General features: G+C 36.8%; 48 protein-coding genes, 2 tRNA genes, 4 pseudogenes and 1 riboswitch (1 of these 55 running past the window's edge). Of the genes and pseudogenes, 9 read left to right on the forward strand and 45 right to left on the reverse strand.

All coding sequences use genetic code 11. The annotated features are described in order from the left end of the window. From CRG87_RS04665 to CRG87_RS04685, 5 genes and pseudogenes are all read right to left on the reverse strand, one after another. A pseudogene (locus CRG87_RS04665) lies at nucleotides 1-2,154 on the reverse strand (DNA-directed RNA polymerase subunit beta); the annotation flags it as partial. A 211-nt stretch (nucleotides 2,155-2,365) separates the two neighbouring features. Further along, on the reverse strand, nucleotides 2,366-4,870 hold the full coding sequence (locus tag CRG87_RS04670) for an ATP-dependent Clp protease ATP-binding subunit (RefSeq protein ID WP_074425757.1): 2,505 nt from the start codon (nucleotides 4,868-4,870) through the stop codon (nucleotides 2,366-2,368). A 377-nt stretch (nucleotides 4,871-5,247) separates the two neighbouring features. Further along, nucleotides 5,248-5,832 (reverse strand): hypothetical protein, encoded by a 585-nt coding sequence (locus CRG87_RS04675; protein ID WP_074425758.1) that lies wholly within the window; start codon nucleotides 5,830-5,832, stop codon nucleotides 5,248-5,250. Between the two features lie 301 nt (nucleotides 5,833-6,133). After that, a tRNA-Pro gene (locus tag CRG87_RS04680) sits at nucleotides 6,134-6,207 on the reverse strand. A gap of 46 nt (nucleotides 6,208-6,253) precedes the next feature. Then, nucleotides 6,254-6,328, reverse strand: a tRNA-Gly gene (locus CRG87_RS04685). A gap of 127 nt (nucleotides 6,329-6,455) precedes the next feature. Between CRG87_RS04685 and CRG87_RS04690 the strand changes: the two genes are divergently transcribed. Then, complete coding sequence (locus tag CRG87_RS04690; RefSeq protein ID WP_074425759.1) at nucleotides 6,456-7,277, forward strand: DUF2785 domain-containing protein; 822 nt, start codon at nucleotides 6,456-6,458, stop codon at nucleotides 7,275-7,277. 81 nt (nucleotides 7,278-7,358) lie between these two features. On the opposite strand, the gene lysS is transcribed toward CRG87_RS04690, so the two are convergent. The 12 genes and pseudogenes from lysS to pth all read right to left on the reverse strand — a co-directional run bounded on the left by lysS (nucleotide 7,359) and on the right by pth (nucleotide 20,548). After that, entirely contained in the window at nucleotides 7,359-8,906 is a 1,548-nt protein-coding gene (gene lysS / locus CRG87_RS04695) for a lysine--tRNA ligase (protein ID WP_074425760.1), read from the reverse strand. Nucleotides 8,907-8,932: 26 nt separating this feature from the next. Next, nucleotides 8,933-9,943, reverse strand: coding sequence for a tRNA dihydrouridine synthase DusB (gene dusB, locus CRG87_RS04700; RefSeq protein WP_074425761.1), 1,011 nt, complete (start codon nucleotides 9,941-9,943; stop codon nucleotides 8,933-8,935). A 99-nt stretch (nucleotides 9,944-10,042) separates the two neighbouring features. Then, nucleotides 10,043-10,675 carry a histidine phosphatase family protein gene (locus CRG87_RS04705; RefSeq protein ID WP_074425762.1) on the reverse strand — a complete coding sequence of 211 codons (633 nt, stop codon included), beginning with the start codon at nucleotides 10,673-10,675 and terminating at the stop codon, nucleotides 10,043-10,045. A gap of 113 nt (nucleotides 10,676-10,788) precedes the next feature. Further along, the gene (gene hslO, locus CRG87_RS04710; RefSeq protein ID WP_074425763.1) at nucleotides 10,789-11,661 is read right to left on the reverse strand and encodes an Hsp33 family molecular chaperone HslO; all 873 of its coding nucleotides are present in this window, start codon (nucleotides 11,659-11,661) and stop codon (nucleotides 10,789-10,791) included. Nucleotides 11,662-11,709: 48 nt separating this feature from the next. Then, nucleotides 11,710-13,917, reverse strand: a complete 2,208-nt coding sequence (gene ftsH / locus CRG87_RS04715) for an ATP-dependent zinc metalloprotease FtsH (protein WP_074425764.1) — start codon at nucleotides 13,915-13,917, stop codon at nucleotides 11,710-11,712. A gap of 87 nt (nucleotides 13,918-14,004) precedes the next feature. Beyond that, on the reverse strand, nucleotides 14,005-15,264 hold the full coding sequence (gene tilS, locus CRG87_RS04720; protein ID WP_074425765.1) for a tRNA lysidine(34) synthetase TilS: 1,260 nt from the start codon (nucleotides 15,262-15,264) through the stop codon (nucleotides 14,005-14,007). Continuing rightward, complete coding sequence (locus tag CRG87_RS04725; protein ID WP_074425766.1) at nucleotides 15,254-15,622, reverse strand: S1 RNA-binding domain-containing protein; 369 nt, start codon at nucleotides 15,620-15,622, stop codon at nucleotides 15,254-15,256. The genes tilS and CRG87_RS04725 overlap by 11 nt, the downstream gene beginning before the upstream one ends. Beyond that, nucleotides 15,619-15,996, reverse strand: coding sequence for an FtsB family cell division protein (locus tag CRG87_RS04730; protein ID WP_101138680.1), 378 nt, complete (start codon nucleotides 15,994-15,996; stop codon nucleotides 15,619-15,621). Before CRG87_RS04730 ends, CRG87_RS04725 begins: the two co-directional genes overlap by 4 nt. Nucleotides 15,997-16,072: 76 nt before the next feature. Further along, complete coding sequence (locus tag CRG87_RS04735; protein WP_046307633.1) at nucleotides 16,073-16,315, reverse strand: RNA-binding S4 domain-containing protein; 243 nt, start codon at nucleotides 16,313-16,315, stop codon at nucleotides 16,073-16,075. Between the two features lie 11 nt (nucleotides 16,316-16,326). Then, a pseudogene (locus CRG87_RS08285) lies at nucleotides 16,327-17,286 on the reverse strand (TRCF domain-containing protein); the annotation flags it as partial. A 15-nt stretch (nucleotides 17,287-17,301) separates the two neighbouring features. Beyond that, a pseudogene (mfd, locus tag CRG87_RS04740) lies at nucleotides 17,302-19,980 on the reverse strand (transcription-repair coupling factor); the annotation flags it as partial. Nucleotide 19,981: 1 nt separating this feature from the next. After that, a complete protein-coding gene (gene pth, locus CRG87_RS04745) occupies nucleotides 19,982-20,548 on the reverse strand; it encodes an aminoacyl-tRNA hydrolase (protein WP_074425768.1) in 567 nt (188 codons plus the stop codon). 223 nt (nucleotides 20,549-20,771) lie between these two features. On the opposite strand from pth, the gene cbpA reads away from it, so the two are divergent. After that, nucleotides 20,772-21,479, forward strand: a complete 708-nt coding sequence (gene cbpA, locus CRG87_RS04750; protein WP_046307639.1) for a cyclic di-AMP binding protein CbpA — start codon at nucleotides 20,772-20,774, stop codon at nucleotides 21,477-21,479. 65 nt (nucleotides 21,480-21,544) lie between these two features. On the opposite strand, the gene CRG87_RS04755 is transcribed toward cbpA, so the two are convergent. The 15 genes and pseudogenes from CRG87_RS04755 to rbsK all read right to left on the reverse strand — a co-directional run bounded on the left by CRG87_RS04755 (nucleotide 21,545) and on the right by rbsK (nucleotide 36,548). After that, nucleotides 21,545-23,458, reverse strand: coding sequence for a beta-glucoside-specific PTS transporter subunit IIABC (locus CRG87_RS04755; RefSeq protein WP_074425769.1), 1,914 nt, complete (start codon nucleotides 23,456-23,458; stop codon nucleotides 21,545-21,547). 10 nt (nucleotides 23,459-23,468) lie between these two features. Continuing rightward, entirely contained in the window at nucleotides 23,469-24,902 is a 1,434-nt protein-coding gene (locus CRG87_RS04760) for a glycoside hydrolase family 1 protein (RefSeq protein WP_074425770.1), read from the reverse strand. A gap of 105 nt (nucleotides 24,903-25,007) precedes the next feature. Continuing rightward, on the reverse strand, nucleotides 25,008-25,841 hold the full coding sequence (gene licT, locus CRG87_RS04765) for a BglG family transcription antiterminator LicT (protein ID WP_074425771.1): 834 nt from the start codon (nucleotides 25,839-25,841) through the stop codon (nucleotides 25,008-25,010). Nucleotides 25,842-25,999: 158 nt separating this feature from the next. Further along, nucleotides 26,000-27,130 (reverse strand): alanine racemase, encoded by a 1,131-nt coding sequence (gene alr / locus CRG87_RS04770; RefSeq protein ID WP_074425772.1) that lies wholly within the window; start codon nucleotides 27,128-27,130, stop codon nucleotides 26,000-26,002. A 46-nt stretch (nucleotides 27,131-27,176) separates the two neighbouring features. Next, nucleotides 27,177-27,464 (reverse strand): annotated as a pseudogene (locus tag CRG87_RS04775) (alanine racemase); the annotation flags it as partial. 2 nt (nucleotides 27,465-27,466) lie between these two features. Further along, on the reverse strand, nucleotides 27,467-27,820 hold the full coding sequence (gene acpS, locus CRG87_RS04780; protein WP_074425773.1) for a holo-ACP synthase: 354 nt from the start codon (nucleotides 27,818-27,820) through the stop codon (nucleotides 27,467-27,469). A gap of 77 nt (nucleotides 27,821-27,897) precedes the next feature. After that, entirely contained in the window at nucleotides 27,898-29,430 is a 1,533-nt protein-coding gene (locus CRG87_RS04785; protein WP_074425774.1) for a DEAD/DEAH box helicase, read from the reverse strand. Nucleotides 29,431-29,440: 10 nt separating this feature from the next. Beyond that, nucleotides 29,441-30,808: a UDP-N-acetylmuramoyl-tripeptide--D-alanyl-D-alanine ligase gene (locus CRG87_RS04790; protein WP_074425775.1), complete on the reverse strand. Its 1,368-nt coding sequence runs from the start codon at nucleotides 30,806-30,808 to the stop codon at nucleotides 29,441-29,443. 130 nt (nucleotides 30,809-30,938) lie between these two features. After that, complete coding sequence (locus CRG87_RS04795) at nucleotides 30,939-31,184, reverse strand: type B 50S ribosomal protein L31 (RefSeq protein ID WP_046307648.1); 246 nt, start codon at nucleotides 31,182-31,184, stop codon at nucleotides 30,939-30,941. Nucleotides 31,185-31,299: 115 nt separating this feature from the next. Beyond that, entirely contained in the window at nucleotides 31,300-32,145 is an 846-nt protein-coding gene (locus tag CRG87_RS04800) for a transporter substrate-binding domain-containing protein (RefSeq protein WP_074425776.1), read from the reverse strand. Nucleotides 32,146-32,154: 9 nt separating this feature from the next. Continuing rightward, on the reverse strand, nucleotides 32,155-32,895 hold the full coding sequence (locus CRG87_RS04805) for an amino acid ABC transporter ATP-binding protein (RefSeq protein ID WP_074425777.1): 741 nt from the start codon (nucleotides 32,893-32,895) through the stop codon (nucleotides 32,155-32,157). 5 nt (nucleotides 32,896-32,900) lie between these two features. Next, complete coding sequence (locus CRG87_RS04810; RefSeq protein WP_074425778.1) at nucleotides 32,901-33,578, reverse strand: amino acid ABC transporter permease; 678 nt, start codon at nucleotides 33,576-33,578, stop codon at nucleotides 32,901-32,903. Next, nucleotides 33,559-34,218 (reverse strand): amino acid ABC transporter permease, encoded by a 660-nt coding sequence (locus tag CRG87_RS04815; protein ID WP_074425779.1) that lies wholly within the window; start codon nucleotides 34,216-34,218, stop codon nucleotides 33,559-33,561. Before CRG87_RS04815 ends, CRG87_RS04810 begins: the two co-directional genes overlap by 20 nt. Nucleotides 34,219-34,606: 388 nt before the next feature. Next, the gene (locus CRG87_RS04820; RefSeq protein WP_074425780.1) at nucleotides 34,607-35,515 is read right to left on the reverse strand and encodes an L-lactate dehydrogenase; all 909 of its coding nucleotides are present in this window, start codon (nucleotides 35,513-35,515) and stop codon (nucleotides 34,607-34,609) included. Nucleotides 35,516-35,633: 118 nt separating this feature from the next. Further along, the gene (rbsK, locus tag CRG87_RS04825; protein ID WP_074425781.1) at nucleotides 35,634-36,548 is read right to left on the reverse strand and encodes a ribokinase; all 915 of its coding nucleotides are present in this window, start codon (nucleotides 36,546-36,548) and stop codon (nucleotides 35,634-35,636) included. A 225-nt stretch (nucleotides 36,549-36,773) separates the two neighbouring features. On the opposite strand from rbsK, the gene CRG87_RS04830 reads away from it, so the two are divergent. The 3 genes from CRG87_RS04830 to CRG87_RS04840 all read left to right on the forward strand — a co-directional run bounded on the left by CRG87_RS04830 (nucleotide 36,774) and on the right by CRG87_RS04840 (nucleotide 39,454). Then, nucleotides 36,774-38,081 carry an APC family permease gene (locus CRG87_RS04830; protein WP_074425782.1) on the forward strand — a complete coding sequence of 436 codons (1,308 nt, stop codon included), beginning with the start codon at nucleotides 36,774-36,776 and terminating at the stop codon, nucleotides 38,079-38,081. A gap of 388 nt (nucleotides 38,082-38,469) precedes the next feature. Beyond that, on the forward strand, nucleotides 38,470-38,898 hold the full coding sequence (locus tag CRG87_RS04835) for a MerR family transcriptional regulator (protein WP_074425783.1): 429 nt from the start codon (nucleotides 38,470-38,472) through the stop codon (nucleotides 38,896-38,898). A 1-nt stretch (nucleotide 38,899) separates the two neighbouring features. Beyond that, nucleotides 38,900-39,454 (forward strand): NAD(P)H-dependent oxidoreductase, encoded by a 555-nt coding sequence (locus tag CRG87_RS04840; RefSeq protein WP_074425784.1) that lies wholly within the window; start codon nucleotides 38,900-38,902, stop codon nucleotides 39,452-39,454. A gap of 193 nt (nucleotides 39,455-39,647) precedes the next feature. Here the strand turns inward: CRG87_RS04840 and CRG87_RS04845 are convergent, their stop codons facing one another. From CRG87_RS04845 to guaA, 4 genes are all read right to left on the reverse strand, one after another. Beyond that, on the reverse strand, nucleotides 39,648-40,664 hold the full coding sequence (locus CRG87_RS04845; protein WP_074425785.1) for a hypothetical protein: 1,017 nt from the start codon (nucleotides 40,662-40,664) through the stop codon (nucleotides 39,648-39,650). Nucleotides 40,665-41,070: 406 nt separating this feature from the next. Beyond that, a complete protein-coding gene (locus CRG87_RS04850; protein WP_074425786.1) occupies nucleotides 41,071-41,805 on the reverse strand; it encodes a DUF7149 domain-containing protein in 735 nt (244 codons plus the stop codon). Nucleotides 41,806-41,830: 25 nt separating this feature from the next. Continuing rightward, nucleotides 41,831-42,586, reverse strand: coding sequence for a hypothetical protein (locus CRG87_RS04855; RefSeq protein WP_074425787.1), 756 nt, complete (start codon nucleotides 42,584-42,586; stop codon nucleotides 41,831-41,833). A 331-nt stretch (nucleotides 42,587-42,917) separates the two neighbouring features. Beyond that, entirely contained in the window at nucleotides 42,918-44,474 is a 1,557-nt protein-coding gene (gene guaA / locus CRG87_RS04860) for a glutamine-hydrolyzing GMP synthase (protein ID WP_370567511.1), read from the reverse strand. Between the two features lie 233 nt (nucleotides 44,475-44,707). On the opposite strand from guaA, the gene CRG87_RS04865 reads away from it, so the two are divergent. From CRG87_RS04865 to CRG87_RS04875, 3 genes are all read left to right on the forward strand, one after another. Beyond that, the gene (locus tag CRG87_RS04865; protein ID WP_074425789.1) at nucleotides 44,708-45,460 is read left to right on the forward strand and encodes a hypothetical protein; all 753 of its coding nucleotides are present in this window, start codon (nucleotides 44,708-44,710) and stop codon (nucleotides 45,458-45,460) included. Nucleotides 45,461-45,518: 58 nt separating this feature from the next. Then, a riboswitch (purine riboswitch) is annotated at nucleotides 45,519-45,616 on the forward strand. Nucleotides 45,617-45,696: 80 nt separating this feature from the next. Next, the gene (locus CRG87_RS04870; RefSeq protein ID WP_074425790.1) at nucleotides 45,697-46,275 is read left to right on the forward strand and encodes a xanthine phosphoribosyltransferase; all 579 of its coding nucleotides are present in this window, start codon (nucleotides 45,697-45,699) and stop codon (nucleotides 46,273-46,275) included. Continuing rightward, nucleotides 46,275-47,561 (forward strand): nucleobase:cation symporter-2 family protein, encoded by a 1,287-nt coding sequence (locus CRG87_RS04875; RefSeq protein WP_074425791.1) that lies wholly within the window; start codon nucleotides 46,275-46,277, stop codon nucleotides 47,559-47,561. Before CRG87_RS04870 ends, CRG87_RS04875 begins: the two co-directional genes overlap by 1 nt. A 119-nt stretch (nucleotides 47,562-47,680) precedes the next feature. On the opposite strand, the gene CRG87_RS04880 is transcribed toward CRG87_RS04875, so the two are convergent. Further along, entirely contained in the window at nucleotides 47,681-48,559 is an 879-nt protein-coding gene (locus tag CRG87_RS04880; protein WP_074425792.1) for a phosphotransferase family protein, read from the reverse strand. A 195-nt stretch (nucleotides 48,560-48,754) separates the two neighbouring features. Between CRG87_RS04880 and CRG87_RS04885 the strand changes: the two genes are divergently transcribed. After that, complete coding sequence (locus tag CRG87_RS04885; RefSeq protein WP_074425793.1) at nucleotides 48,755-50,170, forward strand: C69 family dipeptidase; 1,416 nt, start codon at nucleotides 48,755-48,757, stop codon at nucleotides 50,168-50,170. Between the two features lie 110 nt (nucleotides 50,171-50,280). Here the strand turns inward: CRG87_RS04885 and CRG87_RS04890 are convergent, their stop codons facing one another. The 8 genes from CRG87_RS04890 to CRG87_RS04925 all read right to left on the reverse strand — a co-directional run. Further along, nucleotides 50,281-51,942, reverse strand: coding sequence for an ATP-binding protein (locus tag CRG87_RS04890; protein WP_074425794.1), 1,662 nt, complete (start codon nucleotides 51,940-51,942; stop codon nucleotides 50,281-50,283). Continuing rightward, nucleotides 51,932-53,233 (reverse strand): SIR2 family protein, encoded by a 1,302-nt coding sequence (locus CRG87_RS04895; protein WP_228150053.1) that lies wholly within the window; start codon nucleotides 53,231-53,233, stop codon nucleotides 51,932-51,934. Before CRG87_RS04895 ends, CRG87_RS04890 begins: the two co-directional genes overlap by 11 nt. A gap of 351 nt (nucleotides 53,234-53,584) precedes the next feature. Further along, nucleotides 53,585-54,457, reverse strand: a complete 873-nt coding sequence (scrK, locus tag CRG87_RS04900) for a fructokinase ScrK (protein WP_074425795.1) — start codon at nucleotides 54,455-54,457, stop codon at nucleotides 53,585-53,587. Nucleotides 54,458-54,577: 120 nt separating this feature from the next. Continuing rightward, complete coding sequence (locus tag CRG87_RS04905; protein ID WP_074425796.1) at nucleotides 54,578-54,955, reverse strand: VOC family protein; 378 nt, start codon at nucleotides 54,953-54,955, stop codon at nucleotides 54,578-54,580. A 15-nt stretch (nucleotides 54,956-54,970) separates the two neighbouring features. Beyond that, nucleotides 54,971-56,380 (reverse strand): glycoside hydrolase family 32 protein, encoded by a 1,410-nt coding sequence (locus tag CRG87_RS04910; protein ID WP_074425797.1) that lies wholly within the window; start codon nucleotides 56,378-56,380, stop codon nucleotides 54,971-54,973. 17 nt (nucleotides 56,381-56,397) lie between these two features. Further along, entirely contained in the window at nucleotides 56,398-56,808 is a 411-nt protein-coding gene (locus CRG87_RS04915) for a PTS sugar transporter subunit IIA (protein WP_074425798.1), read from the reverse strand. 15 nt (nucleotides 56,809-56,823) lie between these two features. After that, complete coding sequence (locus tag CRG87_RS04920; RefSeq protein WP_074425799.1) at nucleotides 56,824-57,312, reverse strand: PTS sugar transporter subunit IIB; 489 nt, start codon at nucleotides 57,310-57,312, stop codon at nucleotides 56,824-56,826. Between the two features lie 11 nt (nucleotides 57,313-57,323). Further along, nucleotides 57,324-57,671 carry the 3' portion of a PTS system mannose/fructose/sorbose family transporter subunit IID gene (locus CRG87_RS04925; RefSeq protein WP_074425800.1) on the reverse strand. It continues 441 nt past the right edge of the window, so 348 of the gene's 789 nt are visible here — the last part of the coding sequence; its start codon lies beyond the right edge, outside the window; its stop codon occupies nucleotides 57,324-57,326.

The following is a 57,671-nucleotide window of genomic DNA, read 5'->3' on the forward strand; positions in this document are numbered from 1 at the left end:
GTTGTTAGAACGGCGGTATTTTTCAAGCACATATTTATCTAAAGTGCCGTCAGCACGTCTAATTCTAACTGTATTGGCATCAACGTACTCAACAGTACCTGCTGCCTTAGCAACAATTGCAGCACCAGAGTCATGCGCAGCACGGTATTCCATACCAGTACCGACAAGACAACTGTGTGGATCAATCAATGGGGCAGCCTGACGTTGCTGGTTAGCACCCATCAATGCACGGTTAGAGTCATCGTTTTCAAGGAAAGGAATACATGCAGACGCAACCGAAACAACTTGCTTAGGAATAACGTCCATGTAGTCAATCTTATCAGGACTAACTTCGACGTTGTCTTCCTTATGACGTGCCAAAATTAAATCGTCCTTGAAAGAACCATCTGGATTTAATTTAGTGTTTGCACCGGCAATAATGAAGTTATCTTCTACATCAGCTGTTAAGTAGTCAATCTTATCAGTAACTTTATGCGTCTTCCATGAAACACGACGATATGGTGTTTCAATGAAACCATATTTGTTAATAACTGCGTATGATGCAAGAGAGTTAATTAACCCGATGTTTGGTCCTTCAGGAGTTTCAATCGGGCAAAGACGACCGTATTGGGTATAGTGAACGTCACGAACTTCATATCCAGCACGGTCACGAGTTAAACCACCAGGCCCTAAAGCAGACATACGACGCTTGTGCGTTAATTCGCCAAGCGGGTTATGTTGGTCCATGAACTGTGAAAGTTGTGATGAACCAAAGAATTCTTTGATGCTGGCAACAATAGGTCTAATGTTGATTAATTGTTGTGGTGTAACAGTTGAAGGATCCTGAATTGACATTCTTTCACGAACAACACGTTCCATTCTTGCCAAACCAATTCTAAATTGATTTTGTAACAATTCACCAACACGACGAATACGACGGTTACCTAAGTGATCGATGTCATCAGTGTCACCAATACCATCTTGTAATAAGAAGAAGTAGTTAATTGATGCCAAAATATCTGCTGGAGTTAAGTATTTAATGTCCTTATCGATGTGACCATTAGAAATCAACTTAACAACGCGTTCAGGGTTAGTCTTTGAATATACCTTAACTTCTTGAACAACAATTGGGTCAGGTAAGACGCCTTCTTTTGAAGGTTCATAAGTAACCATCTTGAAGTCATCACGGTCAAGATACTTTTCTAAGCCGTCCATTACTTCATGAGTAACAACAGTACCCTTCTTAACAATAATTTCACCAGTATCTGGATCAGCTAAAGTTTCTGCTAAAGTTTGACCGTAGAGACGGTTCTTTAATGATAACTTCTTATTAACCTTGTATCGACCAACAGGGGCTAAGTCGTAGCGACGTGGGTCAAAGAAACGGGCATATAAGAGGGACCGTGAAGAATCAGTTGTCTTTGGTTCACCTGGGCGTAGACGCTCATAGATATCCTTTAAGGCTTCAGCAACACGTGAATCTGCTGGATTCTTGTGTACATCTTTATCCAAAGTGAATTGCAAAGTATCACTTTCACCAAAGATATCGATAATTTCGTCATCTGAGCCAATTCCTAAAGCTCTAATTAAAACAGTCAAAGGCAGTTTACGAGTACGATCAACACGTACATAAGAAACATTCTTAGCATCTGTTTCATATTCTAGCCATGCACCACGGTTAGGAATAACAGTTGTGCCGAAGATCTCTCGACCATTCTTATCATAGTCGCCAGAATAGTAGACACTTGGTGATCTAACTAATTGGGAAACAATAACTCTTTCGGCACCATTGATAATGAATGAACCAGATTCAGTCATTAAAGGTAAATCGCCGAAGAAAACATCTTGGGTCTTAATTTCACCAGTTTTTTGGTTAGTCAGTTTTAAGGTAACGTGCATTGGTGCAGCATAAGTTGCATCATGATCACGCGCTTCATCAACAGTATACTTTGGCTTTTGCAGTTTATAGCCAACGTACTCAAGCGAAAGCTTACCTGAAAAGTCACTAATCGGCATAATGTCGTCGAAGACTTCCTTAATACCTTCATCCAAAAAGTTTTGGTACGATTCGGTTTGAACATCTGTCAAGTTAGGTAGCTTCAGTACTTCTTTAATACGTGAAAAGCTACGTCTTGTTCGATGCTTACCGAAGTTCACTACGTGTCCATTTAACAAGGAGAAAACATCCTTTCTGTCAGAGAAAGCTAATATTACATTTTGGTTACAATTTCAAAAAGCGGGATTTTTAAGCATAAAAAAGACAAAAACAACCTCTGTCGTTTTTGTCCTTTATTATTCTGCTGGACAATATATCAGCAAAATCCTGAAAATCAGCCTTTTTAATCACGCACTAATATAGCAAATGATAACTGATTTGTCAATTGTTTTACTTAGAGCCAACTAGATTTTTTGGTTCTGCTTTAACTATTTCAAATTTTAATTTGTCATGGTTACAACCAATTTTGAGAAGATCGCCATCACCAAGTTCACCAGTAATTAGTTTTGAGGCAATTTCGTCTTCAATATCCTTTTGAATTGCACGGCGCAAAGGTCTTGCACCCATCTCAGGATTATAGCCATCTTTAGCAATTTTATCCAAAGCAGCACGTGAAATTTTCAATTGCACGCCTTGCTTTTGCAAACGGACAATCAACTTATGAGTAAGTAGAGTGACAATTTGACGTAATTGTTTCCGGTTAAGCTCATCAAAGATAATTGTTTCATCAACTCGGTTTAAAAATTCCGGACGGAAAAACTGTTTAAGCGCTTGACGAACACGATCTTTACGCATTTCAACTTGGCTTGAATTGTCAGCATTAAAGCCGACTTCTTTGGTATCAAATAAAGAACGCGAGCCTAAGTTGGAAGTCATAATAATAATTGTATTCTTAAAGTCTACTTTGCGTCCCTTTGAATCGGTCAAAAAACCATCATCAAGTACTTGCAATAGTAGGTTAAAAACATCAGGGTGGGCTTTTTCAACTTCATCCAGCAAAACTACAGAATATGGGTGGCGACGAACCTGTTCGGATAATTGTCCACCTTCATCATAGCCAACATAGCCTGGAGCTGAGCCAATCAGCTTACTATTAGCAATTTGATCCATGTATTCAGACATATCAATTCTGATTAAGTTATTCTCTGAACCAAAGATTGAAGCCGCAATTGCTTTGGCTAGTTCTGTCTTACCAACACCTGTTGGGCCCAAGAATAGAAATGAACCGATTGGACGATTTTCATCCTTAATTCCACTCCTACTACGACGAACTGCGCGACTAACTGCACGAACTGCATCCTCTTGTCCGATAATGCGCTTATGCAAATCTGCCTCCAGATTAGCCAGATGCTTTGATTCATCACGATTCATTTGAGTAACAGGTACGCCTGTCCAGTTTGAAACTACCTTAGCAATATCTTCTGGTTGCACTGTAGACTTTTTACTAGTCGCACTTTCCAATTTAGCGTTTAACTTATCTTGGCGTAATTGCAAACTATTTTGTCTATCTTGAAGCTGAGCCGCTTTGACAAAATTCTGATTAATCGCAGCTTGATTTTTTTGCTCTATAACTTTTTTAATTTGTTCATTAAGTTGAACCAGCTGGTTATTTGAGCCTTTACCAGACTTGATTTTGACAGCTGCACTAGCTTCATCAATTAAGTCAATTGCTTTATCCGGCAAATAACGGTTAGATATATAGCGACTTGATAAATCAATTGCATTCTCAAGGGCCGCATCAGTAATTGTGACATGGTGAAACTTCTCATATTTTGGTTTCAAGCCACTTAAAATAGCTAGTGTCTCTTCCTTAGAAGGTTCATTTAGACGCACTATTTGAAATCTACGTGCTAATGCTTGATCTTTTTCAACATACTTTTGGTACTCGTCAAAAGTTGTTGCACCTATCATTTGAATGTCACCACGTGCAAGTGATGGCTTCAAAATATTAGCTGCATCAATTGATCCTTCGGCTCCACCAGCACCAATTAAGGTATGCATTTCGTCAACAAACAGAATAATTGTTCCGTCATCAACAATTTCTTTGATGATTTTCTTCAGTCGGTCTTCAAACTCACCACGATATTTAGTACCAGCAACAAGACCTCCCAAATCAAGTGAGATGACTTTTTTGTTCATTAGGTCATGTGGCACTTTTTTATTAACTATTGCTGTCGCAATCGCTTCAGCAACAGCTGTCTTACCGACTCCCGGTTCACCGATTAGAACTGGATTATTCTTATTACGCCTTGATAAAATTTCAATCACACGAGCGACTTCTTTATCTCGCCCAATCACTGGATCGATTTTGCCATTTTCTGCTCGTTCATTTAAGTTAACTGACACTTGATCAAGGGTTGGCGTTTTGCTTTGCGAATTAGTGGAATTACTATAATCCGCACCATTAAAACTTGACCAACCACTATTATCAGATTGATCATTATCATCAATATTATCGATATCTTCACCTAGCGAGTGTAATAAATCATTGCGCAAACCAGGAAGATCTATGTTCAAATTTCGTAAAATTACAGAAGCAAGAATCTGTTCATTGAGAATCAAACCAAGCAAAATATGACTGGTTTTAATTTGAGCTGAACCTTCACGTTCAGCTAAGATTCCTGCATAAGATAACGCCATACTCAAACGAGGTGACATTTCCATATAAGTAGATTTACCTGCCGAACCATAGCCGGTATAGCGTTCAATTTCTTCACGGATAGCCGTTGGCGTTGCGCCCCATGCGCGCAAGTTTTTACCTGCTTCACCATCAGATTCGATTACCATCGCAAGCAGTACGTGTTCCGTACCGATTAAACGATGATGAAAGCTCTGTGCCTGTTCACGTGCAATTTCTAAAACTTGATTTGCACTTTTGGTATAGGATTTTTTCATCATAGCACCACCTTTAAAAACGATGTGTATCCACTATAAACTTTTTGGCTGAATTGTAAAATATTTTGTTTCAAGTAAAGTGCTTTTAGCGTAAAAACATTGCCACCATTATAGCAAAGACTAGCTAATGATGCTAATTTCAATTTTCTTAATATAAGTGCTTTTACAAATGTTTTATTTTAGTTAAACAAAATACCTTGATTGTAGCAAAAGATTCACTATATAAGTAGATTAGTTTAGGTACGAGTAATATAAATTTCTATTCACTTACTAATCGATTTCAGAATCGTATGTACTCAATTAACCTTATTTATAATTAAATTTGTGTACAATAAAAAGCAACCTAAAAAGTTGCTTTTTTGTACAAATAAATTTAACTAGCTATTTTTTTGTTTAAGATATTGTTCATACAAAAAGTTCTCTTTACTAATAATATCTAGTGTCAGGATATCAGTGATTTTGATTGGGTCGGATCTAACCTGGTCCATCAAATTATGGTCTTTACAATATTCTGTTTGATCAATTAATACCTTTTGCGTGTCAACAGAAATTATTTTTACAGTTTCCTCATATTCATCTTCAGATTCAGCTATGGTGACATAAAAGCCGTAATTACAACAATAATTTAATAAAGTAATGATATCATTATGTGGAATATCATTATATACTTTTTGTAAGTTTAATCTATCATATTCATCTTGTTTTTTTAGGTAGTCAATATAGAAATCAAACATTCTTGTATGACTATCATTACATACTAATTTTTCAATTTCTGTCTTTTTATATAAAACATAACTATCTAAACTGCCAACATCGTCTACAACTTCAAAGATATAGTATTGTCCTAGATCGGCAATCATATATCCTACTGCAAATATATAACTATCTTGTGATTTCCCATAAATTTTCACTAACTCCCTTTTATTAAGGTAGTTATTCCAATCTTTTTTGTTGATTATCATGCAAAATCTCCTTTATTTGCTATGCTTCAAGTTTTTTTCTTTTCAGGTTTACATTTCCTAGATTGCCCATATTGATATCTGTTTTTGTTCGCCTTAGACAGATGGATTTTATAATCTTTAAATACAAAGTAACAAGAATGGTAGTGTTGTCCTGGCTTTATAACCATTACAGTTATAACACTTGCTGGCTTTGCCTAAAATAGTTTAACCCATTTTGAGCTAATTTCAGAAAATTCGAGAAAACAAAAATGCCTTTATACCAGCGTTTAAACCATCTGACATAAAGGCAAAATCTCATTTATCGGGAAAACAGGATTTGAACCTGCGACCTCTACGTCCCGAACGTAGCGCTCTACCAAGCTGAGCTATTTCCCGGTTAACAAAAAAACTCACCAAAGCGGTGAGTTTTTTCTGTTTCTCTTGGAGCGGAAGACGGGATTCGAACCCGCGACCCCCACCATGGCAAGGTGATGTTCTACCACTGAACTACTTCCGCAAGAACAAATATTATTATAGCAAATCAGTTATCTTTTTCAACCCCTTTTTTCAAAAAAATCACCAAAAAATCTCCGATTATTATATAATTATAGCTAAAATACACTTATAGATTTAAAGGAAAAATTATGCAAAATGAATTGGAGAAATTAGTTGATCTGCCAGAAGGAAAGCTCGTTTTTACTAATGAGCAGATTCAATTCTTATTAGACAATATTGGCAATTTGAATCCACATATTAGAGATAACCTTGTCTACACCCTCTTTGCACGTGGCTTTTCAGAAAATGCATTTAAACAAAAACAGATTCAGGTAATTATCGACAGTTTTATTCAGAACAGAGGTCTTTTTAGACAAATTAATCAACCAGAAAACGATGCCGTTTTTCTAAGAACTTTCAGTGCCTTACTTGGCGCACTCATTTTAGAATCAGATAATGACAAGCCAATCTTAACAGATAGTGAACGTCAATTACTTTTTGACTGGAGCATTAGGTATCTAAAAGAAGAAAAAGATTTTCGTGGCTATGTGACAAACAAAGGTTGGGCACACAGTGTCGCGCATGGAAGTGATTTTCTGGGTGCTACTTTGAGTCACCATGATTTCAAGCCTAAGAGTGTAAGTGCAATATTTGAAGTAATTACGAGTATTTTCCAAAATTTAAAAAATCCATTTGTTGATGATGAAGAACAGCGAATAGCATTTGCTTTTTTTCAAGGCGTTCATTTCCAAAAGATAGCTTCAGCCGACTTTAATTCATTTGTTGACGACTTCGATAAGAAAATTTATCAGCAGCTTTTACATGATGATCGTGCTAACTGGTATTTCTTGAGTTCGTGGTTTAGGTTATTACAAAATTGGTATTTTTATTTTTCTACCAATAAGGAAGTTCAAGATAATCTACTTTCGAAAATAACTGCCTATAACGAAAAAATGGGTTTTGCATTGTAGGCAAACTAAAAAAGAATCCTTAAAGAAGGATTCTTTTTTAGTAGTGTCATTAGCTAGCTTACTATAGTGCTAGCAAAACCATTATTTATTATTTCCTTTTTTCTTCATGTCTTCTTCGACTTCGCGCTCAATATCTTCAATTCGCTCTGGACGCATTGTTGGGAATAGTAAAACATCCCTAATTGCAGGCGCATCAGTCAAAAGCATTACAAGACGGTCAATTCCGATTCCCAATCCACCTGTTGGCGGCATACCGTATTCCATAGCACGTAAGTAATCTTCATCAATCATATCAGCTTCATCGTTTCCAGCTTCACGTTCTGCCATTTGTGCTTCAAAACGCTCACGTTGGTCATCTGGATCGTTTAGTTCTGAAAAGGCGTTACCGTACTCTTCACCCATAATGTAAATTTCAAAACGATCAGTAAAGCGTGGATCATCAGCGTTCTTCTTAGCAAGTGGTGAAATTTCAACTGGATGACCATATACAAAGGTTGGGTCAACAATTGTTTCTTCACAGTACTTTTCAAAGAAGGCATTGATAATATGACCAACCTTCCAAAAGCTTTCAACTTTAATATCATGGTCTTCAGCAATTTTGGTTGCTTCTTCAACGCTCATCTCTTGCCAGAAATCAACACCGGTCTTTTCCTTAATTAAGTCAACCATATGTACACGACGGAATGGTTTACCTAAGTCAATTTCAGTGCCTTGGTATGTGACTTTACCGTCATCAGTAACAACATTTGCGGCAGCACGAATAATTCCTTCTGCTTCATCCATGACATCATGGAAGTCCCAATATGCGGCATAAGTTTCAAGCTCAGTAAATTCAGGGTTATGATGGGTATCAAGACCTTCGTTTCTGAAAACTCGGCCAATTTCATAAACGCGTTCCATATCACCAACAATTAAACGCTTCAGAGGTAACTCCAAAGCAATTCTCATGTAAAGGTCAATATCAAGGGCATTGTGGTGAGAAATAAATGGACGTGCTTCTGCACCACCAGGGATGTTGTGCAAAACTGGTGTTTCAACTTCCAAAAAGTCCTTGTTGTTTAAGAAGTCGCGAATTGCTTGGATAATCTTAGTCCGATTAACAAAGCGCTCATAACTTTCATGATTAGTAATTAAGTCAAGGTAACGTTGGCGATAAATTTGTTCAACATCCTTTAAACCATGATACTTATCAGGAAGTGGACGCAAGGCCTTAGATAAGAAGGTTACATGAGTTGCACGAATTGTTAATTCGCCAGTATCAGTTTTCATGACTTCACCGTCAATTCCTAAGAAGTCACCAATATCTGATTTTTTGAAAATTTGGTAGTTTTCTTCACCAACAATATCCTTACGAACATAAATCTGGATTTTGCCAGTGCGGTCATATAAGTCAGCGAAGCCAACTTTACCCTTACCTCTTTTAGCGAGCATTCTACCAGCAACCTTAGTTTTAGGTAACTCACTGTTTAATTCGTCTTTGTCTTCTTTAGTGTACTTTTCATTTAAAGTACGAGCCAAATCTTGACGGTCGAATTTTCTCATGCCAAATGGTTCAATTCCGTTTTCACGAAGTTCTTCCATCTTTTGGCGACGAACGATTAATTGGTCATTCATTTCACTTTTAGCCAATTATTTTTCCTCCATTATCTTTCACTTTAATTTCTTGCGACCTTTTGTGCCTGTCTCTTTTCATACTCATCAACAAAATTGTCAAGTAAATCGTAGACTTCTTGTGCAGTCCAAACTTCATTTATTTTAGCACGAGTCCGTGCTGAACGGGGAATTCCTTTTAAATAATATGCAGCTTGTTGGCGAAATTCCGGCACAGCAATCTTTTCACCTTTAAGCTCAACTAAGCCTTGGAGTTGATGCTTAGCAGTTGCTACACGTTCACGAACTGTTTGAGGCGGTAATTTTTCACCTGTTTCCAAGTAATGAACCATATCTTTGACCATCCAAGGATTACCCAAAGCAGCTCGGCCAATCATGACACCAGTACATCCAATTTCATCTAGTGCCTTTTGGGCAAGCTCTGGCGTAGCAATATCACCATTAGCCAAAAACGGAATATCAAGCACTTGAGCAACATCATGAAGTGTTTCCCAGTCTGCTTCACCAGCATACATCTGCTTACGGGTTCGACCGTGCATTGCAATCATACTTGCACCAGCTTCTTGTGCAGCTAGAGCATTTTCAACTGCAAAAATATGTTTTCGATCCCAGCCAATCCGCATCTTAACTGAAACGGGCTTAGAAACATTCTGAACTACCTTATGAACCATTTGGTAGATCTTATTTGAGTCCAAAAGCCATTTTGAACCTGCATCAGTCTTAGTGATTTTAGGAACGGGGCAACCCATATTAATATCAATGATATCAGCATCAGTATGTTGATCGATATACTGCGCTCCCTCAAGAAGAGTCTCCTCTGTCCCACCAAAGATTTGAATACTCATGGGGTGCTCACGCGGATCCACTTTCATCATTGACATTGTCTTTTTATTACGATAAATAATTCCGTGATCGGAAATCATTTCGCACACAACTAAGCCTGCACCAAATTCTTTACAAATCATTCGAAATGCAGAGTTTGATACTCCAGCCATTGGAGCAACAACAACCCGATTAGGGATGGTTATTTCGCGAATTTTCCAGCTATTATCCACCTAATCATCCTTTCAAATACCTTAACATCATAACAAAAAGGGCCTCATAAGCAAAACTTCAACCTTTTTATTAAGAAAAAAATTGTAGAAACTTATTCATCAGCTCTTTGGTTCAAGAAAGAAGTCACAAGGGGCTGAACGATTATAGTAACGCAAAAATGCTTTTTTGCTTGTATCATCAACAGAAATATTGGTTACACCAGCATTTTGCATTTCACCAATTTTGGAAATTCCTGTGCTCTCCAAAATATTTTGGACTAATGAGCGTGAAGCAGTCCCATGGAAAACTAATACTACAGATTCGTTTACGTGTTTATTTACGAGATCATGCCAAAAGTCCATTAATCGATCAGCTAATTGACGATATGTTTCACCAGTACAATAATCACTATAGTTTTCAGTAAAATAGCCTAAATCATCAAAAGCTTGCGGATATTTTGCATGAATTTCAGCTGCAGGTTTACCATCCCAATTACCGTAGTTCATTTCCTTTAAGCGGTCATCGTAAATAATTTTATGCTTTCCTTGATCCAGTATTTCTGCAGTCTGTTTTGCACGGATTAAAGGACTAGCATAAACATAATCGATTCGCTCAATGTCAAAACTGTCACGTAAAGCTTCAGCCTGCTTAATTCCTGTTTCGTTTAATGGCAAGTTGGTACCCGAGCCGTTAATTGCAAGGGTTTTGTTAGTATCAGTTTGACCGTGACGAACGATATACACGTTTAGCATTAGTTACACTCCTTTAATTTCATTTAATTCAACTTCTTCATTATAATCAAAATTGCTAATTACCGCACCAAAATTTAATAATACGTGTGATTAATCTACAAATCTATTTCAACTTATTTTTTGGCTAAAATCGCCTTTAACTCATCTTCAGAAAAATCGTATTTTTCACCACAAAAGTTACAAGTCAATTCAGCACCATGATCTTTTTCAATCATTTCCTTTAACTGACTATTTTTCAGAGTTGTTAAAATGTCACCGTATTTTTCTTTTGAACAGTCACATTTGAATGCAACATCATCTTTTTCCAAAATCTTGCAGTCATCGCCCAAAATCTTCTTAGCCAATTCTTCAGGAGTCATGCCGTCTAAAAATGAACTGGAGAGTGCAGGTAAATTGTTAATCCGTTCAATCGTTTGATCAATTAGACTATCACTTGCACCAGGCAATGCCTGAAGCATAAAACCGCCTGCTGCGCCAATTGTGTTGTTTGGATTAACAAAAACAGAAAGACCAACAGCAGAAGGAATTTGCTCAGACTTAGTTAAATAGTAAGCAATATCTTCAGCGATTTCACCAGAAACAATCGGAACTTGACCAGTATAAGGTTCTTTTAGTCCTAAATCCTTGGTCACTTCAAGCCAACCTTTACCAACGGCCTTTTTAACATCAATATGACCATTTTCCTTAGGTGGCAAAGCAATATGAGGGTTTTTGACATATCCCTTAACCGTCAAATCAGATTTGGCGGTTACAATTGTTGGTCCCACTGGTCCATCACCTAATAGACGGATCGTTAACTCTTCTTTGTCAGTTAGTTCAGCGCCTGCTAATAGGACACCAGCAACTAATGTTCTTCCCAAAACAGCAGAAGAAGCCGACCAAGTGTCATGCCTAGTTTGTGCTTCTTGAACTAAATCATGGGCATTAATTGTCAATAAACGTAAGTTTTTAGTTTTATCAATTGCTTTAATTAAATAATCGTTCATTTTAATTCTCCTAAAAAAATAGAGCCTTTAAACAGGCCCTATTAATTATTAATCTTGAGGATGATCATCAGATGAATGATCAGCTTTATCTTCTGTAGTCTGTGAAGAATTTTGTTCTTCTGGAAATTCAAGTTTCTCTGGATTTTCTGGATTACGCTTTTCAGTTTCCTGATTCTTTTGTAATGGAGATTCAGATTTTTCTTCTTCAGAAGCTTTTTCTTTTCCTTCTACACCAGTTTCATCAGAATTAGCAACTGCCTTTTGATTTTCTCTCTTTTCAGCAGCAGCCTTAGCTTCTTCATAAGTAGAAGCCTTAGATTCACTTGGGTATTCTTCAACTGTCTTTTCAGGCATTTTACCAGTAGTGTAAAGCGACATAATCTGCTTTTCATCTAGAGTTTCATACTTAAGCAATGCTTCCGCAATAATACGGTGCTTTTCACGGTTATTCTTAACGATTTCAACTGCTTGTTCATGGGCCTCGTCAAGAATTTGCTTGACAGCTTCATCAATTTTGGCAGAAGTTGCTTCACTATATGGTTTAAAGCCGTAAGGATTAGTTTCGCCCTCTTTTTCGAGTTCAACCATTCCTAGCGAATCAGTCATACCGTAGTTGACAACCATACTATGAGCAATTTGTGTTGCTTGTTCAAAGTCGTTGGAGGCACCAGTTGATTGGTCACCAACCACAACTTCTTCACCAGCACGTCCACCCATTAAGCCGACGATTTGCTCCATTAATTGCTTCTTAGTTAGTAAGAACTGATCATCCTTAGGTAGCATTAAGTTATATCCACCTGTACGACCGTGAGGAACAATTGTAACCTTACGAACTGTCCGTGAATCACTTAGAACCAAACCACAAATCGAGTGTCCTGCCTCATGGAAGGCAACTCTTTGGCGCTCTTTCTTTGAGATCATGCTGTCACGCTTAGCTGGTCCAGCAATTACTCGATCTTCTGCTTCATCTAAGTCATTAGCAGTAATTTCATTGCCATTACGACGAGCAGCCAATAATGCAGCTTCGTTTAGTAAGTTAGCTAAATCAGCACCAACGAAACCTGGAGTTTGACGTGCAATTTCCTTTAAGTCAACATCATCTGCCAATGGCATGTTCTTGGCATGAACACGCAGGATAGCTTCACGACCACGAACGTCTGGCGAACCAACTAGAACTTTGCGGTCAAAACGACCAGGACGAAGCAAAGCTGGATCCAAAACATCAGAACGGTTAGTTGCGGCAATGACGATAACACCTTCGTTACCTTCAAAACCATCCATTTCAACTAACAATTGGTTCAAAGTTTGTTCACGTTCATCGTTACCGCCACCACTAGCATTACCGCCACGACGACGACCAATGGCATCAATTTCATCAATGAAAATGATACTTGGTGCGTTCTTCTTAGCATTAGTGAACAAGTCACGTACACGACTGGCACCAACACCGACGAACATTTCAACGAAGTCAGATCCCGAGATTGAGAAGAATGGTACGTTGGCTTCACCAGCAACAGCACGAGCAAGCAAAGTCTTACCAGTTCCCGGAGGACCTTCAAGTAAAACCCCAGACGGGATTTTCGCACCTAACTTGGTGAATTTGGCTGGATTCTTTAAAAATTCAACAACTTCAACAAGTTCCTGCTTTTCTTCTTCTTCACCGGCAACGTCTGAAAAACGAACCTTATTCTTCTTTGGATCTTCTGGCTTAACGTGAGAACGACCAAAGTTCATAATGCCGCCGTTACCACCACGGCCGCCACCGCCACTACTTTGACTAATCATCATCCAAAGCATGACAATGAACAGAATAGTTGGCACCAGCATTACAATGGTTGAGATCCAGTTGCCAGACTGCGATTCGCCTTGAGTGGTCATTTTTGTGCCACTCTTTTCAGCTAAGTTTTGAACATTCGACACACTCGAATCATTTTGAAGCATAGTTGTTGAGAAACGCTTCACTTTTGATCCAGAGCTACCATTAAAGAAGTCAAGACTGTTACTTGATTGGCTTTTAGTATCTTGGGCCTCTTTGTAACTACCTGATACAGTGTAAACACCGTTGGCAGGCTGAACGTTAAAGTTCTTTACCTTGCCGTCATTCAAATCTTTGACAAATTCCGAGTAGCTGATGTTCTCACTACCACCGGAATTATCGGTGCCACCAAGTGCCCAGTTGATTCCTCCTAATAATAAAAGGAAAACAACTATATAGAACAAGCCATTTGAAAACAGCCGATTCCGGTTATTTTTCATAAAAATCCTCCACAAAAGTTCCTAGAGATATACGAATAAAAGTTTAACACATATTTCAGTATCACTCTATTATTTTAAAATTTCTTATCAAATATTGCCATATAGATAAAAATGACGTTTATTTTCTACCTTTTTTTGACTTGAATAAGTATCCTCAATGAAGACCACTTCGCTATCCGCAAGAATAGCCAAGCAATATGGCCGTAGCACATTAGGAATGCCGCTTTGAGCAAACTTTTTCTTACTTTTGACGTGTTGCCCATTCTTTAGACTAAGTTTAGCACCAGACTCAGTTGGTCCAGCATATATTCTAGCGCCTTTTGGAATGCTAAGCTTAGCAATCAAGTTGCCATTAGCATTCAATTTATCAGTAATGATAAATTCCCTACTGCCAAATTTAAACTTTTGTCCTAGTTCAATTTGCTGTTTTTGCTCAATGTCTGGCAATGGCTTTTCAATCAGATAAAAATAATCTTGATAAGGCAGTAATTCAAAATTGCCAAGATTATCATTAACGCGCACATGCCAGGTTTTCCAAATAAAGTTTTGCCAATACAGTATTTTCTGCTTTTCAGTTAGAGAAGTCAGATTTTCTTTTTTTAGCCGATAGAAAAAACCGAGATATTCACTGGGCTGCCCTATTTGCTCAAAGTCACCACTAATTAGCGATGTCATTAAGTTTATTTGCTCGCTAAAACGCCAAGCGCTGCGCTTTATTTCTGGGTTTTCAGCCTTCAAGAGAGGCACAATTTTATGTCTTATCCGATTACGTAAAGCGTCATCCTCATTATTGGTTTGATCAATCACAAAAGGAATTTGACGTTTCTCTACATAAGTTAATAACTCTGCCTTTTCAACTGTTAGCAGTGGTCGTAACAAAATCTGGCCATTCATTTTGCTAACCGGCTGTAAACTATTCATTTCACTTGGATTACCAGAACGGATAAATTTGAGTAAAATATTTTCCAGCAAATCATCACTGTGGTGTGCCGTTAACAAATAGTCGCCAGCCATATTCTTCATTACTTCAGTCAAAAACTGATAGCGAACTTGGCGCGCAGCTGCTTCAATTCCTTTTTGCGGTTGCAACTGTTTCGACCATTTTCCAGTAACAACTTCAATTTGTTTTGTCTGACAATAACTACTGATTGCTGTATCCTCGCAATTGGAATCAACACGCAATTGGTGATTAAAATGAGCCGCAATTAACTTAAAATGATATTGCGCCTTAGCTTCATTAACCATGTCAAGGAGTGCCATTGAATCTGGTCCACCACTTGTCGCTACAACAAGTGTTTTACCCTCTAACGGCAAACTATTTGCTTTAAAGAAGTCATCAATCAGCATAATTGTTCAATTCTTGCTGCAGTTTTTTGATTTCACGCTCAGAATCAGTGATTGTTTTGGTTAAAACAGTTAAAAACTGCTCTTTTTTTACATCAGAAAATTCGTTAGTATGGTCAATTAAATCCGGATCATTTAACCGCATTCTTGAAAGACCGATTTTACCTTTAAAATTATTAATTACAACTACACGAATAGAATCACCAATCTGATAATTAGCACGTTCGCGCACCCAGTTTTCACCAAAATCACTATGGTGAATAAGTCCCGACGTATGCTTAGGAAGGGTAACAAAAATACCCAAATCGGTGATGTTGTTAATTGTACCTGTAACACGTTGTCCTACTTGAAATTTCATCAATTATCGTCTTTGCCCTCAGGTAAATTATAAATTGTCTCATTTGGTTTAGAATATAAAAACTTAAAGCGGACAAGTTTGGCCACGTAATCAGGATCTTTTAAGTCGTCGCGCTTAGCTGTCAAAGCACGTTTTTGCTTATCGATTTGACTGAGCGATTTTTTCTGCGTTTGTACTTGCTCATTGATGCGCTGTGTTTGTACACGCGTAACCGTAAGTTGAATACCTAAAAGTGCAAACAAGACTAAAAAGACGGCAATAATACGATTGCGTCGAATTCGGTGTACTTCTTTTTCCCGTTTTTCTTGCTTACGCTTTAGGCGCGCAATTCGCTCTTCTGGACTAAGCGAATTATAGATACGTGGTCCTTTCATAATTTTTGTCCTCTGTAATTCTAAAATACTATTTAATTATAACAAGACCATTCATAAAAGTCATTAAATAACAAAGTTATCATTCGATTAATTCATAAAGTTCACTGGCCTCTGCTTTTTTGGTTGTCTCGCGGATGTCACAAACTTTGGCCTTAACCTGTCTTGAGCCATAACCCACTTCAATAACGTCTCCAATTTTTACGTCATAACTTGACTTAACAACTTTGTCATTTACTTTAATTCGACCTTGATCTGCCATCTCCTTGGCCACGGGTCTTCTTTTAACTAATCTTGAAATTTTCAAAAATTTATCAATACGCATTTTTTACCTCGTTATCTTTGAATAATGTCACTTGCTGCTGTCATAAATGTCGTTAATTCATTAAAAAGTCGCCGATGATGGATATCCGCTGGTAAGTCTAATAAAACGACAAGGCGTTGTTGCGGTGACAAATTAATTTTAGCCTTGAACGAAACATGCTCGAGTGCCTTAAAAATGTTAGGCCCCTTCAGTTCTTTACTTGCACTATTATTAAATTCAACTTTCACCTGCTGCTTAATTTGGGTAATGTTAAGCACTTGCGCCAAATCAGCTTCAGCTTTTAGTTTTGAAATTGCTAATAGATTTTCAACAGGTTCGGGATAATCACCAAAGCGGTCAATTAATTCATCTTGAATTTGCCCAATATCATCAGCATCAGCCGCTTTAATCTTCTTATAAAACTCAATCTTTTCTTCTTGGTCCGCAATATAGCTTTCAGGAATATAGGCTTCCAGTCCAAGGTCAATTTCAGCATTACTCTTATCAACCTTTTTCTTACCTTTACGGCTTTTAATTGCATCAGAAAGCATTTGGGAATAAAGGTCATACCCAACACTATCGATGAAACCGTGCTGCTGGGCGCCAAGCATATTGCCAGCCCCGCGAATCGACAGATCGCGCATGGCAATCTTAAAGCCTGATCCAAGTTCGGTGAAATCGCGAATTGCTTCTAACCGTTTCTCACCAATTTCTGTTAAGACTTTGTTTGGTTGATATAGGAAATAAGCGTAGGCAAGCCGTGCACTTCGTCCAATTCTACCGCGGAGCTGGTAAAGTTGACTCAGGCCATAGTGATCTGCATTTTCGATAATCATTGTATTGACATTTGGCATGTCAATTCCCGTTTCAATAATTGTTGTGGTAACCAGAATGTCAAACTCACGATTTAGAAAGCGATAGAGAATATCCTCCATCATATTCTTGCTCATTCGTCCGTGGACACTAATAATTCGTGCCGTTGGTATCAATTCNATCATTGTATTGACATTTGGCATGTCAATTCCCGTTTCAATAATTGTTGTGGTAACCAGAATGTCAAACTCACGATTTAGAAAGCGATAGAGAATATCCTCCATCATATTCTTGCTCATTCGTCCGTGGACACTAATAATTCGTGCCGTTGGTATCAATTCCTCCAGCTCACTTACAACATCATCAATGTCGTCAATTCGATTATGCAAATAAAAGACTTGCCCACCACGTTGCATTTCACGCAAACAGGCATCTTTAACTACACTTGGAATTTGTTCCATTACATATGTTTGAATTGGATAACGATTGGATGGCGGAGTTTCCATAACAGATAAGTCACGCACACCAACCATTGACATATGCAAGGTTCGGGGAATTGGTGTGGCCGTTAAAGTTAAGACATCAATGTTAGCCTTCAATTCCTTAAGGCGCTCTTTATGCTTAACACCAAAGCGCTGCTCTTCGTCAACAATTAACAAGCCCAAGTCTTTAAACTGGACGTCTTTGGATAGCAATCGGTGCGTACCAACTACTAAATCAATTTTACCGCTTTTCAATCCTTCTGTGATTTTCTTTGATTCTGCTGCGGTCTGGAAGCGTGACAAAACCGCATAGTTAACCGGAAAGTTATTGAAACGGTCTTGGATTGTTTCAAAGTGCTGTTGCGCCAAAATGGTAGTTGGTACTAAAAACGCTACCTGTTTATTGTCCTGTACTGCTTTAAATGCTGCTCTTAGAGCCACCTCAGTTTTACCGAAACCAACGTCACCCACAAGTAGCCGATCCATTGGTTTGGGTTGTTCCATATCATGCTTAATTTCTTTAATTGAACGCAACTGGTCTGCCGTTTCAACGTAAGGAAACGAATCTTCAAACTCTCGTTGCAATTCATCATCCTTTGAAAAGGCAAAACCTTTTTCTGATTCACGCTTAGCGTAAAGGTCAATCAAGTCATCAGCAATATCCTCAACTTTAGCCGCAACCTTGCGCTTAGTTTTAGCCCATTCACTGCCACCCAGCTTATTAACATGAGGCGTCTTACCTTCCGAAGCCACATATTTTTGCACTAATTTCAATTGATCAGCCGGCACAAATAATTGATCACCGTGCTGATAGGTAATCGTAATGTAGTCGCGTTTAACACCGTTGTTTTCTAGTGTTTTGATTCCTTCGAACCGGCCAATACCGTGGTTAACGTGAACTACATAATCACCTGGTTTGAGTTCATTATAATTACGCAAACGTTGTGCATTTTCCAAAGTCTTGACACGTCGACGGTGATGGCTCGTTTTATTAAACAGCTCATGCTCTGTCAGATAAACTAGGTTGTTTTTCGGTAATGTAAAGCCGCTGGCAAAAGAATCAACAATGATTTGTGTCTGTCCTTCAACAAGATCATCTTTAGCAACAATTGGAATCGACATGCCAAATTCAATCATTGTTTGGCTGATTTGGCGTGCTCGCTTTTGATTGTCAGCCTGCAAAATAACTGTTTGCTTATTTTTTTGATACGATTCAATTTCTGTTTTTATCAAAGGCATCTGACTGAAAAATTGTTGCGGCTCCCGTGTTTGCCAGTCAAATAACTGATCAAGCCGAATCCGCCCAATTGAACGTTGGAATAATGAAAAATAAAGGTGATGATGATCATCTTTAGTCCAAGCGCGATTAAAATCAGCTCTCAGTTCTTGACCAGGTAAAATTGCACCTGTTTTCAGTTCATCATCAATAAAACCAGCATTTTGCTGATCAACTGTTTTAACAGCTTGATCAATTAGCGGCCAGTCATCGAGCATGATTAAGCCGTCTGCACTTAAATATTTGAGTAAGTTACTTGGTTTCTCGAGTAAAAAATCAACCAAAAAAGCATAATTTGAGGGCAAAGTAGCACTATTTAGCTCATCCAGAGTTTGGGTAAAGTGATCCTTCACTGCTTCTTCTGGAGCAGGCGCATCCCCCATTGCCTTAGTTATTTTAGTCACAGCCCGTTGAAAGTCTGCTTCCGTAAAAACACGGTCTTGTGCAGGACCAATTGTAACCTTGTCGATTGCATCTTTACTACGCTGGCTGGACAAATCAAATTCTTTTATTGTGTCAATTTCATCACCAAAAAATTCGATTCTTACCGGATTTTCGTGATCAAGTGGGTAGATATCCAAAATATCCCCACGCAAAGCAAACTCTCCTACTCGTGCAACCAAATTTTCACGACGATAGCCTGCTGCCACCAACCAGCTTGTCAATTGGGCAAGATCAAATTCTTTTCCCGTTTCAAAGTCACGCTTTGTAGCGCTATATTGCTCGGGAGCAGATAGTTTATACTGCAACCCTTGCGGTGTGGTTACAACAATTCCCATTTGTCCGGTCAATAAAAAATTAAGCGCCTGAATTCGACTACTTAATTCGTCTGGTGAACTAACAGCAGTTTGGGTTGCAATTGTAGCATCAACTGGAAAGATTTGAACACTTCCATCAGGCATAACTGCATTTAATTCACTATACCGCTTCTGTGCCTTATTTTCGTTTTCTTCTATTAATAATAGTGGACGGTTAAGCGAAGTCACAATCTGGCATAAGAGCAGACCAAAAGCACCGGCATTAGCACCAGTGATTAATGAATTTTTGACTTTAGCTGTCTTATTAATGAAATCTGTTAGTTCTTTATCTTCTTTAATTAACTCTGTTAAGCGCATTTTAATTATATTTATTCATCAAAAATTGACTGCCCTTGCCAGCAATAAAATCGTCGATTATTTCGCAGCTAGTATCGAATGCAGCATCCATTAATTTCTGTTGCTGGCTGTCAAATTGCGATAAAACCCATGAAATAACGCTTGATTCTGTCACGTTGTCGGGATGTCTAATACCTATTTTTAACCGGTTAAAATTACTTGAACCCAAGTCACGAATAATACTCTTAATACCATTATGACCGCCTGACTTACCATTTGCACGAATGCGGATTTTACTTAACGGCATATCCATATCATCATGAATGACTAAAATGTCTTGTGGTTCAATCTTAAAGAAGTGCGCAAATTGCGCAATAGAGCGCCCAGAATCATTCATATATGTTTGTGGCTCAAGCAAAATTACGTCTTCACCTTTAATTTTTTGCTTAGTATATTTACCCTCAAACTTTTCCCGTTCAAGAACCAAAGAATTTTTAGCTAAATACTGATCAAGTGCCATAAAGCCTGTATTGTGCTTAGTTCCGTCATACTTTTTACCTGGATTTCCCAGACCCGCAATTAGTTTCATCATATTTCCCCTTAATTAAATAATCGTATTTAATGATAGCACATTCAACCCTACTCAGTTTCTCTCAGACTATTACACTTTAGTTTCAGTGAACAAAATTACTTTTTTATTTAGCTCACACGTGCTAAACTCTATTTATTCGAAAAAACTATTTTAATTTTTATTTAATCAAAAATCGTATGGTATAATTGATTAGATTATTTTTAAAAACGGAGGCAGTTTCATGCTCATCAAATCTTTAGTTAGAAAAAAAGATTATCTTACAACAGTTAACGAACACGCAACGCTTGAAGAAGCACTAAAGACTTTAGAGGAGTCTGGTTTTCGGTGTGTACCGATTTTAGATGATACCGGTACAATCTTCCGCGGTAATATTTACCGCATGCATATTTATCGTCACAAGTCTGAAGGTAAGGACATGAACCTGCCAGTTACCTACTTACTGAAAAATGCTACAAAAACTATCAAAGTTAACTCGCCATTTTTCAAAGTTTTCTTCACGATTAAGGATTTACCTTACATCAGTGTATTAGACGAGGACAACAAGTTCTATGGTATCTTGACACACTCTCGTCTGCTCGACATGTTGTCAGCTGCCTGGAATGTTAAAACTGGTTCTTATGTATTAACTGTTTTAACCGACAATTCTCGTGGTAATTTAGTTAAAATGTCAAAAGTGATTAGTAAATATTCAGAAATTGCTGGTGTTATGAGCCTGGATTCATCACCAAACACAATTAATGATAACTTTGTTAGACGAATTCTCTTCACCCTACCCGCTGGTGTAACAGATGACACAATGAAGACCATTGTTGCCAAACTTGAAGCCAAAGGATATGTAGTTGCAGAAATTGAAGACTTACAAGCCGGAATGACCATCATGAGTGATGAAAATCCTGGCGTCTTCTTAAGTGAACCAACTGAAGATTAATTTTTAACCAAGATAAAAAGCACTGCTACTTAACTGCAGTGCTTTTTTGATGTTGTAATGTTTATTTACTCTTCTACTTTCATAACTACTTGATGAGAATCAATCTGTTTTAATCCCGATATCTTCTCCACATTTTTGAATTTTTGATAATTAGTTACTACTACAGGAGTAATAAGTTGATATCCTTGCTTTTTGATTGAGTCTTGATCGAATTCTAAAACAGGCTCACCTTGCTTAACATTGTCACCTTTATTTTTTAATAGTTTAAAACCTTTACCATCAAGTTCAACCGTATCAATTCCAATATGAACTAAAACTTCAACTCCACTTTTTGACGTAAAGGCAAGAGCATGCTTAGTTCGGAAAACCATTGTTACTTGTCCGTCAAATGGAGCAAAAACCGTACCCTTACTTGGAATAATAGCAACACCTTTACCGATAATTTCGTCTGAAAAGGTACTATCAGGGACTTGCTTAATACTTTGCAATTTGCCCTCTATAGGACTACAAATTAGCTCTTCTTCCTGTGGCGCATTAGTGTTATCAGCTGTAGCCTTATCAATTTTAGAGTCATTGTTGACTTGGTCACCAGTAATCGTTTCAGGATTCAAACCATCTATTTTCAAAATAAAGGTTAGACCAAAGGATAAAATAAACGTAACTACAAGCGCAACCACAATTGCAATTAATCCTTGCAGACTACCATTTGGAGCAATATAAGTTGGTAAAATCAGAATGTTTGGCGCACTAAAGGAATATGTTCTTACTCCCATTAAAACTGCTATTAAGCCGCCAACTCCTCCTGCTGCCATTGCAGCATAAAGTGGTTTTTTCAGCTTCAGAGTAACACCAAATAATCCTGGTTCGGTAACCCCTAAAATGGCTGATACACAAGTTGAAAAGGCAATAGACTTGTCTTCAGATTTCTTAAACTTAAACCCAAGGGCAAATAGCGCTCCAGCTTGCGCGATGTTACTAATTAATGCAAATGGTAACCAAAAGTTGTCATATCCTGTGCGTGCTAAGTTCTGAATTGCAATTGGCATAATCGCATAGTGCATACCAGTCATTATAATCAGCGGATTTAGTCCAGCTAGAACAAAACCAGCCAGCGGTCCTGCATATGTGAAAAGCCAGTCTAAAATTGTTGATAATAGTTCTCCTAAATAATTCCCTAGTGGTGCAAGAGCAAAAAGGCCAATTGGAATCGTAATAATCATTGTGATTACAGGAGTTAGAATAAATCGTAGAACTTTAGGCATATACCGATCAACATATTTATATACAAAGCTCATCAGCCAAACAACTAAAATGATTGGCACTACTGAAGAGCTATAGCCTAAATATGGAATCTTTAATCCTAAGAAATTAATTGGTGGAAGGTGCTTAGCAGCTCCATTGATTAACGTTGGATAGAGTAAAACCCCTGCAGCAGATAATCCAATAAATTCATTCAAATGGAATCTTCGTGACGCTGACACCGCAACTAAAAATGGTAAAAAGTAAAATGCAGCATCAGAAATCATATAAAAGACTACATAGACACCACTATTAGGAGAAACAATTTTGGTTAAGGTTAAAATTGATAAAATACATTTCATCATACCTGCACCAATTATTGCAGGCAAAATAGGCGAAAAAATACCTGAAATTGCATCAATAATTTGATTAAAAATGTTCTCTTTCTTCTTTTTTTCTTGGTGAACACTTTTTGAATCAGTGGCCGGACTCTTTTTACCTATTCGTTGCTCAAGGATTTTTTCTACTTCCTCCACATCGTTACCAATAATAATTTGATACTGGTCGTTACGTTCTTGAGTACCAAGAACACCGTTTAACTTTTTGATTTTTTCATCTTGAACTAAACTATCGTCATTAAGTTTAAAACGTAAGCGTGTAGTACAGTTCCATACTTGATCAATATTTTCTAATCCACCAATCAAGTCAATGATTTGATTGGCTAGTAGTTCATAATCCATTTTTTTCTCCCTATAGCTGACTTCCATTAGTTGCAATCACATTTTTATACCATGAAAATGACTTTTTCAGGTATCGTTTTCCGGTACCTTGTCCCCAATTGTCATAATCAACATAAACAAAGCCATAGCGTTTTTCCATTTCTTGTGAAGATGAACTTACTAAATCTATTGGTCCCCAAGCACAGTATGCAAAAACGTCAATACCATCAGCAATACACTCACTAAGTTGTTGTAAATGCTCACGCAAATATTCAATTCGGTAATCATCGTTGACCGTGTCATTTTCCAATTTGTCATACATTCCTAAACCATTTTCAGCAATCATAATTGGCTTTTGATAACGATCCCAGTACTGCGATATACAGTTATATAAGCCTTTGGGATCAATAGCCCACCCCCATGGATTATCTTTTAGATATGGGTTTGAACTGGTAGCAAGATAGTCTGTACTCTTTTTCACGTCAACCATTTGTGAGAAGTAATATGAAATAGCTAAAAAGTCCATTGTATTTTCATGCAATACTTCTTTATCTTCTGCAGTAATTTTTAAATCATAATTATGTTCTTTGAAGTAACGCAAGATGTAACCAGGATATTCTCCACGAAACTGGACATCTGTCATGTAATAACTCATTTGATTGTGATGCATTGCCAGTATGACATTATCAGGATTGCTATCTTCAGGATATGCCGTTAAGTCAGCAAGCATCGTTCCAATCTGTATATTTGGATCCAATTCTCGCGCCTTTTTTACAATTTTTGCGCTTGCAACCATTTGGTTATGAATAGCTTGAAACTTGGCTTCTTCAAAATTATCAACCTGATCAATGCATATCCCTGTGGAATTGAAAGGCTCAATATGAAACAAATTAATCTGATTAATTACAATCCAATAACGAACCTTTTGTCCAAAATGCTCAAGTAGTGTTTCTCCATATCGAGTAAACAAATCAATTACTTTACGATTATTAAAGCCACCGTACTTCAAAGTAATGTTAATTGGGATTTCATAATGAAGCATTGTGACAATTGGCTCCATGCCGTCAGCAATAACTTCGTCAATTAGCTGATCATAAAAATCTAATCCTGCTTGGTTAGGCTCAGCATCATCGCCATTAGGAAAAATTCTTCCCCAGTTAATTGAAAAGCGAAATGTCTTAAATCCCATTTCTTTAAGGTACTTAAGATCATCTTTATAAGTATGATAAAAATCAATTCCATGACGTTTAGGATAATATCCCTCTTGATCGTTGATGGCGTTGAGCACTTGTTCTTTAGTCATCGTTGATGTATGTAAATTAGAATTGTCTGCTTCAGGATTATAAACAAACATATCTGACGTAGTTAATCCTTTTCCACCTTCAAAGCATGCTCCTTCAATTTGATCAGCTGCAACTGCTCCACCCCATAAAAATCCATCAGGGAATTTAGTATTATTCTTCATTTTTCTACAATCCTTTCAAAATAAAAAGGCGACACCTACCCACTTTTGCAACTTCAAAAGTAAGTATAGGTATCGCCTGATTTAACAGTAACAATCCTTTAAAAACTATTTTTTTATAACTCGATTAATATGTAGCATTAAGTATAAGCGCTCATCATCGTTAATCTTAATTTGATGTTTATCCTGCATGTATTGATCTATTTTTTCTACGCACTCATAAATATCTGGCCACGATTGCGCAAGCTGATTTACCATTTTTATTTGTGCCTCAGGAAAACCTTCATTATCAACTACTCGATGAGCAAAAAATTTCAGATGAACTAAAAATCGCTCATAGGATGTCGATTTTTTATCAAGTTTAATGCCAAAGTGATGCTCAACAATAGATAGAATGTCTCGGACAATTTTGGGAATCGACATTGTCTGACTCATCTTTTCCTTCTTTTGTTGGGTATTCACAAAATGTAGTGCAATAAAACCTGCTTCATCTTCTGGTAACTCAACATCAGTATACTTAAAGATTATTTTAAGTGCCTGCTTAGCTACTGCAAATTCCTTAGGATAAAGCTCTTTTATTTCCCATAAAAGTGGATTGGTAAGATTAGTACCGCTACGGTTGCGCTCAATTGCATTTTCAATATGGTCACTAAGGCTAAGATATAAGTATTTATTTAACTTTATTCCTAGTATCTGCTCCCCATAGTTGACTATTTCCTCTACCATATTCAATTCCCATTCGGGAATCTTACTAACAAAATCAGCAAATGATTCGGTATTATTTCCGGATTCAATATGGAAAACTTTTTCTACCTTACTGGTATCAACTTTATCACCAGGATGTGCATTAAAAGCAAGTCCGTTACCTATTAAAACTACTTCTTTGCCATCCTTATCATCAGTCATGAGTACATTATTATTAAACTTCTTTTTGATAATCAATGCATTGACTCTCCCCCTAAACTAAAAAAGGCAATACCACAAAAATCATTGTGGTATCGCCTGATTTAACAGTAACAATCCAGTTTTTATTCTGAAACCGTTTACTAGATGATAACATTAAACAAAAAACAATGTCAATGCTCTTTTTTCACTATAGCCTATTTTTCATAATAAATCCGAGGTAAACGGTCATCAAGTAAACAAGCAACCTCATAATGGATGGTGTCCACGTAATCAGCCGCAGCCTTAATGTCATTAGGCGCTTGCGGATCATTTGAAATTAAAATTACTTTTGTTCCTACTGGCATTTCATGCGGCAAACGTACCATCAGCTGATCCATACAAATCCGGCCAACAATTGGACAGTACTCATCTCCCACTTTTACCGTAAAGCCCTGAAACTTTCTAATAAAACCGTCGGCATAACCGACAGGAACAGTACCAATAATTTGGTCACTATCGGTAACATAAGTTGAGCCATAGCTGATGCCCTGATTTTTATGAACCGTATGTACCTGAACTAATTCACTTTCAAAAGATAAGGCTGGCTCTAGCTTAAAACGCACAGGCAAATCTTGACTTGCGGGATTAGACGATGGATTCAGGCCATAGGTTCCTATTCCAAAACGAACAATATCACTTTCAACTTGTTGGTGGAACTGGCTTGCAGCCGTATTATCTGCGTGAATCCACTTAGGTTTAAGCTTAAGTAGGCCTTTAAAATGATTAAAGCACTCAACCTGCTTTTTAAAATACGAATCATCGCTACTATCTGCTGAGGCAAAATGGGTATACATTCCTTCGACATTAAAGTGATGGTTGTTTACGAGAAAATCGTTGGCTGCAAGAAAATCCTGATCTTCGCTGAAGCCAATGCGTCCCATACCGGAATCAATTGCAAGATGGATTTTCAGCTCATTGTCTTCTCCAGTAAGTTCTTTATTGGCCTCTTTTAGCCAAGCCAAATCCGGAACGGTCAAAGATATATCATGTAAGGCAGCTAGTGAAACGTATTGCGTAGGTGTGACACCCAGAACTAAAATTGGAGCCTTAATGCCCGCCTGACGCAATTCCAGCGCTTCATCTAAGATTGCCACACAAAAGCCGTCAATGCCAACCTCAATTGCAGCTTGAGCCACTTTAACTGCTCCATGGCCGTATGCATTAGCTTTGATTACTGCAAATAGTTTTTGTCCCGGTTTGAGTTGCTGTTGTTCTTCTTTTAAATTGTGCTTAATCGCTGCTAAATTGACATAAACAGCGGCTGGACGATGTATTCCAGGTACCATTTTTATTTCTCCAATACAACTAAAGTAACTATTTCATGATTATCANTAGTGAAACGTATTGCGTAGGTGTGACACCCAGAACTAAAATTGGAGCCTTAATGCCCGCCTGACGCAATTCCAGCGCTTCATCTAAGATTGCCACACAAAAGCCGTCAATGCCAACCTCAATTGCAGCTTGAGCCACTTTAACTGCTCCATGGCCGTATGCATTAGCTTTGATTACTGCAAATAGTTTTTGTCCCGGTTTGAGTTGCTGTTGTTCTTCTTTTAAATTGTGCTTAATCGCTGCTAAATTGACATAAACAGCGGCTGGACGATGTATTCCAGGTACCATTTTTATTTCTCCAATACAACTAAAGTAACTATTTCATGATTATCATGAGTAATACTTGACCAAATTTTGCCTTCAAACTTAGTTGAAGTTGTTATCGGATGACCAATTTCATCCCAAAGTGTTTCGACATCTTGTAAGCCAAGGTCTTTTCCTAAACCAGTTCCCATTGCCTTGGAAAATGATTCCTTAATTGAAAAGCGACCACCTAAGTATTCAACCTTACGCTTACCAGACATTTTTTGATACTGGGCAAATTCATTTGGTGTTAGCGCCTTTTTGGCAAAGCCATCACCTTTAGCAACTATTTTTGCTACACGTTCTACTTCTACTGCATCAATACCAACACCATAAATCAATTTGCTCACCTCTTAAGCCAAAATTATAATACAAAAAAGAGTTGCACTTAACCACAACCCTCTTTTTAGCAAAAACGTTAATCTTTTTTGTTTTTAATTACGAAATCATGACCACTACCTGAGCGGTTTGAACGGCCACCGCGGTAACTGCTATGACCACCGTGATTACGATCGCCACCGCGATAATTACCGTGACCGCCACGGCTATTACCACCGCGACCGCCGCCACGACCATAATGTCCACGGCCTCTGCCGCCACCATTGCGGCGACCACCACCGTTACTACCTTTATATGGCAATGGCTTTTCGGAACTAATAGTTACTTCAACATCAGAAGAATCTTTTGAAAGGTTCTTCAAAAATGCGGAAACTAGGTCGATGGCTGAATAGTTTTCAAGTAACTCACTAGCGTCATCAGTGTACTTACTCAAATCTTCCTTCATCAAGTCTTCAATTTTAGTCTTAGCAATCTTTAATTGACCACGAAGCGCTTGATCATCTGAAGGTGGACGAAGTGGAGTCATCTTTTTCTTAGTTAATTGCTCAATTGTGCGCATGTAGCCAAGTTCGTTTGGAGTAACAAAAGTAATTGAACTACCATTTTGACCAGCACGACCTGTACGACCAATACGGTGAACATATGAATCTGGATCTTGAGGGATATCATAGTTGTAAACGTGAGTAACACCTGAGATATCAAGCCCACGTGCTGCAACATCAGTAGCAACTAAAATATCTAATTTTCCTGCACGGAATCGCTTCAAGACACTGATTCGACGTGCTTGTGACAAGTCACCGTGAATGCCGGCAGCATTATAGCCACGTGCTTGCAAACCGCGAGTAACTTCGTCAACTCTTCTCTTAGTTCGAACAAAGATAACCGCCAAATCTGGGCTTTCAACGTCAATTAACCGACACATGATATTGAATTTTTCTGCGTCCTTACAACGAACGTAGTATTGATCAATTAAATCAGCAGTTAATTCTTTTGTCTTAATCCGTACAATCTCTGGATCATGCATGAACTTTTCACTAATGCGCAAAATTGGTTTTGGCATTGTGGCACTGAAAAGCAAGGTTTGACTGCGATTCTTCACGTAACTCAAAATGCTTTCAATATCTTGAATGAAGCCCATGTCTAGCATTTCGTCAGCTTCATCAAGTACAATTGTGTTGACACCTTCCAAGTTGATTGTCTTACGCTTTAAGTGGTCAAGTAAACGACCTGGTGTACCAACCAAAATTGCTGGTACATGGTTCTTAAGTGAGCGAATTTGGCGGCCAATGTCTGCACCACCATAAACTACTTGAACACGTGCTTTTTCATCACGACCCAAGCGGAAAAGCTCCTCCTGGGTTTGAATAGCTAATTCACGTGTTGGTTCGATAATCAACGCTTGAATAGTTTTATTGTGTTTATCTAAATTTTGTAAAATTGGCAAAGCAAATGCTGCAGTTTTACCTGTCCCTGTTTGCGCTTGACCAATTACGTCTTTACCCGCTAAGGCAAGAGGAATTGTCTGTTCCTGGATTGGCGTTGCTTCTTCAAAGCCTGAACGTTTAATTGCTTTTAAAAGCTCGTCATTTAATCCTAATTCTGAAAATTTCACTAAGTTCTCCTTATCTAAGCCGCTTTACTACTTTTTCAAGGTGCATCCCATGTGATCCCTTCAGAACAACAATGTCGTGCGGCTTAATATCATTTCTCAGATCAGCTATCAATCGCTGCATCTGATCTTTTTTATAATAATGTAAATTCTCTGGTCCATATGTGTTCTTTAGAACATCAGCTAAATTTTCCATTTCTGAACCAAATAAATATACTTCGTTAATCACTTGCGGATCAAGGCAATCAGCAAGTCCAGCATGTAAAGCAGCCGATCTTTCGCCTAATTCAAGCATATCACCTAAAACGGCAATTCTGCGACTGCCCTCAGGGACCTGAATTTGACCAAAGCTGGAAATAACTGCGCGAACCGCTGTTGGGTTTGAGTTATAGACATCGCTCATGATGTCTTCGCCCACATCGCCTTTTTCCCATTCCATGCGATCAGCTGTTGGGGTAAAGCTTGCTAATGCGGTAGCAATTTCTTCATCACTTTCACCAAAATGACGACCAACGCATAGCGCCGAAAGAGCATTTGAAACATTATGTTTACCAATCATTGGGATAGTAAATTGGCTGTCAGAGTCGTTGACTGTAAATGTTGCATGATGCTTATAGCTACGATAGCCAGTTGCATAAACGCTATCAGTTTGGTCGAAGCCAAACGTAATTTTAGCTTGCTCAAGCTTTTCAGCACGCTCACGTAAAAGTGGTTCATCCCCATTATAGATGAGCTCGCCATCTTCACGCAAGAAATCGGTAATCTCCATTTTGGCATCAGCGATGCCTTCACGCGAACCTAAATACTCAATATGTGCTTCACCAATCATGGTAATAACAGTTACATCCGGATGGGTTAGTTCACTTAACTGGTGTAATTGACCAGCATGATCCATTCCCATTTCCAGAACTAAAATCTCTGTATTAGGTTTCATGTCCAAAATAGTCATTGGAACACCAATTTCATTGTTGAAGTTGGCGTCAGTCTTGTGGACATTAAAACGCTTAGCTAAAACCGCTGCAGTCATATCTTTAGTAGTAGTTTTACCATTAGAACCAGTAATTGCTACTACTGTAGGATTTACCTTGTTAAGGTAATATTGCGCTAGTTGTTGCATACTCAAAAGTGGATCGTCAACCTCTAAAACAGCAATGTTTTCAGGTTTATTAGGACGGTCTTTTTGCCACAAAGTTGCACTAGCGCCATTACTAATTGCACTATTGATAAAATCATGGCCATCACGTTCGCCTTTTAGCGGCACGAATAGTCCGCCTTCAGAGATTTTTCTTGAGTCGAAGGCAACAGAAGTAATAACAGTTTGGTCGTTACCTTCACAAGTCGAATTAATTGCTTTGGCAATTTCTGCCAGTTGCATTTTCATCTAATACTCTCCTACCTAAAAGAAATTTTGCTCAACCCAACATTATGTCTGCATAATTGTTACAGCATAATAATTACGTCTTACATAAAAAAGCAGCCCCAATGGGACTGCTTCCACCAGATTAAAGATATTACTTGTTGACACCATATTTCTTGTTGAACTTTTCGATTCGTCCATCTGCTTGAGCAAACTTTTGCTTGCCTGTGTAGAATGGGTGAGAATCTGAAGTAATTTCAACTCGAATCAATGGGTAAGTCTTACCTTCGTAATCTACTGTTTCTTTTGACTTTAAGGTTGAACCAGCAACAAATTTTGCACCTGTTGCGGAATCCATAAAGACAACTTCTTGGTAATCTGGGTGAATGCCTTGTTTCATGTTTATTACTCCTTTGCCATGACTCTCTTTCAAGCCATAGATTAATCGATTAACGTTTATTACAATAACATTTTTTTGAGTCAATTTCAAGATATATTACTAAACTAGCTTTTTGTTAATTAAGAACAATATCGCTCGGCTTTACTTCTTTGCCAAAATAAGGCTTCAGTTCTTTATTGTAATCAGTCACAAAAAAGCCTTGGTTTGTTAGTTTAGTGATTTCTTGGTTAGTCCAATCAAGTAGAGATTTATTGCCTTTTTTAACTGCTGGCGCAATGTATTGATTAGGACCAATGTTTTTAATTCCAACTGTATAACTTGGATTTCGTTTAACCCACGCATACAGGTATGAATTGTCATCCGCTAATGCAGCAGCTCGTTTATTCTTAATTGCATTAAACTGTTGTGTTTTTGAATCAAATTTTAACAGGTGAACTCCGCCTTTTTCAGTAAAATAGTTCTCAGCAGTAGTCCCCTTATTTACAATAACCGTTTTGTTTTTCAATTGACGCTCATTAGTAATTGGTGCATTTTTGGGTGAAATCACACCAACCGATACCTTCATATAGGGTCTAGCAAAATCAGCCACTTGTTTACGTTCTGGTGTCACAGTAAAGTTGGCCAACACAATATCAGCTTTGTCAGAATTCAATGTATCAACTCGATTATTAGCGTTAACCTGTGTAAACTTTGCTTTTACACCAAGATCTTTGGCCATTCTGCGGGCTAAACGTAAGTCATAGCCACGCCGGTTACCATGTTCATCTACCCAACCATACGGTGGCAAATCACCAAAAACCGCTACACGCAAAACGCCACGCTTTTTTATTGCGACTACACTGCTGTCGCTTCCCCCGGTACTGTCATTTAATGAGGACCTGAAGCCAAAAAAGGTAACTAATAAGACAACAATTACAACTGACCAAATTGCTATACGCCTTTTAAGTTTATTTTTCTTCATTATAACTCCTTAAAAATCCATACTCTCTAAAAAGTCGCGTGCACGTTCAGTTTTCGGTTGGGCAAAGAAAGCTTTTCCTGGCGTATTTTCTAAAATGCGCCCATCTTCTAGGAATAGGACTTGGTCCGCTATTTGTTCCGCAAAGCCCATTTCATGCGTCACAATAATCATGGTCATATGGTGCTTTTTTGATAACTTAGTCATTATCTGCAAAATGCCGCGCACCATTTCTGGATCAAGTGAAGCAGTTACTTCATCAAGCAACATTACCTCTGGGTGCATGATTAAGGCGCGCACAATAGCGATTCTTTGCTTTTGTCCCCCAGACAATTCTCGAGGATACGAATCCGCATACTTCTCAAGCCCAACGTCTTTTAATAATCCTTCTGCTTCTTGAGCCACCTGATCTTTTGCACGCTTCTGTACCTTAGTAGGAGCTAATAAAATGTTTTCCATGACAGTTAAGTTAGGAAATAAATCATAACTTTGAAAGACCATGCCGATTTTTTGTCGTATCTCTTGCCAATTTTTATCGGTTGGCTTGATTTTTTCACCTTTAAAATAAACCGCACCGCTACTAAAATCTTCCAATCCATTAAGGCATCTGATTAAAGTGCTTTTTCCTGAGCCCGATGGACCAAGTAGAGTTAGAACCTCACCTTGATGCAACGTAAAATTAATATCGTGTAAAATATGACGATCGCCATAAAACTTGTTTAAATTTTCTACTCGTAAAATTTCTTCTGTCATTTTTCTTACCTATTCTCTTTAGCTGCCAACTTTTTAGACCAAAGTGACAATGGATAATCGATGATAAAGTACAAAATAAAAATCAGACCATAAATCCAAAAAACTGCAGTCGGATATTTTTGGTTATTAGCTTCGATGATTTGCTGGCCAATTGCAATTACATCCATAATACTAATCATCATTAAGAGTGAAGTTGTTTTAATTACCCGCGTAGCGAGGTTAATCGTTGCAGGCAATTCCAACTGGACTGCCTGTGGTAATAACACATAGCGGAAAAGCTGCGTTTTACTTAAGCCTAATGCCAAACCAGATTCTTTTTGCGTTACTGGTACTGATTCGATTGCCCCACGGACAATATCACTAAATTCAGCGGCCACCCACAATGCAAAAGCGAGAATCGCCATCCAACTAGCCGGCCAGCTAATGTTGAAACTGCGTGGCAAAATGTAATAAACCAAATAAAGCAGGACAATTGTTGGCACAATTCTAAAGAACTCAAGGTAAAGCCTTAGAATAAAGCGTAATGGCTTACTAGGTAATGTTCTTAGAATTCCCAAAAGTGTCCCCAGAACTAAACCAGCAGCTAGACTATCAACGGAAATCCACACAGATGTCCACAGTCCTTGCATGATTCTGGCAAAATTGTTTCCTACAAAGAGGACATTAATCACCGAATGTTCCATAGCGCACTCTCCTTTCAAGCAAGTTCAAGAGCAAAATAACTGGAATGAGGACGATTGCATAAGCAACAACGAGAACAAACAAGTACTCGTTAGAACGGTAATACATACCAATTAAGTCAAGTGCTGTATTTGTTAACTCAGGGATAGCAATTACAGAAAAGATTGAAGTTTCCTTAATCAAAAATATGACGTTAGCAGCTAGTGCGGGCATACTCAGTGCAAAACCTTGTGGAAAAACCACATAACGTGCTAATTGCAAATTATTCATCCCCAATGCCTTACCATTATCAATTTGGGTCTGGTTGACACCGCTAAAACCACCAGTGAAGCCTTCTGCCATATAAGCACCGCCCAGAAAAATCAGTCCAATAATGCCACAAGTTGTAGCAGACATTTTCAAGCCAATAACAGGAAAAGCATAATACAGGAAAAATAATTGAATTAACAATGGTGTATTTCTTGCCAGTTCAACATAAGCTGTAAATAGCTGACTTAAAATTGGTACTTTAAAATACTGTATCAGGCTGCTTAGCGCACCAACAATTAGCGAGCCTAAGATACCAACAAGCGAAAGCCATAAAGTTAGCTTAAAAGCTTGGGCAAAGATTGGTAAACTGTGACTAATAACTTGCCAGTTCATTTCTATCCCCATTTCTAAATAAAAAAGACCTATTTATCCACATGGACTTCATAGGTCTTGTCTAATTCCAATAACCAAAAACCACGAGCCGCGTCGGCACGTCGATTCTTTAATTAAGCAGTTATTAACTTTAAGAATCCGCATGCCAAAAGATTGTCCACATTGTTTTTAACAAAACAGACTTTTTGACATTGTGTTTTACTTACACCAAGTTTAAACATGGTTTGTACTCCTTTTTTGTAATAACTGTTACTCTTCACATGCTATGCTTATATTTACTTTTTGTCAACAGATTTGCATCATTCATTTTTAATTATTTTTTATCAATCAGTTACTTCAGAGAGCAAAAAAGGCACCCCTAACGGGATGCCTTTTGATTAGCTTAATTTTAAGCTTGTGATTTTTCTTTAATTGCCTGTGCTGATTGCTCCAGCAACTCTTCTTCTTCAGGAGTTAACGCTAACTTAATTTTAGCTTCAATTCCGTTACGTCCAACAATTGTTGGATATGACATATAAGTACCGTATTTTTCTTGGTAACTTGAAACTGGAAGTTCAGTATGTGAATCAGTTAAAATTGCACGTACAATTCTGACTGCAGCTGCGGAAACACCATAATTAGTGTAGTGCTTACCCATAAATACTGTTTGACCACCTGTCCTGATTTCATCTTCAAGGTCATCAAGACTCCAAGAAGCTGATTTTGCTAGCTCGGTGATTGGTTGCTCCAAAACTTTGACGGTTGACCAAGCAGTAAATTGAGAGTTACCATGCTCACCCAATGCAAAACCACTGATTGATCTTGGATCAACGTTGAATTTTTTAGCTACGACTTTCTTCATTCTAGCTGTATCCAAAAGTGTTCCTGTTCCCAAAACATGTTCTTTTGGTAAGCCTGTTAATTGTTGATAAAGGTTGGTAATTGCATCAACTGGATTGGAAATTACCAGCAAGATACCATTAAAACCACTCTTTTTAATCGATTCAGTAATTGGTTGCAATTGCTTCTTATTGTATTCAAGCTCTTGGAAACGGTCGCCCTTAGTTTCAAGCGAAATCTTTCCTAGTGTACTAATAAGAACTTCTGCATCTTTAAGAGCATCATAATCATTAACTACAACATTTGTGTGATATGGCAAATTGGCCATTGCATCTTCAAAATCAACTGCATCGGCATTAACCTTGCCTTCGTTGACGTCAATCATTACCAAATCATCAACTAAGCCCGAAATAATTAATTCATGTGCAATCGTGCAGCCAACGTGGCCATCACCGATAATTCCAATTTTAGTAGACATAATTTTTAACCTTTCCTAGATTATTATTATCGCTTTTTGCGATACATCTTTATAAAGCTAATTATAGTTTTTCTTCAGCCTAAATTAAACTTTTTATCGTCTAAATTAATCAGAAATTTTACTTAACTTGTTCAACTTCTGCCTTGGTTGGAATTGAAGGCTGTGCACCATAACCTTGAACCGTTAACGAAGAAGCCTTGTTAGCAAATGTAATTGCATCACTTAAATTAGAAAAATCTGGTTTTAAGATACTGGTCATCGCACCAATAAAGGTATCACCGGCTGCTGTAGTATCAACTGCTTTTACTTTGAATGCAGGAATCAGACCTTGCTTATCTTGAAAATCGTAAAATGCACCCTTGTCGCCAATTGTAATTATGACGGCGGAGACACCTAATTCATGAAGTTTGTCAGCTGCTTTTTTAGCACTTTTTTCATCGACAACTTCGACTCCTGTAATAGTGGCAGCTTCGGTCTCATTAGGGATAATAATATCCGTCACTTGCAATAATTCAGCCGGAATTTCAGTAATTGCTGGTGCTGGATTTAAGATTGTTTTTGCACTATTCTGACGCGCGATTTTGAATCCTTGAATTGTTGCCTCAATTGGTGTTTCAAACTGCGCAACAACAAAGTCACTTGCAGCAATCAGATTACTATTTTGCTTGATATCCTCTTGGTCAAAAGCGTAGTTAGCCCCAGAATAAATGGTAATTGAGTTTTGACCAGAATCATCTACCGTAATAAAAGCTTGACCTGTTGACTCATTAGCAACTTCCTTAACACCATCAAGGTTAATGTTTTCTTTTTTTAATAAAGCAAGCATTTCCTTACCCGGTGCGTCATCGCCAACGGCACCAACAAAACTAACAGCACAACCAGAACGCGCAGCAGCTACTGCTTGGTTGGCACCTTTTCCACCAGCTGCCGAATAGTGCTCCTTGGCATGGATTGTCTCACCTGGTTTAGCCATCTGCGCAACACGTAAATTAGTATCTAAGTTAATACTTCCTATTACTGTAACTTTGTTCATTTTTTCTCCTTATCAAATCAAAAGAAAATCATCTTTTGTTATTCAAAAAGCTTGTAAGCTGTAATTGCTTTCAATTTAGCAAAAACCATACTTCAAATTCAAGTAGGCAAAGAAGAACTTTACTTAAATTTTGTTATTAGTTCAACGACTTTCTTTTTATTTTCATAATCCTAGCATATAATATTTATTAAATTTATTTTCCGTTCTTGTTATAGGGTAATTATTATGAAAAGACAACTCAATTTCTTCGCTGCCCTTGCCACTGTCATGGGAACCATGATTGGTGGCGGAGCTTTTTTCAAAATAGCTAATATTTCATCATTAACCCACAACGCGTGGTTAAGCATTCTAGTTTGGCCCCTGGCGGGCTTCATTACCCTAATGGCGGGACTCAGTATCGCTGAACTGGCGTCCGTTTTCCCTGAAGACGGTGGACCAGTCAGATACCTCGACGAAATTTACGGTCCCAAAGTTTCATTTCTGTTTGGCTGGTCACTTATTATTATTTATTACCCAGCCAACATCGCCGCACTTTCAATTGTTTTTGCAACCCAGTTAAAAGAAATTCCTCAGTTTAAAAACTTTTCAACTACAATCATCGCATTAATTGTTATGCTGGTTGTTTTGTTAATTAACTGGCTTGGCTCTAGACTAAGTGGTCAAGTTCAAAAAATTACGTTGGTCATCAAGTTATTACCAATTGCAGCAATTATCATTTTTGCTCTCTTTTACCAGGGACCAAATCAATTGGCTGGAGCACCAGCTCCACATTTAACATCAGGTGCTGGTGCAGCAACCTTTGGTCAGGCGCTATTGGCAGTTTTATTTGCCTATGACGGTTGGCTTAGCATTGGTAACTTAGCCAGTGAAATTAAGAATCCGGCTAAGACTTTAGCCAAAGCAATTATCTGGGGACTATTCGGCGTAACTATCTTTTACACCTTACTCAATTGGAGCTATGTAAAAATCATTCCCTGGTCTAAAGTTGTTGGCAATCAAACGACTGCACTATTGACCGCACAAAAGCTTTTCGGACACTTCGGCAGTATTATCATTGCAATCGGTATTTTGGTTTCTGTTTTCGGTGCCATCAACGGTCACACGCTTTTAGGTTCTAGAATGCCCTACGTTTTGGGTAAAGAACATCAACTACCTGCTGCTAACTTCTTTGGTTCACTAAATAGTAAAACGATGGTGCCAACAAATAGTATGCTCTTTGAATGTGCTATTGCGACCGTGATGATTTTCTCGGGAACATTCGATTCACTGACCAATATGCTTGTTTACGTTTCTTGGATCTTCTCAATCCTGTTATTTGTTGGTGTATTGATTTTAAGAAAAAGGCAGCCGGAACTGGAGCGTCCTTATAAGATTCCCTGGTACCCACTGCCACCACTGCTAGCAATTTGCGGCGCTCTCTTTATAGTGATTACTACCACGCTAACGCAGCCCGTCTTGTCGGCAATTGGTATTCTACTCACTTTGAGCGGCTGGCCTGTTTATCTCTATGTTCACCGCCAAAAAGCAAATTAAAAAGGTTTTGTCTTATATGACAAAGCCTTTTATTTTTGCAGATTAAAGTTCTTGATTGACTGAACGAAGCTTTTGAGTGCCTTCGATTTATTGGTCTTTAAATAAATTAACTGCATTGAGTATTTATGACCCTAACATGCCAGGTACTTAGGCAGGATTTGTCTTCTATTCTGGCAAACATGTTGCAAATATTATTTATGATTAACTCAAAGATTAATCTATTTAAAAACAAAATATGTAAATCTAAACGACAACCAAGAGGCTGTCTTTTTCTCGTGATAGCTTGATTAAGTTACTTTTGCCCCACTTAGTATCAATTCTTAAAACTAGCATTGACTTTAAACTTAGGTTCAATGTTAATCTCTTAATCGGGAGGTAGATAAAGCTAATGAGCACAATAAAGGAAATCGCAAAAAGACTAAACATACCCGCTTCAACTATTAGATATTATGAAAAACAAGGTCTATTAGATATTCAGCGAAAAAATAATAACTATCGCGAATATAGTCTGGAAGACGAGCAAAAACTGAAACTAATTTTAGTAATGAAATATTCCGGCTTTTCTATTAAAGAAATTAAAGCATTGCTGACATTAAATAATAATCCTACTATGGAGGATCAATGTATCAGAGAAACAAACAACTTAATTTCAAAGAAAAAGAATGAAATACTGGAAAAAATTAATAATTATCAAAAAATCGTAGCGTTGTTAGACATGTTGCAGCCGCTAGCAATTGCTAAAACCACAACTCAAAACAAGCTTGCACTGGAACACCAAATTGATTTGATTTTTAAAAAGATAAGTAAGGAAAAATAGAATGAACATAACAGTCTTAATTGGCCATCCATATCCAAAAAGTTATAACTATGCAATCCTAGAAAGTGTAAAAGAAAAGACAAATGCAACCGTAATTAATTTGATTGAAGATAACTTCAACCCTGCCATGCTTTCCAACGACTTAGCCGGATTTTCAAGAGGAAACTTTGCTGATCCACTTGTAGGAAAATATCAGAACATTTTATCGCAAACTGATAAGTTAATTATAATAACCCCAATATGGTGGTATGGACTTCCAGCAATATATAAAGGCTTCCTTGATAAAGTAATGTTAAAAGGTTTCTCTCATTGTGAAGAAAGTGGTCGATTAGTTGGGACGTTAAATAATATCAAAGAAACAATTTTAGTAACAACTGCTGAATCACCTAAATGGTATATAAAGTACTTTGCTGGTAATCCAATCAGAACTTTACGAAAACGCGTATTTAAAGACATGGGCTTGAAGAATGTAAAATGGGTTCACTTGGGTAACATTACAAAAACAAGTGATAAAAACAGAAACAAGTTTCTTGACTATGTTCAAAGAATCTCTTAGCTATCATTATTAAACCAACTTAACACTATAATTATAACAACACAAAATTTCTGTCGTATTTTTGATATCTCTCATAGCATTGAAAACTAGAACTTTAAACCTAACAAGAGGTATAACGATAGGAACATATAGCCAATTCCAGAAATCATAACTTCTTAGAACAAATCAAATCTACCCCAAATGCGTCACAAACCTACTTTGACACGTTTGTTATGTATATGTTATAGAAAAGCTCTTTTTCAAAAGCACTAATCGTTTCAGGTTTTTTGAAAGAAGAGAAATTAATATACGTACGATCATCCTTTTCTACTTTTAGAAAGGGCAGTGTTATATATACTTTAAACGTTGTTTCTTTTCCAGAACTAAATTGATTGTAAATATCATGGTACTCATCTTCAATATATTCCTTTGATATAATTAAAGAAGGATATATTTGCTTACCATTTCCCTGATTTATAGGACTTTTAAAAGAAAGCCTAAGAACTTTGTCCTTCTTAGTCTTTGACAAAAAAGCATCACTATAATAGATACATACGCCTTTTTTTGTTTGTAAATCTCGAAATTGAACATTACTTGTTAAAGGTCTAAACATACTCTTAATCTTAATTGGCTCCTTGTAGTTTTCAATCGAAATCAAAAAGTCCTGATCATGATTATACAGCTCTACATGTGCTTTCAAGGTATTCAAATGTTTCTTTGCAGTTTTTGATTTAATAGTATTGGATTTATTAAGTGAATTTGCCTTCTTTTGCTTTCTATTTGTAGCATCCACATCAGATTCATTTTTTACATCCCGAGAACTTTTTGATTTCTCAGGGGGTTGAAATCCATGAGCTGGAGAAAGAGAAGAAAAAATTTCATCACTTGATTCGAAATTAAAACGCTTATCAGCTATGTAATTAGATGGATTAACTGCATCACTGTTACTTAGATTATACGGACAGTCAGATATATGTTCATTTATAATGCGTGAGTGGTTGATAAAAGTTGGACTATTTTTACTATTCAGTGCAATTGAGCGACAAGTGACAGCAGCTGAGCACTTATCTGTTGGACACACGAAATTTTGGTTGCTTAGAATATATTTTTCAGCGTATAATCTTTGTGCCAAGCTTGGGGAGATAGCTAATGACATTTTCCCTAACTTTAAATAGTCAAGTGCTTTTTGATCTGTCGGTATCGCCTTAGTAAGTCTGTTTTCTAGTTCCATTTATCCAACATGCTCCATTATTACTTTACTACCCATATAGTATTTTTGTTTACTTTAGTTCATTATATAGCATATTAACATTTTCTTCACTATTCCATTAACATTTTATCATCATGTGGAATTCACCAAAATACTTCAGCCTGTTTACTTGAAAAGTTCCCCCAAATTGAAGGAGAGTATACTGGCATATAGACCGATAATCTATAACTTTATGTATCGTTCAAAATCTAAAAATACTTCAAGTTGGAAAGTACTACACTAAAAAGCCTATAAATACTGTTTGTATTTATAGGTTATAGTCACTAAACTAACTAGTGATAATTTATTTGTGCTTATTCTGACTTTGAAATCACATTATCCAGACTACTCTTATCGTTCAAGTCAGCTTGTAAATACTCCTGACTATTTACTGGTAATGTAATTCAAAATTTTCTATTGGTTGAATGCTTACAGTGACATCCTTCATCGTTGCAGCTAAAACATGTCCACCAAATGATAGGTCATCAGCTAAAAAGTGATTATGAAAGCCTGAAACTCCCACACCTTGAAAAACTTTAGGTGTGTAGAAAGTAATCATTGTCCCTGCAATATTTTCCGCCTCAAATTCAACCTGATTTTGTGCAATCGTTCCTAAAGATGGATAGGGTTTTTGCGACTTTTTAGATGATCTGGTTCTAATTTTTTGGAAAACTCCTTTAGTCAAAAAAGCAAAAAACTGATAGCCATTAGTTACAATACCTTTTTTAACTTCGATGTTTTTGTTAATTACACGTTCACGCAAATAATAAGCTACTAATTCTTTAAAGCCTTTAGCATTCAGATTATCCAAGCTCATCATTTCTGCTGTATTATCTAACTTCTTGTATTCGACAATTACGCCTACATTACTATCAGTTGATTTACCATTATAGATAGCCAAATCAATCTTTCCTCTAGTGTTAATTTGCTTATCAGGGATAATTTCTTCTAGGAAGTCTTTAAAAACACCCTTTTGAAATTCTTCTGATTCATGCTCATTTGCTTTAATCTTGTTGAAGTATCTTTCTAAGGCATTTTTAAAAGCCTCTTTTTGATCATCTTTGGGCATAATCGCTTCAACATTACGATTAATGCTTTGCTTTAAGTTTTGTATAGTTTCCATAATTTATATCACAGTGATAATCTTACTAATTAAAATCAGCAATTAACTGTAAAGTCTTTAGATGATCTAAAGAAAAAGCTGATGCTCTCTTACTTAGTCCTTTTATTTTTACATTTTCGCCTTCTTGAGGAAATTTGTTTTTTGTAATCTTTATAATTCTATATTCCCTTTGATATTTAAAATAATCCTTTTTAAGATAGCAATATGCTTTGTTACCATTTTTCAATTTTGAAAATTGAGACAAGTTATATGGATCATAATATTGAACAATATCTGCTTCATATCCAGATTCCTTTATAGATGAGAAGAAATCGGGGTTAGAAAAAATAATTAAATTACATTTGTTACCAGTGAGCTTTTCTTTATCTTCAATAAGCCGTTTTATATCATCCAAAGTATCTTTTCTTAATTTGAAATATTTTCGATTATTAAAAGATCTATCTAATTTGAAATCTCTGAAAGTTAAGAGTCCAAAACTTGCTACTCCTATTCTTTTTTCCATTGCATCTTTCAATCTATATTCCATTTGGGGATCTTGCATAAAGTCTTTATCAGTTAAAGTAATCTCTTTATCACTTTCTGGACTCCTTATGGTTATTTTACTTTTCCCCTTTTTAAAAAGTCCAACTATTTTCCCCTCATCTTCATCACCGATACCTTGACTTTCTATATTCTTATAACCTTCTAGGCTCCCAAAATGAACAGAATCTTCTAAGGTACTCTTTACATACTTATTTTCAGTTACTCTAATTGGTAATGCTAAAGTTCTAATATCGACCATTCTGTATATCTACCCAACTTTCATCAATTGTTAATTCAAAAATAGATAGGTTTATTCACCACTAATTTTACCCCATTCTTAAAACATAGAAAAAGAGTCTGGGAAAAACTCTAACCTAACTAAAAAAGGCCGACAAATCACGTCAATAAAACGTTGATTTGTCGGTCTTTTTAAATTGTGAAATTTTTTAATTTAACTTCAAAGAACACTTTTTTCCCAGACTCCTCAGTAGTTTGGCAGACAACCAAACCATTTTTTATTATTTTGTCTAAGTCTAGCCTTTGTTAATTGCTGTTAAATCAAGATTTCCTCATCAACTAACATTGTCAGCTTATTCCCATTCAATTGTTGAAGGTGGCTTACTCGTTACATCGTAGACGACGCGGTTAATGTTTGGCACTTCATCGACAATTCTAGTCGAGATTTTTTGCAAAACATCCCATGGCAGACGGGCAAAATCTGCTGTCATCCCATCAATTGAAGTAACTGCTCGAATACCAATGGTGTAGTCATAAGTACGTCCATCACCCATAACACCAACGGATTTAATTCCAGGTAAAACAGTAAAGTATTGCCATACGTCTTCTTGCAGTCCTGCCTTTTTAATTTCGTCACGTAAAATAGCATCACTGTCACGCACTATTTTTAGCTTGTCTTCTGTCACTTCACCAAGAACTCTAATACCAAGACCAGGTCCAGGGAATGGTTGACGCCAAACTAAATCGTGTGGAATGCCTAGTTTTTCGCCCAATTCGCGCACTTCATCTTTAAACAACTTACGCAATGGCTCAATTAACTTGAAGTTTAAGTCCTTAGGAAGACCACCTACATTGTGGTGCGACTTAATCGTCTGTGCTGTGTTAGTTCCACTTTCAATTACATCAGTGTAAAGGGTACCTTGAGCCAAGAAATCAACATCCTTAATTTTCTTAGCTTCATCAGCAAATACTTCGATGAATTCCTTACCAATTATTTTACGTTTTTGTTCTGGATCAGTGACACCTTTTAGTTTATTTAAAAACCGTTCTTGAGCGTTCACACGAATAATGTTCACACCCAAATCACGATTTAAAGCTGCCATTACTTCGTCACCCTCATTTTTACGCAGCATCCCGTGATCAACGAAAATTGCAGTCAATTGATCTCCGATCGCTTTATGCAAAAGTGTTGCGGTCACACTGGAGTCTACACCACCGGATAAACCAAGAATGACCTTTTTGTCACCAACCGTTTTTCTGATTTCTGCAACCTGTAAGTCAATAAAGTCGGTCATTGACCAATCATTTTTGGCACCACATACTTTAAAAGCAAAATTACGCAAAATGTCGAGACCATATTGTGTGTTGCGCACTTCGGCATGGAATTGAATACCATACATTTTGGCTTGATCGTTTGCAATCGCAGCAATCGGGCAGTTTTTACTTGAAGCAACGACTTCAAAGCCTTTAGGAGCCCCAGTTACTAGGTCCCCATGACTCATCCACACATATTGCTCTTTTGGTAAGTCACTGAATAAAACGTTGCTAGAATCTTCAACTTCAATTTCTGCACGACCGTATTCTGAATTGTCAGCTTTTTCAACTTTACCATCCAGATAGTACGACATTAATTGCATTCCGTAGCAGATACCTAAGATTGGAATCCCTAAGTCAAAAATTGCTGGGTCAACCTTAAGTGCATTTTCACCGTAGATACTATTTGGACCACCAGAAAAAATAATCCCCTTTGGATTAATTTCTTTGATTCTCTCCATACTGATGTCATGCGGTAGGAGCTCAGAATAAACCCCAAAATCGCGCAAGCGCCTGGTAATCAATTGATTATATTGACTACCAAAATCTAAAACGATAATTTCATCAAAATCGTGAATGTCTTTTTTCACTGATATCCGAGCTCCTCTTCTAAAAACATGAATTTATTTAAACTGTACTAAGAATTATCTCTTTGGTCAACTACTTTTTTATCAGATAGTCATCTACACAGTTAAGCTGCACAGATATGAAAAACAGGTTTCTTTAGCCTATAAAAAGTGAAAAAAATAAATGCGTCGCTTATCTGGCAAAATGCTAAACTTGTCTTATATAGACAGTTTTTAATTTTTAAAAAGGACAGTCAAATCAGATGGCAAGAAAGTATTTTAGTGAACATACGCGTGCAAAACATACATATCAATTTTTCAAAGACAGGCTTAATGACCCTAAATGGCACGATGAATATCTAGCAGTTCGTTCAAAACGGAATCGCACTATTGCAATTGAAGGCATTTTGCTAGTAGTACTTTTATTAGCCGGGATATTGTGGTGGCATAATTCAGTTTCTCAACCGTATGTTGCTGAAAATACCTCAACTACTTCAGCTGACTCAAAAATAAATCGCCCTAAGAAAAAGAAAAATGGTCTTGGCCGTTTTATTAAAAAACAGGTGAAAACTGCTAAAAAAGACATTGCTTCAGCCAAACCCAATTCTTCCCAGCAGGCTAATACTGACAATCAACAAAAAGTGCAAAACTATATTTTGCACAAAGGATTCGAAATAGGGCCAAAATTATATGATGGTGAACCAATTGATAAAGCCATGGAAGAACGGAAAGCTCCTCAAAACTCAGTTCACGATGGAACAGTAACACTTTATTTTGCTAATTCAGAAATTGTGGAGCAATCTTTCATTGGCAGCTATAATCCAAAATTTGAGAGTCACTATCGTACTACACCAAATGAACTGATTGTTAGAAATGATCATATTCCCTATGAAATTAACAATGGGCAAGTGATTTTTAAAAACTGGCTCGTAAAAGATGGGAGTCATACAGTTACTTATGAAATAAGAAATTACCCTGGTGCCAAGGAAGACATTGATAGCAAACCAGCAAGATAGATAGATCAAATCGATTAAACTTCACCTTGCACAACTTAATTTGGTTTGTTAGAATTCACTCAACAAGTAAATATTAATCTATATATTGTCGTAATGTGGTCGACAGTCTCTACTCAGAACCGTAAATTCTGAACTATGGATAAACAATAGCAATTAACTCAGCGCAAGCTGCTTTAAGGGTCTTTTTTACCATAGTTTTGGTAGAGAAGGCCCTTTTATTTTTCAAGGAGGAAATTGTGAAGCTTTTAGAAGATCGGATCCGTCAAGACAGTGAGGTTCTACCTGGTGATGTACTAAAAATTAATTCTTTTCTGAATCATCAGGTTGACCCAGAGCTGATGATGGCTGTGGGCAAGGAGTTTGCTCGTCTATTTGATCAAAGCGGAGCTACAAAAGTATTAACCTGTGAGGCTTCTGGTATTGCTCCCGGAGTAATGGCAGCATACGAACTTCATGTGCCAATGGTTTTTGCCCGAAAGAAAAAGCCATCAACACTTAATGATGCGGTTTACTGGGCTGATGTATATTCCTATACCAAGAAAACCACAAATCAAATTTGTGTAGAACAAAAATTTTTACATGAAGACGACAACTTATTGATTATCGATGACTTTTTAGCTAACGGCGAAGCAGTCAAAGGAATGATTAACATAGCTAATCAAGCCAAGGCTGATGTGGCTGGAATTGGTATCGTGGTTGCGAAAACTTTCCAAGGTGGTAGCAGCTGGATTAAAGAGCACGGTTACCGCCTAGAATCCTTAGCAAATATCGCTAGTTTAGCTAACGGCGAAGTTCAATTTGCGGACGAAAAATAATGAAGCAAGAAGAAGTTAGTCACCAAAAAGCAGCTATTTTAGGTCTACAGCACCTATTGGCCATGTACTCTGGTGCAGTTGCTGTACCATTATTAATTGGAACAGCGTTAAAGTTCAACGCAGAACAAATGACTTATCTTGTCTCAATTGACATCTTTATGTGTGGGCTTGCAACACTACTACAACTCATGCGAAACAAATACTTTGGTATTGGTTTTCCAGTAATCTTGGGTTGTGCCATCCAAGCGGTTGCACCTTTACAAATGATCGGTCAAAAGTTTTCGATTAACGATATGTATGGTGCCATTATCATTGCGGGGATCTTTGTCATCTTGATTTCTGGCGTTTTTGCAAAAATCAAGAAGTACTTTCCACCAGTGGTTACAGGAACTCTAATCACTACTATTGGTCTTACGCTGGTCCCTGTGGCCGTTCAAAATATGGGTGGTGGCAATGCTAGTGCCAAAGACTTTGGTAGTAGCCAAAACCTGATATTGGCTTTCAGCACAATGTTCATCATCTTGGCATTAGAAATCTGGACTAAAGGCTTCTTGCGGTCAATCTCGGTTCTTATCGGCTTAGTTGCTGGGACCGTAATTGCCTCTTTGATGGGACGAGTTTCCTTGACACCAGTTTTAGAAGCTTCTTGGTTTCACTTGCCCCAATTATTCTACTTCGGTGTTCCAAAATTCGAATGGTCATCTAGTTTGACCATGATGATTATCGCATTAGTTTCAATGATTGAGTCTACTGGCGTCTTCTTTGCTACTGGTGACCTAATTGGCCATGATGTAACTGAAGAGGATTTAAAAAAAGGGTATCGTGCAGAAGGATTAGCACAAATCTTTGGTGGTTTGTTTAATGCTTTTCCGTACACTACCTTCTCACAGAACGTTGGACTACTTCAACTGTCAGGTATTAAAACAAAAAGACCAATTTATTGGGCAGCTGGCCTGTTAATGGCTATGGGACTGTTACCAAAAATTGGTGCACTAGTTACTATTATTCCTACTCCTGTTTTAGGTGGCGCAATGCTGGTAATGTTTACCATGATTGCCGTTCAAGGAATTAAAACACTTGTAAAAGTGGATTTGAGTGACAATAATAATATCCTAATCATCGCAATTTCAGTTGGCTTAGGACTTGGCGTCACTATTTATCCACAATTTTTCAAGAACTTACCTGCAACAGTTCAATTATTTTTAAGTAACGGAATTGTTATCACCAGTTTATCCGCTACACTTCTAAATCTTTTATTGAAGGGAGGTGAGTCAAAGAAAAAATAGAAAAATCAAACTGCAAATATCATGTGAACAATTATTTTCCCTTAAAATTGTTTTGTTCGCGCCAAAAGGCATCTTCTAAGTCGAAGATGCCTTTTTTAATTACCAAAATAGCTCACGTTCTATTCAATTATTGCATTCAATTTCTGTTTGGACTCATTCCCAAAATCCATATTGAAATATTGCGTGCAAGTTTCTAACATCAATTCGCCTATCTTTTCAAACGGTTGATCTTCTATTTTTTCCACGTACTTCATAATTCCAACTACTGTAATAAAGATTAGAAAAACTTGTGTTTCAGGCAAAATCTCAACCTTAGCACATTTTGTCTTATATCCTTCTATAAACGAGCTAATCAGATTTTTGTTTAACTTGAAATCTTGATAAAACAGTTTGATGAAGTCTTGATAGTTTACACCTTTCCTTGCTCGTTCAAAGTCGATTAAACGCAGTTTCCCATTGACAAGTTTGTAATTGCGCACACCAACATCACCATGAAGTACTACCGTGGAATAAGCACATAAATCATGTTCAATTTTGGCTTTAATTGGATTAAATGCTTTTAACAGTTCTTCAAGTCTGTCCTTGACCACAAAGTTTTTTAGACTGCTAACATCCGTCTCAACCTTTTTAAAAAGCTGTTCATTAAGATAAATGCCCTCAAATGGTTTTACATTTTGATGAAAGGCTGACAATTCCTGTCCCATTTCAAAAGCCAATTCGGTTGTAAGCGGTAGTTTTAAGTCTATCGGATCACAATCCTTCATTATTAATATGAAGCGCTGCGGATTTTTAATCGTAAAAAAGCCTAATACGCGTGAATTAAGTTGTTCATTAACAGCTTTTTCGGTTAAAAATTTACCTTCTTGAGAAAAAACTTTGACAAAAATCACTTGTTTATAAAGTTCACTATACCCAACAAAAGTGCTGTTTAGTGACTCATGCGTTATTTGGGTTAATGTTGCCTTTAATTTTTCCTGTAAAATTTTTCTAGTTTCCATATGTATATCTCTTTTAGTCTCTATAGCTTTTTATAATTTTTAATTCAAATTAGTTCACACGATTTTTTTACCATCACTTTTTCTCAACTCCAACAATCAAATAAATAATTTCAGGTTAAGTTTGCGTATTTCTTTGCATTATAGCTGTCCTTTTTAATACAATATAGATTAAGTTATTTTGAAAGGACAGATTAAATGAAAAAAGCAGAATGTACGACTATTCTTGTCGGTAAAAATGCTTCAATTGATGGCTCAGCAATGATTGCCAGAAGTGAAGATGGTGGACGTGAGATTATTCCCGAAGGTTTCGAACTTATTACACCAGAAAAACAACCTAAACACTATGAAAGTGTTATTAGTCACCAAAAAATTGATGATGAGGACTTAGCAGATACTCCTTTACGCTACACTAGTGCACCAGACGTATCAGGTGAAAGTGGTATTTGGGCAGCAGCCGGAATTAACTCCGAAAACATTGCAATGACTGCAACTGAAACAATCACTACGAATTCCCGTATCCAAGGAATCGACCCACTAGTAACTGAAGGTGGACTTGGTGAAGAAGACTTTGTTACCTTGACATTGCCTTATATCCACAGTGCTCTTGACGGTGTTAAACGGATGGGTTACTTACTTGAAAAGTATGGTACTTACGAAATGAATGGTATGGCTTTTGCTGACCATGATGAAATTTGGTACCTTGAAACAATCGGTGGTCATCACTGGATCGCTCGTCGCATCCCTGATGACGCTTATGTTGTTGCTCCTAACCGTTTGAACATTGATGAATTCCACTTTGGTGAAGACGGCTTTTTAGCTGACGATACTTTGGAAGGTTTAATCGAAGAATACCACTTAAACCCTGATCGTGAAGGCTACAACATGCGTCACATTTTTGGTAGTTCAACTGTCAAAGATGCGCACTACAACAACCCTCGTGCTTGGTTTGTACACAATTACTTTGATCCAGAATTTGGTGGCAAACCAACTGATCAAGACCAACCATTCATTTGCCACGCTAACCGTAAGATTAGTATTGAAGACATTTGTTTTGTAGAAAGTTCACACTACCAAGATACACCGTTTGACCCATACGGCGACCTTGGTACTCCTGAGCAAAAGAAGACTTATCGTCCAATTGCACTTAACCGTAACTTCGAAACTCATATTCTCCAAGTTAGAAATGATGTTCCAGAAGAAATAGCTGGTGTTCAATGGCTTTGCTTCGGTCCAAACACTTTTAACAGCTTTGTTCCTTTCTATACCAATGTTAATGACACTCCTGCAAGCTTCCAAACCGGTCCAAAATTTGATCTCAACAAGATTTTCTGGTTAAACAAGCTAACTGCACAACTTGGAGACACTAATTTTAAGGTATATGGCGAGCTTGAAAGTGACTTTGAACAAAAATCATTATCACAATGCCACTTTATTCAACACGAAACTGATAAGAAGGCTGCAGGTCTTACAGGTAAAGAAGCTGAAGACTTGTTAACTGAAGCTAACCAAAAGATGGCCGACCAAGTTTACAACAATACAATTGAATTGCTCAGCAACATGGTTAATGAAGGTCATAACTTAGCTACACTTAAGTTTGACTTATTAGACTAATTATTTTAATGCAACAAAAACGGTAGAGAATATACTCTACCGTTTTTTATTTAAAAATCATTTACTAAATATATTGCACAGTTTAAAACGATAAATCATTTTTCGAAAGTTTATTTTCCCGTTAAACTTGGAGTTTCATTATTTTGAATTCGTCCTTCACATTTTCTAATCCGTAAAGCTACATCCGTTAAAAGATTTGCACTTGTAAGGATTGCTTCTCCTGTGTTTAACTTTTTAATTTCAGCAAGTTCTTGTTTATTCAAATAATTTTGAATAGCTGAAATTTCATCATACTGCGTTAAACGATGTATCAATAAAGTACCTACTTGCCCAAGTAACACCTTATCAACATCATTAGGATTTTGAGTTGTAAGAAATAAGAAAATCCCTTTTTTTCTACCTTCTCGAGCAATTGTAGTTAACCCATTATAAAATTCACTGCCTGATTCTGAAGCTTTCTTTGTATATCGATGTACTTCATCAATGAAAAAAACAAACGGATTAATATCATCTTTTTCAATATTAACTATGTAATTCGAAACTAAGTCGATTATCGTTCCCCCTATTGAATCTGACATTCCAATACCTGAACAATCAATATATAAACTGGTATTACTATTTGTAGCAAAATCGCAAATTTCTTTAAATAAACTATTTTTAGTATCAGTTCCTTGAGTACTATTCTCACCAAAAAAATCTAAAAATGCAGTATTATTAAATTTATACTCAATTTTTTCAAAAAGAAATTGATTAGTGTTAAGTCTGAAATCATCAGTGATATATTTACGTACTTTTTTCCCCTGTGAATAGTCATTCTGGACAGCAACAGCAACAGATTCTTTTATAATTTGCTTGGGAAGATTTTTTAAGTTAAAGCTCTTTTGATCCTCTACATCTGATAAATCGCTTGCTACTGTAGTAACTTCTTTATCTTCTTTTACATAGCATCCCTCAAGACCTTTTTTAGCTTGATATCTCAATGACCGTATTGCACTAGCTAATACTGATGGTTGAGTGCCATCGTTTGTTTCTAAAAGTACTTCCCAATTTTGCAAGCTTAATTCATCAACTGATATTATCGTATCTTCACCCAACTTCAGCTTTTCTAGCTTTTCTTCATCTTTAAAAGCTGCCTCATATTCTCCAGTTGGATCAATTATCAAAACTTTTATGTTTTGTTTGATTAGTTTATCAAGAATGCTAAGAGCAGATGTTGATTTCCCACTATTTGTTGCACCTACTACCATTAAATGTTTATCAAATAATGTACTAGGTCTATATTCTACTTCTTGTTCATTATTTGTTAATACAGCAAAAGATGATAGGGTTTCTTCATTTTTATTTGAATCATTGATAACTTCAACCGCATCGAAGTACTCTTCGATGATTCTATTATTAGCTATATAAACTTTATCCATAATTCCGGCAGTTAAAGTTCCTGGAAGCTTAAATCTATCCTCCCCGTTAGCTAATAGCCCAATCACATCTATACTAATTTCGGGCCAAGTTTCATCTTTACTTGTAAAATGAATATTATTTGAACTTGCAATTTTAGATTGATATATTTCCCCAAAGAATAAACCTTTTATAGATTCTACTACTACATAATAATTTATAGTACTAGGAATTAAAGAATTTTCTTCTAGTTCTCTATGTGACAAAAGTGACAAATTTTCTGCCTGCAAAACAATATGATCTTTATAAACTTGAGTTATCATTCCCAAATAGAACTCGCTCTTATTTATTCCACTATAAAAGTCATCAATTATCATTATGATCCCCCAAATAAGTACCAAGATTATCATTCATTGTGGCTTTTAAAAACGCAACCTGGTGATAGTCTTTACTTAGATTTAATAGTTCTTGCCAGTTTTTGTTGTTTGGTTGATCAATGTCATAATCTGTTACCAGCAAAGCTAGTTCTTTGTTATTTTTCACTGCTTGAGAAATCATCCGAAAGATATGATTATCCGAAAAACTAAACCCAGCAGTAATTAACAAAGTGTTCTTCCGCTTTAACAGCTCTTGAAATTTAGTGAATAAATCAAAATAAGGTTCCTGGTAGCTCTGCGCATACTTATCTGAACTTGGAAAAATCATAACTGTATCATCAGCTTCAACCTTTTCTCCATTTAACACCCGTACAATTTCACCTTCTTCGTCTCTTTTCCACGTTAGTGATCCATGCAATTTTATTAGGTTAAAAACTCTTTTATTGTATTCTAATTCTCTTGTTTTAATATCCGAAACTTCTTTGACAAGATTCCAATTAAACATATCGCTATCAAACTTAGGTTTTGCTAAAAACTTAAATCCATCAAATACAGTATAATTTTGATTTGCTGCGGCATCTTCAAACACAGTGTCATAGTTAGTAGTAATTACTGATAGTTTACTGGGTGCTTCAATTCTTTCCGTTAAAATATTTAAAATTCCTTCATGTTTAAATTTTTTTCCATCATACGAATAACTAGTATTTTCTTTAATTATCTCAAGAACTCTTTTTTTCGTAGCTATGTATTTTTCTTCTTTATCATCAATATACGGTTCAAAATGAATAACACCGGATAGAAAATCTTCTAAGTCAAAATCTTCGCTTAGTTTTGATTCATTTTTATCAATTACTTTGTTTTTATAGTGTGCTTTCTCTGCTAACTCTTCCAAACTATATAAGTCACTTTCCTCATTTAGTTTTGTATTGATGTTTTCTGCAATCATGTTAACAGTTTTACCACAATCAGAATCTATATCGTTTTTATTATCCTCCGTTTTTTCAGTAGCGTTTGACTTTTTGGAAACCACAGAAGCTCCAGCACCGGCCAAAAAAACAATATTATCAAATTTCCTGTTTGTAAATTTTTTTACTTCTCTTTTGATTTCACTTTCGAATTCAATTTTAAGCGGATTTGGTTCTTCTTTTGTATCCTCTTCTAAATTATGACCCATTGCAACCAAATAATTCTGAAAAGAACTTTCAACAGAATTTTTTTCTATTAAAAACTTCTCGTTTCGCTTGAACAATCTCATTCCAAATGAAAAATATGATGTTTTTTCTTCACCCACATTACTTACCTTCTTCCATAATTCAACAGCTCTGCAATCATCATTATATAACAAGTAAACTGATATACTAGTTTTTATTATAGTCAACAGTACTTAACTTTAGCAAGGAGATTAATAATCTTGTGCTGATTTTTGGTAAATTTCATGTTCATTGGATTTACCTCCTTGTTGTCCTCATTATGAATAAATCGCTTCTATGAAAAAAGTTAACTAAGTTCAGTACAAAAACCGAACTAAAAAACATGAAGTATTTAAACTTCATGCTCTGTAAAGTATCGTATTCAATTTTTTATATACTTTGAACAAACTTGGTTAAAGCAGGATAAATTTTCACATATTAATATATGAAAATTATTCTCTTAATAATCGTTTTGCAAGTGCAAAATCACCTACAGTTGCTGAACCATTATTTTCAATTTCAGGCATAACAATGTATTGATCAAGTTCAGGTACGTGAACGTAGCCATTCAACAATTTAGCAAAATCACGTCTTACTTTTTCTAAGAACTTTTCACTAGTAACGCCGCCGCCAAAAACAATTTTATCAGGGCGCACAATCAGTGTAACTTGCAAAGCAGCTTGAGCAACGTAGTAACTCATGATGTCCCAAACAGGATCTGATAGTGGAACATCCTTGCCTGGCTTATTCAAACGAGCATCAAAAGTTGGACCAGATACTAAACCTTCCAGACAATCTTTGTGGAAAGGACAAACACCTGCAAAATCAAGATCATCAGGATGACGCTTAAGCTTAACATGGCCCATTTCAGGGTGGCCAAGTGAACCAACTAACTTGCCGTTAATAATTGCTCCACCACCAACACCGGTGCCAATAGTGTAATAAACAAGAGAGTCAATGTCTTCATTAGATAATTGTGACATCACATACTCACCATACGCTGATCCATTTACATCAGTTGTGAAGTACATTGGTACATCAATCTCTTTTTTCAAATAACCAACAAAGTCAGTATTACTCCAGCCTGCCTTAGGTGTGTCAGTAATGTAGCCATAATTCGATGCAGTCTTACGTACTTCGATTGGTCCAAAAGAGGCAATTCCAATCGCATCAATATCAAATTTTTTGAAGTAGTCGACTGTTTTGCGAAGTGTTTCCTCTGGAGTTGTGGTTGGGAAAGTAGTTTGATCTTTAATCTGGTAATTTTCGTTACCGACGGCGCAAACAAACTTTGTTCCACCAGCTTCAATTGATCCTAATAACATTTAGTTGTCCTTTCGTTTTTAAATTCTAATTTACAAAGTTAATTTTAAGCTAAATTATAAATAAAGCTAGTCAAGAAAAGACCATCATTTTAAAAAATGATGGCCTCAGTTCTATCAAGGCTACAGTTTTTGACAAACCTCAAAAATTTCTTTGTTTGGACCATAGAAATTAAAGTACTTAATACCATTTTCCCAATATGGCAAGCTCTGTATACCATCTTCAACAAATTCAACTTTTAATTGTTTAACTTGTTCGTAAGCAGCTTCTATTTCTTTAGTATCTAAAGCAATATGATTGATAGCTCCTACCTTTTCAGGTGCTTCTTCTGGTGATTCCCAGCTCTCAAGCATTAAAGTACCTAACTGGTAAAAACCAACTTTACTACCATCGTTGTCTTCTGTATTTACTAATTCAAAGCCCAGAGCTTCGTAAAATTTCCTACTTTCAACAAATTTTCTTGTAGGAATTCCTATATGTTGTAAACCATTAAAAAACAATTTTTACCTCATATTTTATCTTAAAGTATCTTTCCATTGAGTATGATACTGCAAATTAGAAACAGCGATTTTACCTTCCGTTACAAAGAAACTTAGCTGCTTGCCCGTTTTATTGTACATTCTAGCACTTAAAGCTATGTTGTTTATATACAAAATAATAATACTATCATCTACAATCAGTTTAAAGTCATATTTTTGGTTTTTGACCAAGAAAATTGGACGTTGTAATCCTGTAGTGAAGTAGGATGGCCAAGGGTAATTTGGAGTATGAGTAAATTTAAGCATGTGTTCAGGACGTGAGACTTTATATTGGTATCCTTCTCGAGTTTCACTATTAACAAAAGCCTTTATTCCAAATTCTTTAGTATCTTCTAGAGCATCGATTTGTCCTTCAAGTAAAAACTGACTTGGCAGATTTTCAATTAGACTGTGTTCTGCTTTTTCGGTTGAATTTCCAAGTTCAAAAGTTGGTAAGGAGGCTGTTTTTGCGAAATTGTTAATAATGGTTTGAGGTAGAGTTACCCCAAGAGTTTTGTCTTCTCTTTTAATTACTTGATGTGGTACAAATGCTCCACCCCAATCCCAATTTCCTAAATCATCATTATTTTCTTTAGTCGCTACCCAGCCTGTTAAAAAGCGACCAACATTTTCATTACCTACCGTTCTAGCGGCATAATAAGCTTTACCATCAAAGAATTCATCGCTTAAAGAATGCCAATCGCCAAACAAGTCTTTTCCAACACGATATTTAGTTCTTTTATCTTCAGAATATTCTGAAAAGATTAAGTACCAATCACCATCTATCTGAAATAGATCAGGCATTTCGATCATATTAAATTCATTTGGTGTCCAAAAATCACCTTTGAAATCCCAATTTTTAAGATCTTGAGATTCGAAATAAACTAATCGACCTGTTGGCTTTTTCTTATCACTAGGCAGTCTTGCACCAAGAACTAAAATATAGCATTGCTTTTCTTGAGAATAAACAATTACTGGATCACGCCAATCATTATGATCGTAACCAGTTTGTGGAACTAAACTAGTTGCTTGACCTGATTTTTTCCAATGAACTAAATCTTGGCTAGTAGCTGACATTAAAACCTCAGAAGTCTTTTTAGCTAGTTTAGCTTGGCGATTATGACCTGTATAAAAGGCAATCTTCTCATTTTTTCCTTGAGTAACACTTCCGGCATAAATAAATTGATCAACTGCATCATGCGATCCTTTGGGCAAGACCTCACCATAGTCTTTAAAATTAACAAAGTCTTTTGTTGTAACCAGTGACCAGCCAAACGGATCAGTTAGAGGCTTAGGTTTTCGAGTATCTCTTTGATGGAAAAGATAAAAAGTTTGATCATCCTCATTAAAGAAAGGCATACAGTCCCCAAACCAATAATCTTTTGGTTGATAAAATATTTTTTGCATTTTAGTTAATTCTTTCTTTATTCATCATCATCACCTTTAACATTTTTTAATTCAAATCGTGTCAAAGGGACCATTTTCTCAATTTTATCCACTACATCCTTTAGTGGCTTGTTTTGCATTCTTAAATTCAAAGTTTCAACAAGAACCGGTAAACTAACACCGCCAAATAAATATGATTCATTTTCCCAAGCAGTGCTTTTTTTAGCAAACTCATTAAATGGTGTCCCACCAGCTATATCACAGAAAATAATTACTGGCTCATCAACTAATGGTTCAACCACATTTTCAACCTTCTTTGAAAATTGATCTATTCCTTGATCACCCAATTCAACAGTCTTCACTTTTTTAGTTTGGCCAAAAAATGACTGTAAAACACTTAAGAACTCTCCGGCAAGATGACCATGTGTAGCTATTATTATGTTGAACATTGAATTTCAATCCTTCTAAATATAATCTTTTAAATAAACAGTTGGACTTTGTGGTGTCGGAATAACAGTAACATTTATGCCACGATCAATTAATTGCTTAAATGAAGCACGTTCTTCCTGAGTAACATTAATTGATGGTCGGATACGTTCTGTACCTTCTCTTGCCGCCATATTACCCACATTAACCTCTTTAATTGGTAACCCATTATCAATTAAATAATTAACATCCATCGGAGAAACGCAGATTAAAAGTACTCTCTGTCCCTTATAGCGCCCGCTCTTAATATTAGCTAGCGCCTTTTCTCTTCCTAAAATGGATGTGCTTACGTTTGCTGGGGCAGCCAATCTAACTACAGTTTTACGCATGTCATCATTTACAATCGAATCATTGATAACCATAATTCTCGTTGCATTTAAGCGGCCACTCCATTGTGTTGCCACTTGACCATGAATCATTCTGTCGTCAATTCTAACGTGAACAATTCCTTCCATTCCTTCTGCCATCGTCTACACCTCTATGCCAAAATGTGCATTGCATTTAATGCAACAGATACTACCAAAACAATCAAAATTACATATACTGGTTTTATCTTTTTACCCAGTAAATAATAGATTCCTGCAACAACTGCTGCTGGCAATAGTCCAGGCATAATTTGATCTAGAATACTATTACCAGTCATTGTTAATTTTCCTTGTTTAAAAGTAAATGCTAGATTTACTTTTACCATTGTCGCAGCCAATGCACCGACAACCATCAAGCCCAAAACAGATGCTGCATTAGTAAGAGCCTTTAACGTTGTATTAATTGAGGAAAGCATTTTAGTTCCAGATTTGTATCCAGCATTGAACAAAGGATATGCTGT

Origin of the sequence: Lactobacillus apis (assembly GCF_002837055.1) — a bacterium.
Taxonomy (GTDB): Bacteria; Bacillota; Bacilli; order Lactobacillales; family Lactobacillaceae; genus Lactobacillus; species Lactobacillus apis.

What these genes read in the sequence shown, in the direction of transcription:
- CRG87_RS04670 (WP_074425757.1), bottom strand. Translation starts at nt 4,870, where the DNA reads ATGAAAAAATCCTATACCAAAAGTGCAAATCAAGTTTTAGAAATTGCA.
- CRG87_RS04675 (WP_074425758.1), bottom strand. Translation starts at nt 5,832, where the DNA reads ATGATAATCAACAAAAAAGATTGGAATAACTACCTTAATAAAAGGGAG.
- CRG87_RS04690 (WP_074425759.1), top strand. Translation starts at nt 6,456, where the DNA reads ATGCAAAATGAATTGGAGAAATTAGTTGATCTGCCAGAAGGAAAGCTC.
- CRG87_RS04705 (WP_074425762.1), bottom strand. Translation starts at nt 10,675, where the DNA reads ATGCTAAACGTGTATATCGTTCGTCACGGTCAAACTGATACTAACAAA.
- hslO (WP_074425763.1), bottom strand. Translation starts at nt 11,661, where the DNA reads ATGAACGATTATTTAATTAAAGCAATTGATAAAACTAAAAACTTACGT.
- ftsH (WP_074425764.1), bottom strand. Translation starts at nt 13,917, where the DNA reads ATGAAAAATAACCGGAATCGGCTGTTTTCAAATGGCTTGTTCTATATA.
- tilS (WP_074425765.1), bottom strand. Translation starts at nt 15,264, where the DNA reads ATGCTGATTGATGACTTCTTTAAAGCAAATAGTTTGCCGTTAGAGGGT.
- CRG87_RS04735 (WP_046307633.1), bottom strand. Translation starts at nt 16,315, where the DNA reads ATGCGTATTGATAAATTTTTGAAAATTTCAAGATTAGTTAAAAGAAGA.
- pth (WP_074425768.1), bottom strand. Translation starts at nt 20,548, where the DNA reads ATGAAACTAATTGCGGGTCTGGGAAATCCAGGTAAAAAGTATGACGGA.
- cbpA (WP_046307639.1), top strand. Translation starts at nt 20,772, where the DNA reads ATGCTCATCAAATCTTTAGTTAGAAAAAAAGATTATCTTACAACAGTT.
- CRG87_RS04755 (WP_074425769.1), bottom strand. Translation starts at nt 23,458, where the DNA reads ATGGATTATGAACTACTAGCCAATCAAATCATTGACTTGATTGGTGGA.
- CRG87_RS04760 (WP_074425770.1), bottom strand. Translation starts at nt 24,902, where the DNA reads ATGAAGAATAATACTAAATTCCCTGATGGATTTTTATGGGGTGGAGCA.
- alr (WP_074425772.1), bottom strand. Translation starts at nt 27,130, where the DNA reads ATGGTACCTGGAATACATCGTCCAGCCGCTGTTTATGTCAATTTAGCA.
- CRG87_RS04790 (WP_074425775.1), bottom strand. Translation starts at nt 30,808, where the DNA reads ATGAAAATGCAACTGGCAGAAATTGCCAAAGCAATTAATTCGACTTGT.
- CRG87_RS04795 (WP_046307648.1), bottom strand. Translation starts at nt 31,184, where the DNA reads ATGAAACAAGGCATTCACCCAGATTACCAAGAAGTTGTCTTTATGGAT.
- CRG87_RS04800 (WP_074425776.1), bottom strand. Translation starts at nt 32,145, where the DNA reads ATGAAGAAAAATAAACTTAAAAGGCGTATAGCAATTTGGTCAGTTGTA.
- CRG87_RS04805 (WP_074425777.1), bottom strand. Translation starts at nt 32,895, where the DNA reads ATGACAGAAGAAATTTTACGAGTAGAAAATTTAAACAAGTTTTATGGC.
- CRG87_RS04810 (WP_074425778.1), bottom strand. Translation starts at nt 33,578, where the DNA reads ATGGAACATTCGGTGATTAATGTCCTCTTTGTAGGAAACAATTTTGCC.
- CRG87_RS04815 (WP_074425779.1), bottom strand. Translation starts at nt 34,218, where the DNA reads ATGAACTGGCAAGTTATTAGTCACAGTTTACCAATCTTTGCCCAAGCT.
- CRG87_RS04820 (WP_074425780.1), bottom strand. Translation starts at nt 35,515, where the DNA reads ATGTCTACTAAAATTGGAATTATCGGTGATGGCCACGTTGGCTGCACG.
- rbsK (WP_074425781.1), bottom strand. Translation starts at nt 36,548, where the DNA reads ATGAACAAAGTTACAGTAATAGGAAGTATTAACTTAGATACTAATTTA.
- CRG87_RS04830 (WP_074425782.1), top strand. Translation starts at nt 36,774, where the DNA reads ATGAAAAGACAACTCAATTTCTTCGCTGCCCTTGCCACTGTCATGGGA.
- CRG87_RS04835 (WP_074425783.1), top strand. Translation starts at nt 38,470, where the DNA reads ATGAGCACAATAAAGGAAATCGCAAAAAGACTAAACATACCCGCTTCA.
- CRG87_RS04840 (WP_074425784.1), top strand. Translation starts at nt 38,900, where the DNA reads ATGAACATAACAGTCTTAATTGGCCATCCATATCCAAAAAGTTATAAC.
- CRG87_RS04845 (WP_074425785.1), bottom strand. Translation starts at nt 40,664, where the DNA reads ATGGAACTAGAAAACAGACTTACTAAGGCGATACCGACAGATCAAAAA.
- CRG87_RS04850 (WP_074425786.1), bottom strand. Translation starts at nt 41,805, where the DNA reads ATGGAAACTATACAAAACTTAAAGCAAAGCATTAATCGTAATGTTGAA.
- CRG87_RS04855 (WP_074425787.1), bottom strand. Translation starts at nt 42,586, where the DNA reads ATGGTCGATATTAGAACTTTAGCATTACCAATTAGAGTAACTGAAAAT.
- CRG87_RS04865 (WP_074425789.1), top strand. Translation starts at nt 44,708, where the DNA reads ATGGCAAGAAAGTATTTTAGTGAACATACGCGTGCAAAACATACATAT.
- CRG87_RS04875 (WP_074425791.1), top strand. Translation starts at nt 46,275, where the DNA reads ATGAAGCAAGAAGAAGTTAGTCACCAAAAAGCAGCTATTTTAGGTCTA.
- CRG87_RS04880 (WP_074425792.1), bottom strand. Translation starts at nt 48,559, where the DNA reads ATGGAAACTAGAAAAATTTTACAGGAAAAATTAAAGGCAACATTAACC.
- CRG87_RS04885 (WP_074425793.1), top strand. Translation starts at nt 48,755, where the DNA reads ATGAAAAAAGCAGAATGTACGACTATTCTTGTCGGTAAAAATGCTTCA.
- CRG87_RS04890 (WP_074425794.1), bottom strand. Translation starts at nt 51,942, where the DNA reads ATGATAATTGATGACTTTTATAGTGGAATAAATAAGAGCGAGTTCTAT.
- scrK (WP_074425795.1), bottom strand. Translation starts at nt 54,457, where the DNA reads ATGTTATTAGGATCAATTGAAGCTGGTGGAACAAAGTTTGTTTGCGCC.
- CRG87_RS04910 (WP_074425797.1), bottom strand. Translation starts at nt 56,380, where the DNA reads ATGCAAAAAATATTTTATCAACCAAAAGATTATTGGTTTGGGGACTGT.
- CRG87_RS04915 (WP_074425798.1), bottom strand. Translation starts at nt 56,808, where the DNA reads ATGTTCAACATAATAATAGCTACACATGGTCATCTTGCCGGAGAGTTC.
- CRG87_RS04920 (WP_074425799.1), bottom strand. Translation starts at nt 57,312, where the DNA reads ATGGCAGAAGGAATGGAAGGAATTGTTCACGTTAGAATTGACGACAGA.